Raw genomic sequence first — 57,671 nt, 5'->3', positions numbered from 1 at the left:
GCAGCACGCAGCACCTGAGCAGACGCCGAGCGCCACGCCGGAGCCGCTCACGATCCGCCTGAGCCCGCGGACTGGCGGTGCGGCATGAGCGAGTTACAGATTGACTTCGACCGGCCGACCGCGCGTCGAGGCAGCGTGATTGCACTGACGGCCCGGTACAGCGACCAGCAACTCAACGATCGTTTCGATATTGCCCGGGCCGATCTTCGGGAGCGATTCGTCGAGCGGATTTGCCAACGGTGGAAGGCGCTTCGCGCCCAACGCGCGGCGATCGTCGAACACCTCGAAGCGCTGGCGGCGCGAACGATCAGCGACCTGGCCGAGGTGGCGCAAGCGTTGCCCGCCGCGCCGTTGCTGGTGCCCATGCACACGGTCGAGCCGCGACCCGTCGATTGGCTTTGGCCGGGCCGACTGGCGCTGGGCAAGCTGGCCCTGCTCGTGGGCGACCCGGGCCTCGGCAAGTCGTTCCTCACGTGCGACCTGGCGGCCCGCGTGTCGGCCGGGCGGCCGTGGCCTGATATTCCTTGGGAAGCGAACGCGGTCGGTGGCGTGGTCATCGCCAATGCCGAGGATGATCTTGCCGATACCGTGCGGCCGCGCCTCGATGCGGCCGGTGCCGACGTGTCGCGGATCGTGGCCGTGCGCGGGGTGCAGACCACCGACGACGAAGGCCGGCACGACGAGCGACCGCTCACGCTGCACGACCGCGCTTGCATTGAGGCGGCGATCGTGAGCGTGCCCGACTGCCGGTTGGTCATCATCGACCCGCTGGGCGCATTCTGCGGTGCCACGGACTCGCACAAGAACGCCGACGTGCGGGCCATGCTCGCGCCCTTGGCCGAACTTGCAGCGCGCCACAACGTGGCCGTGCTCGCGGTGGGTCATTTGAACAAGGGCAGCGGCCAAGCGGTCTATCGCACTAGTGGCAGCCTGGCCTTCGTGGCGGCGGTCCGCACCGCCTGGGCAGTAACCCGTGACCGCGAAGACCCCACGGGCCCGCGGCGGTTGCTGCTGGCGGTGAAGTCGAACCTCAGTGTGGACCAAGGCGGCCTGGCCTTTAGCGTCGGGCCCTACGGCCCGCAGGACGAGCCGGCGGTCGCCTGGGAACCTCACCCGGTTCGCGTGTCGGCCGACGAGGCGCTCGCGGCCGAGGCGAGCGGTGCCGAGGATCGGACCGAGCGCGACGAGGCCGTCGAGTTTCTGCGCGACCGTTTGGCCGATGGCCCTGTCCCGGCGGGCGAAGTGACCCGCGACGCGCGGAGCCTGGGCATTAGCGATCGGACGCTCAAGCGAGCCCGGCGGTCCCTGGGAATCGTGGCGCAAAAAGACGGTCTACGTGGCGGATGGCTGCTGTCGCTCCCGGCAGCCGACGAAGGGGTCGTCTGGCCGGAAGCTGGGTAGTTTTGCCCCGAAGTGGGTCACCAAAACGCGAAGGGGGCCAGTCCCCGGAGTGTGGCCCCCTTCAGCCAAGTTGGCCCCCTTCAGGATGTGGCTATATGTCGCGGTAACATTGTCGCACCCGATTACGCTGTGTTCGCTACGGCGAGCTAACACCGTTCCCGATTGACCCTGGCAAAGCAGCTTCTCAGTTGCCACGCAACATTTTCTAGTCATAGGATGATCAAAATGCCTGTGGTATCCCTCACTAAGACCGCGGCACGGCAGATCACTGGTTTGTCAAAGCGCATGAAGCAGCGCGTTTGCAACACAGTCCGCCAACTCGAAAACGGTGCGTACCATAGCGGCGCAAGACGGTTGACCGGAAACCTGCATGGATTACTCAGAAAGCGCATTGGCGAATATCGCCTTGTGTTTCGCATCGTGTCTGACGAAGTGATTGTGGAAGCAATCGAGCATCGAAAGAGCGTTTATCGAGGAAAAGCAGCGTGGTCGGCCACCAGCGGATCGAAGTTGCGGGCAAGCGGTTCGTCCTCATCGAAGAGGCGGAGTATGAGCGGCTGTGCGCTCGCGCCGGTGCCGAGGTGAAGCTCGACGATAGCGACTTGCCCCCGCTGCCCAAGCCCGACAAACACGGCCGCTACCCGGCGGCAGAGTATGCCCGCATCAGCCTGGCCCGCGACATCATCCGCGACCGGCGGACGGCGGGCCTGAGCCAGCGCGAGTTGGCCGAGTTGGCCGGCACGCGGCAAGAAACCCTGAGCCGCATCGAGGGCGGCAAGTATGCCCCCTCGGCGAAGCTCGTGGACAAGATCGACGCAGCACTCAAGAAAGCAATCCGCGACCGTCAGAAACGGCGTGAGCGGGCCTAGCGAGGACGACAACCGATGGCCAGCATCAGCAAGCAACCCGGCGGGCGGCGCGTGATTCAATTCACCGGAGCCGATAGTAAGCGGCGGACGATCCGCCTGGGCAAGCTTTCGCAGCGCACGGCCGAGGGGGTCAAGCTGCACGTCGAGCGGCTGGTCGTGGCCTCGCTCACGCGGCACCCGGTCGAGGACGACACGGCCCGCTGGCTGGGCAAGCTCGACGACACGCTCTACGGTCGGCTGGCGGCGGTGGGCCTCGTGCCGAAGCGGGCCAGTGCCATGCTGGGCGGTTTCCTCGACGACTATCTTAAATCGCGGGCCGACGTGAAATTGAGCACCGCGACCGTGCTGGGCCACACGAAACGCAATCTGCTCGACTACTTCGGAGCCGACAAACCGCTCCGCGACATCACCCCCGGCGACGCCGACGGTTTCCGGTTGCACCTCGTCAAAGAGGGACTCGCCGAGAACACGATCCGGCGACGATGCGGAATCGCCAAGCAATTCCTTCGGGCAGCCGTGCGCAGCGGCCTCGTGTTGGCCAATCCGTTTGCCGACCTTAAGGCGGCCGTGCAGCGCAACGCGAGCCGCTATTACTTCGTGAGCCGCGACGAGGCCCGCCTCGTGCTCGATGCCTGCCCCGATGCCCAATGGCGGTTGCTGTTCGTGCTGAGCCGCTACGGCGGCCTGCGGTGCCCTTCGGAGCACCTGGCCCTGCGGTGGGATGACATCGACTGGGAACGCGAGCGCATGACCGTGCGGAGCCCCAAGACCGAGCACCACGAGGGCGGCGAGTCGCGCGTCGTGCCGATCTTTCCGGAGCTGCGGCCCTACCTCGACGCCGTCTGGGACGAGGCCAGCGAGCGGGCGGAGTACGTCATCACGATCCGGCGCGACGCCACGAAGAACCTACGGACCCGCTTTACCAAGATCATCCGCCGGGCCGGCCTCAAGCCGTGGCCCAAGCTATTCCAGAATCTTCGCAGCACGCGGCAGACCGAATTGGCCGAGCAGTTCCCCGGCCACGTCGTTTGCGACTGGATCGGCAACTCGCAGGCGGTTGCCACGACCCACTATCTGCAAGTGACCGACGAGCACTACAAGCGTGCCGTCGAAGGCGGCAAACAGGCGCTGCAAAATCCGACGCAGTCAGCGCACGGCAAGGCCCGCCACGAGGCGACGAGCGAAAACCGCGACGAGGACAAACCGCATAAAGTCTCGGGATTTCGCACGATGGCGGACGATGACGGAGCGCGAGATTCGTGTCTAGTAGGCCCGCCAGGATTCGAACCTGGGACCAAGGGATTATGAGTCAAGAAGGCGTTGAGAAAAAGCCCGAAGAAATAGCGGATTTCCTAAGCATGATAGCGCCATTGATAGCGCGCGTGTGCGAATCTCAGGAGCTAGCCGGTTTGCTGCTTAGCCTCTTAGCTCATTGGCAAAGCCTCTCTGATTTAGTCCGTGGAGCCGTGATTGATGCAATCGCCTCAACTGCCTCAACGGACTTGGCCAGAATCCGCTAGATCCTGAGGAACCTTCGCGGTAAAAAGTCACTCACAAGCCGGCCCCGCGATTTCCGGCTATCTCTTGGCTGGGGGTTGTGGTGGCCGCCCAAGGAAGGCTCATATACTTGGGTACCAAGGACGGCCCCGGTTTTCTCTAGACTGGGGTCGTCCTTCTTTCTTTTCGCTTGAGCTTGTGGGTCGCTACAATGGCCCGCTCCGGCTTTCGGTAGCTCCGTTCCACTCATGCGCGTGGCGGAGTCATTCCAAACGGGCACAGCACAATCGGCAGCAGGCGCCGAAGTTGAGGGCATTCTCATGCGTATTGCACTTGTCCTGTGTTGCCTTGCACTCCTGACTTGTCCGTTGTTCGCGGGCGACAAGGTGAAGGTGAAGCCTGAAGACCTAGAGCGAATACTTCCCCTCATCCAGGATCAAGAGATTGACCGGGAAGCCGCAGCAGTGGCGTTTGTGACGGCTGTAAAGGCGTATCGCCCTCAAGCGATTGTTGGCATGCGTGAATCAATAACACTTACTGTCGAACAGTTGAAGAAAGCAAATAGCCGAGACAGGAAGACGGAGCTACAGGAGGAACTTGCTCAACAGCGCAAGACCCTAAAGCTGCTCGACCATACGCAAGACGTGCGGCTGCTCTCTATTCCAGAACTACCCAGCAACGGTAAGGTCGGCAGCATCGGGGTAATCTATGACTGCGATCTAATCAAGATTCTTGGTCCCGATGACATGCTATTGGCTTATGGCCTTACGGTTAGCCGTTCTGTGCCTCTCGTGCGCGGTGAGCCTGCTTCGGGGGCGATCACAGTTGGTGGTGGGTTCGCTGGGCATTTATGGGTGACCCGCTTTCCTACTAAGGGCGTTGCACGCAATGCACCACCTACCCTCTACAATTCCGTGTTGTATGTCGTTGAAACACGCACGCATGAATTGGGGCAAGAAGCAATCTCTTATCCTGTAGCTAGACCGCTCTTTACCGTTAAGGAGCTACGAGTAGCGGCCGAGAAAGACAGCACCAACAACAAACGCCGGTAAGTGAAAGATTTTTTCAAGCTGTCTTGACACACACACCGGAGGCAGAGCAATGGTCCCCATTTGGGCAACACTATTGATCGCATGTGCGACGACTGCGTTAGGAGCTTATCTCAAGCACCAGTTTGACATTCGTCGTGAAAAGCTCGGCGTGCCATGCATGGTAGTTGAGCGCTTTCATCGCGGATTCTTGCAGTCACCGCAAGCAATAGCTGACCCGCGAGTGGAATTGGTCGTAAATAATCACGCTGTTCACAATGCCGCCTATCTCGTATCGCGAATGAAGCTGCGAAGAGGAACGCATATCCGTAACATAAAAGTTCAAGTATACCCCGGCGACGGGAACCAAGTTGTGGACTCGCAGTTTTGGACCGTTCGCCAGATAATGTGCCGACGCCTCGCGACTCTTGAATCACCTGACGGACACCTGTCCTATCAGATCGAATACATGAATGCGGGCGATACCTTCGACTTGGTTCTGATGGTGGCCCCGTGCGTCAATCCTGAGCTTGTCGATGTTCAGGTTGACGCAGAGGGACTGCAAGTTGAAGCCCGACAGTTAAAGCTGGATTGCGATCCGCCCCACGAGTCAAGCAATTGTCCTCAATAATCCAGGATTTCCTAGACAACTGCTGATTGAAGCCATCCGGCAAACTTCGGCCAAGGGGGCGCATCATGCCAAAGGTCAGTTTCTACGGTGGCCCATACGATGGCAAAGAGGCCGATCTACCCTTCTTGCCCGACGTGCTAATTGGCGAGACGATGGACGGCGACTTTGGCGATACCGTCATCGACTTGCGCGTCTCGACCTACGTCTACAAGCTCGCACATCCGAACGGGAGCGACGAGCCGTACGAGTATATATACTTACGGGAACGCCCAAAATTGGAAGAGTGGTTCCGCGATCCGCCAAAGCCGTAAACGTCGTGCGTGGCTGTTTTGCGTTCCGACGACGAACCCAATAGGATTTTCGCTAGAGTTCCAAACCGATCTTGGAGGACAAAACAATGGCTGACCGATGGGTAATCGCCTACGATGTTGACACTAAGGCTTGCGACAGGGCTTCAGTTACGATCCCTACCATCTACAACCGCATTCGGGCGTGCCTTTCGCAACATGGCTTCACAGAGTTCACGCAACTAAGCGTCTATGCAATGCCTGACGAAGACGACGCATTGGTTCGTGTCTACCGCGCAATCCAAGCGCTTTCGCAGCTTGCCGAGAAGCAATACATCAAGCGGCTTCACGTCTTCAAGATCGACGGTGCGCTTAACGACGTGCTACCGCTCGTGCTTGGTTTACCATCTGCGCCAGCAGAGAAAGACCTTGTCGGCACAGCAGCCAACTAGCCGAAGCCTATGGCCGACCATTGCTCGTCGCCCCAATCACGTCGAGACTCAACAGAAAAGCAAAAACCGGCGCGCTGTACTGGCACAGTTGGTCGATTCCGTCTCTTAACGGCCGGGTCGCGTACTGCTTTTGTGTGTGGTAGTCGTCGATTGGCACGTCAACAAGCACTTTGATGCCATCGCAAAGCCATGAAACTTGGCAGAGTGTCCACCAACTGGCGAGAAGAACGAGCAAGACAAAAAACGGCGCAAGGTTGTGGAACTTTGCCTTTCGAGGCGTCTTGGCGGCTAGCCGGAAGATCAAAGCGAAATAGATGCCTGTAGGAATTCCGACTTCAACGAAGAACTGAAAAAGCGCCTCGCCTGTACTCGCATCCGTGTTGTTCGGCGACTGGTGGGCGTTGAAGAGTTCACGGAACGCCAGCAGCACAAAGACGCAAAGAATGATCCCGGCGGCGATGCGGGCATAGAAGGTATTTGTAGCGATACGCCAGTATTGCCAGAGCTGAGCCGGTTCCGCCTGCGGTTCTAGGGGCTTGTCCGGAGTTTCGGCATCGGCTGCTGATTTCTTAGTCTTGGCCGCCGCTTTCTTGGTCATCAGGGTCAATCCTGGGGGATGGGTATTTGCAGCACTGTAGCGAGTTGCTGACGAACCGCAATAAACGCCCTCATTGCCTCATCTTTCGTAGCAGCCGATGGTTGGCTGTTTGGGTCGGCAACTTTCGGTTGTATCCAGGCCGTGATTTCTATCGTCCTGCCAACTAGCTTGGCTTCGACGCGGCCAGTCACTTCATCATCCCTTGAAAACTGAACATCTAGTGAGTCCCCCGAATCAATGCATGCCCGGCCCAAGTGAAACCCCGATATGCTTGAGACTGCCTCGCGCGTTGCAGCCAAGAGAACTTCGGGCGACGGTGCTTGGGTCCCTTCCGGCAACTTCAAGGGCGCGCCTTTGTGAGGCACGCCGATAACTGGTGGCCGATCTACCTGTAGCGACTTAACCTGAGTCTCGGGAACTCGAATCAGGCAAGGCTCGGGACCGAATTGGTACTCGATTACCTGTCGTGCCGTGGACTCGTAAAGCCAAGACGAGTCGCACTCGTCGCAATACGACAACTCGGCAGGATGGTAATACGTCTGCTGTGCGGCGTAATAATAATAGTAGACCGGCTGCTGATGTGCCGGAACCACGTAGTAGCTTTGTGCTATTACATTGGAAGCCGGCGCGCACAGGCTCGCACAGACGATTAAAGCAGAGAATCGCACGGCTCAACCTTTGGCGGATTGCAACTAACAAGACTTGTAAATCTAGCACGCCGGGTTTGCCAAAACGCAACCCTGCTTCGCGCCGCTACAATCGGCACAATCCGCAGCTAATCGCGGCGCATTAGAAGGCCCACGTAGGCGGGGCAGGGACGTACACGGGCTTTGAACACCCGAAGGCAACACAATTTGGCCATTGATTCGCGGCGGCCCCTCAAGCAATCCCGATCACTTTCGGCCGTCTGAGAGCCTTCGACCGATCCGTACGGCTCGACGTGCAAAAACCCGATCTTGCTGGCCACGCCAGACGCGGTCAGGTTCCTTCTCGTGTGACAGTGGCAACGCTGCGCCGCCACCCCGTCTCCTCGGCATCCGGGTTGAACCAGAGCCAAACCAAAAACCCTCGCCGCGTGCATTCTCATCATGCGACGATCTTCGAACAAGACTTGTTCTAAGCACGTGCGCGCCATTTATTCCGTTGAGCCGCTGTATTCATATACTTAATCGGTGCACGGAACGTGTAACCGCGCGGTGCTAGCGACTGTAGAGGATTTGCCTCTAAGCGCCTTAGCTTCTTGCCTCTCCTTTCATTACAACCATCGTTCATGGACCTTTTTTCTGATAATATTTTTGCCCCGTGATTTGTTATTACCTATAGGGGACGAACGTAACGTCATAACTTGTCCATGCTTAACACAGCGATGCCAGCTTCGGACAAATCTGGTAACATTTTTGCCCTGCGATTTTTTATTACTAATAGAGGGACCTCGCAAGGCGACACACAAGCACGTACGACACCCCCGGGGGGTGGTTCATTTCTTGGGGTTATCGCAACAGAATCTCTCCCGGGGCCTCCGCATATTTCCGCAAAAATAGGATATGCGACCGCGCTAACATACAGGGGTTGTCTTGGATCAAATGGCGAGCGAAGACTCTGGAGCTTATACGAGCGCTGATGTCCAGCATCCGTCCTACCGCTGTCAGGTTTTGGGCTGTTTGGCTGGACACGAAAAAGGCCGGGTTTTCCGGGGAAAGACAGGGCTAGTGCCCCCCACGTCCAAGATGTCCAGGGTGTGGAAGAAATAGAATGCATCTATTTTGTGTATTACAAACGTAATACCTCAAGCACTACAGCTTGCTGTTGTGTCATAACACATTTACTACTTTTGAATAAATGAGTCTTATTTGTTGTTTGTACCTGGACATCCTGGACATCCACTTGGAACCCATTGCTAAATAACGACTTTCGTTGTCCAGGATGCCGTCAGCAGGATGGACACCGGCTGGACATCCTGGACGTGTTACCAGTGATTTAAGACGAGCCCGCACAGCGAAGGATGTAGGGCGATGCTCTCAGATGTGAAGTGAGGAATGGCTAATGGATCGGGTGTGCAGTGAACCCAAAGACGACGCATTGCAAATGCTCAAGATGCTTGGCAACCCCTTTGTCGAGTTACGGGCAATTGCCCCGGAGAGTTCCGGGTTGCCCAGGATTCAGTCTGGGTATTTTGACGACCTGGAAAAGGCTGCTGAAGCAGCCGTGGCATTTTCGGACGATAACCCGGGCTACCAAGGGGTGTACGTCACGATAAATGAACTTGACGGCACCCTAGGCGCGGGCGCCCGTGGTCGCTTGGCCCCAAGCGCAAAGACCACGCGTGACGCCAGGATTGCCAGGCGTAAGACTCTGTTTGTGGACCTTGATCCAGTCAGGGCCGGGGGCATCAGCGGCCCAGCTACCGATTCGGAGCACGACGCAGCGAGGCAAAAAGCAGAGGAAATCAAGGCTTGGGCCAGTTCAACAGGCTGGCCAGAGCCCTTGATGATGGACTCCGGCAACGGAGCCTATCTCATCTACCGCATTGACTTACCTAACGACGAACCCTCTAAGCTGCTTTGCAAGCACGTGCTTGCCGCGCTCGCTGAAGAGTTCGATTGCGAAGCCTGCACGGTGGATCGGAGCGTCAGCAACGCAGCCCGTATTATGCGCGTCGCCGGGACATGGAATCGCAAGCCAGGTGCCACGGATGACCGCATCCATCGTCGGGCGGGCATCCTCTGTGCCCCAGCGGGAGACTGCTTGACCTGCGTTAGCCGCGAGCAGCTTGAGGCTGTTACTGGCCTTGGTACTTCAGCCTCAGTCGAAGAGAAGCCTCGCCAGTATGCCAAACGGGAGCCACTGTCTCCTCAAGCATTTGCTGACCTGAAGCAATTGGTGAGGAACTACCTGACCTACGTGGGTGAGACGTTCACTGAACGCCCAAAGGATAACTACGTTGTGCTTGATCTCGTCGGCTGCACTCGCAATGGGTTTCACGAGGACGGGAATCCGGGTGTCCTTGTTTATCATGATGGGGGAATTGGATACCAATGCTTTCACAGCAAGTGCAATAAAGAGGGATGGAAAGGCTTTCAGGAGCATTTAGTCCAAGAACGTAAAGTCGTGAAGTTCGTCGATTATGCCAAGCATCATCTTGACGAGGTGCTGACGAATGAGTCCGGCCGCAAAGCGATGGACTCTGACTACCTCGCCAAAGTGCATTTGAGCAAGCTCGAAAAGGTGAATGGCAAGCCGCCGATTGTTCACTTTCATGAGAATACCTACTACTACAAGCCTGACGAGGGGTGGCTCAGGGCAACAGCAACGACACTGGAAACTGACATCCGGGTCTCAGTTGCGGAAGTGTACCGAAGGCTCTATGAGCTTCAGAAGGCAGCTTTTGGGGTTAGCTCAATTAAGCCTGTTAGCAGCCACCAAGTCAGGGAGACATATGCGGCGATTCAGTCTCAGTGCAAATTGACAATTGCTTCAGATGTGACGCCACCGTTTTGGATTGAGGACGACCCCTGGAGCGCAGGCGACTTGCTCGTCTTTCGGAATGGGATTCTCAACGTCCGCCTCTATGTCGAGGGCAAGCCCATTCGCGATTGCTTCAGGGAACGCACGCCCAAGCTTTTTTGTCAGACGCGGTGTGATTTTGATTTCCCGGTTGTCGCGACCGAGCCTTCCGAGTGGCTTGCATTTCTTGCGTCACTTGAACAGTCGCCAGAATGGATTGCGGCATTGCAAGAATCAATGGGGTACATGCTGTGGCAAGCCTATGACCTGCATAAGTTCTTTTATTTCATTGGAGTGCCTCGCTCGGGCAAGGGTGTGATTGACCGGACTATTCAAGCATTGGTTGGGGGACCTGCTGCGTGTCACACGGTACAGCTCAATGAGCTACCGAAGTTTGGCTTGCAAGGGGCACGTGGCAAGAGGCTGCTGCGGGTATCAGAGGCGGTTATTACTGGGAAGGACACCCGCGCGGAAGTGTCCATGCTGAAGGCGATTACTGGTGGGGATGAGATTGCACTGAATCTTAAGCATGAGCCCAATACCTCGATTCGGTTGAATGTGAAGGTTCTAATGACCTCGAATGAGCTAATCGAGGGGCTAGACAATTCAGGAGCGCTCGCAGTGCGAATGATACCGCTTGTGTTTACAAAGTCGTTTGTTGGTCGTGAGGATGCGGACTTGGAGAAGCGGTTGGTGCCCGAATACCCGGCAATCGTCCATTGGGCACTAGAGGGCTTGCGAAGGCTTTATGAGAATGGCGGAAAGTTCACGATGCCCGCTTCGAGCGTGAAACAACTAGAAGCGTTCAACGAAAAGATTGCCCCGGTAAATAAGTTTGTACAAGAGGCTTGTGTGTTTCGTCCCGGGCGCGCGATTCAGCCGACAGCGTTGCGGTCAGCGTTTGAGTCGTGGTGTATAGATGCAGACCTTGCGGAAGCGAAGCTATCAGACAAGGCATTCAAAGAGCAATTTGGAATCGCAGCACCGGGTGTCATGAAGAAGCGGATGCCACAGAGGGATTATGTGAAACAGGACACGCCTTGGGACAACAAGGATGCCGAACGTCCTTGGGTTTATTGCGGTATCGAACTGAAGGCTGAATGGCTGGAAGAGCAGCAAACGTCTTCCCACAGTCAGCGCAAGGCTGTGACTGTGAAGCCGGGTGATTCAGTTGGCGATGCGGGCACTGTATCGCAAGAGGTGAGCTTCGCGTTGGCTCCTTAGAGGGCCCTTTGGCATGATTATTTGCAGAGGCACTACGTCCCGAAGTGACGGTATGGCTTCGGTTACTTTAATTAGAAGGAAGCCGACAACGTGGTAAGTAAAGACCCGACACAGTACCGGAATGATGACGTTCTAGTTACTGTCACGAAAGCAAGCCGAGTCCTGTCCGTCAGCCCCCAAAAGCTGTACAGCCTTATGGACAATGGCGCTATTCCGTATGTGACTCTGCCCGTGACTCGCATTCGGCGGATTCCCAGGCGGGCTGTCGCATCGCTGGCCGCGCTGGGGGCTCAAAGGCTCAAAGGGCGAACCAAATGGGTGAGTATGTTAGGCAGAGTCGAAACAGATCGAAACTTAACGGAACAAGCAGGAGCAACCAAAAATGGCTACGAAGGAACCCACGTCAAATCAGACCCACCCCGCCCCGGCAAGCGGAGCAGCTTTGCATCTTCTCTTGAATGCAAAGCAGGCCGCTCAGGCCCTGGGGATCAGTCCCCGCAAGCTCTGGTCTCTCACGGCTGGGGACCAGATTCCCCATGTCCGCATTGATCGGTCGGTTAGGTACTCTCCCCAAGCCCTACAGAATTGGATTGAGGAGCACTCCTGCGCCGTTTAGGCCGTATAGCAGGTTTCCCGGGGCTCATACGGCAACCATTGATGCAGCGTCAATGGTTGCCTATGATGCTTCCGCAATGGCTCGCTTACCCCCAATCTCTTACCAAGTACGCGACTTGATCCGCACCAGCGGCCGGACTGGGTATCGGATCAGCAAAGATACCGGGATCGACGCGGCGACGCTGAGCCGCTTTATGACTGGCAAAGGCGGGCTGAGCCCCGCGAACCTCGATACGCTCGGCCACTATTTCGGCTGGGTCATTTCCGCAAAAGCAATCAAACCCCGCACCGCCAAGAAAGCCAGGTAGCGCATGGCAAGCGTCTTCAAGCGCAAAGGAAGTGATAAGTGGTACGGGTCGTTCATTGACCACGCGGGCAAACGCAAAATCAGAAGCACGGGCACAACCGACAGGCGCGCGGCCGATAGAATCGCCCACAAGTGGGAAGCGGACGCAGCCCTACGTAGAGAAGGCGTCATTGATCCAACCGTAGAGCGTGTTGCCGGAGAAGCGTCTAAGCCTCTTACGGAACACATCGCCAACTACCGAGCCAAGCTGACGGCTGGGGGCCGGAGTGCCGACCACGTTGAACGTACGATCAAGTTCATCGAGCAGATTTGCGAGCAAGCGGACTTCGCGCGTGCAGCGGATATCAGCGCAGCAGGTACGCACAAATACGCCGTAGCAATGAAGGAACGAAAGAGGGCTGCACGAACGATTCAGGCACACCTTACCGCCATCAAATCTTTTACCCGATGGCTAACTGAGAGTGGCTTGGTCGCGCGCGACCCTTTAGCGGGATTGAAGAAGCCGTCCCCGAAGACCGACCGTAGGCACGAGCGGCGTATGCTCCTACCGGATGAATGGACGTGGCTCCGCACGGCTACGCTCAGAGGCCCAGCAAGGTATGGAGTCGCGGGAGCTGAGCGAGTCCTTGTCTACGCTACAGCGATTCAGACGGGCCTGCGGTCGAACGAGCTTGCCCAATTGAAACCCGGGCACCTCTACCTAAATGGCGAAGCCCCGTACATCACTTGCAAAGCCGGCTCAACAAAGAACCGCAAGGACGCCAAACAGTACGTGCAGCCCGAGCTAGCCAGGGAACTTGCAAGCCACATTGCCAACAAGAGGCCAACGGCGCCAGTGTTCAAGCTCCCTCACCTCACAGACCGGGCTGCGATGCTACGAAGTGACCTGGAGGAAGCCCGGAAAGCTTGGTTGTGCGAGGTTGAAGCCGGCTCTCAGGAGCACGCACAACGACTGGAGAGCGACTTCCTGACCCCAATCAATCATCAAGGGGAAAAGCTCGACTTCCACGCTCTCAGGCACACGTGCGGGGCTTGGCTGGCTTTGGCTGGCGAGTACCCCAAAGAGATTCAACGGGTCATGCGGCATGCCTCGATCACCCTAACGATGGACCATTACGGGCACCTATTGCCCGGTAAGGAAGCCGAAGCGGTGACCAAGTTCCCCAGCATGCTCGGGCACCAACCGAGGCAGCAGGGCACCGCAGAGAGTGAGGTAGGGCGGGGTCGCGCAACGTCAGCGCGTACGCCCAAAAATGATAGCGCCAATGATAGCGCGCAGGGGACGAGGTGGAACGACGCATTGCTACCGGCAGCAACCGACTGCGAATCGCCTGCTGTTCAACTGGCCTCGCGAAAGTCTTTGCAGCACAGCACTTTGTGCGATTCGTTGCTAAGTAATGCGAGTGAAGACGACAGTAGGCCCGCCAGGACTCGAACCTGGGACCAAGGGATTATGAGTCCCCTGCTCTAACCGCTGAGCTACGGGCCCGTGAGGGGAAGAATGCGTCGTCGCTTGGCCGGCGGATTGCGCGCCTGCGGCTGCCTCGGCGGGTGCCGGGCGCGGTGCTCGGTGCCGCTGCCCATCATACGGCCGAAGGCCATGACGGCCCAGGTCGCCGCGCGGCCATGAAACGGCCGGCCCGTTATACTGGCAATCGTCGTGCGGTGCGGTTCCAGGCAAGGACCGCCTGCCGCGACTTCGTGCGTCGAAGCGAATTCAGTGGATCAGGTCGAGCAAGCGCAGCGCGAATCAGGCGGAAGTTCTTTATGCGCGCGACTTTGCCCGCCGGTCGGTCGGCCGCCTCCGCGGAGACACCACTCCCCCCAAGCTCGGCGCACGATACGGCGCACCTCGGCGCCGAGCTGGCCGTTCTGGCGCTGGTTTTGGCGGCGTATTTCGCCGCGCGTTGGCCGTTCAGCGAGTTGCCGCTGATGCGCGACGAAGGCGAATATGCTCAGATGGGCCAGGCCCTGCGGCAGGGGCTGCTGCCTTACCGCGACATTTACAATCAAAAGCCGCCGGTGGTGTTCGCGATATTCGCCGCCCTTCAGGCCATCGCCGGCGAAGGCCTGCTGGCACTGCGGCTTGCCACGACGGTCTGGGCCGCGGCCGCGACGACGCTGACCTGGATCGTGGCCCGGCGCTTGTTCGGACCGGTGGGCGCGCTGGGTACGGCGCTCGTGATGGTCGAGCTCTTGTTCGACCTGGCCGGAGTTTTCCACTCGGCCAGCACCGAGTTGTTCATGCTGCTGTGGGTCGCCGCGGCGCTGGCCTGCTGGTATCCGCGCAATCGGCGTGGCTGGCCGGCGCTCGCTGCGGCGGGGGTCTTTGCCGCACTGGCCTGTCAGACCAAGCAGACCGGCATCGCCTTGGTCGGATTCTTGTGTCTCGAACGCGTCTGGGCCTGGCTCACGCGCCGCGAGCCCGGCGAGCCGCTGCGGCAGGTGGCCGCCGATCTGGGCAACGTGCTGACCGCTTTCGCCATCGCCAACGCGGCGATCGTGGCACCTTTCGTGCTCACCGGCACGTGGCAGGACTACGTCACGTGCGTCTGGACGAATAACTTCGCCTATGTCGGACATCGCCATCAGGCGATCGGTCCCTTCGAGCAGATCCGCACGGTGGCCATCTACCTGGTCAACTACAGCGCCGGCACCTGGATCGCCGGGCTGCTCGGCTGCCTGTCGACGCTGTTGGCGGCGCGCGGCCGGGCCGGCGGGCTATGGCTGCTGGGGGTGTTGACGCTCGTCTTCTGCGGCGTCGCCGGCGAATGGTATGTGCAGTATTACATCCCGTTGATCATTCCCTTGGCATTGGGTTGCGGATGTTTTTTCGCCTGGGCAGGCAGGATCACGCTCGATCCGAAAGCGCCAATCGCCGCGCGGTTGGGGGCCGTGGCACTGTTACTCGCCGCGACAGCCGGGCCCCTCTACAAACAATGGCCGACGCTGGCCGACGTCTCGCGTGCGGTCTACCGCGCCGACCAGAGTCAGCCGTTCGATGAGTCGCTGCAGGTAGGACGTTATCTGGCCGAGCACACGCAGCCCGGCGAACCGATTCTGGTCGTGGGCAGTGATCCGGAAATCTACTTCTATGCCCAGCGTTTGCCGGCGACTCGGATGGTCATCACCTACCCGGCTTGCGGACCCTACCCGCACTCGGCCAACTTGCGTGACGAACTACTTGCGGGCTTCGATCGGCCAGACCTGCGGTACGTCGTGCTCGTGAACTATCCTGGTGCTCTGTCCGAGTTCCCGGAATTGATACCCCAGATTCTGGAGCCGACGCTCAAACGCCTGGCCAGCGAATACCAACGGTCCTTTGCCGTGCACGACAGGCACCAGCCGGCGTTGATGCTCGAAGTCTATCGGCGACGAGCGACGGCCGGCCGAGGCACAGAACCACCAGGCGACCCACCACGATGAGCGTCAGCGGAACGGCATTCTTGGTCGATTGGGACGAGTTCCTCAAGCAGTTCGATCAGGGCGGCGGCAGCGAGCTGGCTCCAATCTTAGAGCCGTATTTCGACGCACCTCCGACCAACTGGATCGAGCGATACGAGCCCCAAGATTGGAACGACAACTGGCATGCCACGAGCGAAGCGTCGGAGCTCTACGATGCCATGCGAGCACATCTTGTGGAGCCGGTGCGGCAGCGCCTCGATGAATTCTGCAGCACGTTCTTTTGGTACGAGACGACCGGCGTGCGAAGTGATGCCGGCGCGCTGCCCGATGGGTTCGCGTTGTCGCCACTGTCCGTTGCCACGGCCCTAGGCGCCTTTCAGCGGCTGACGCGCGACGACTATCGCGCCGCGTTCGAACACGTCGAACGGCCACCCCCGGACCAGTGCTGGTTCGGCACGCTCGACGAGATTGAGAAGTATTTCACTATGTTCGCCCGGTTGCTGATGGCCGCAGCGCGCCGCGAACGGGGTGTCGTGGTGTTTGTAGCTTAGGGGCAAGCAACATGCCTGTCGGCGAACCTGACCCAATCGATCTAGTGCTCGCCGATGACGAGGTGCCGCGCCTGATCCTGGTCATCGATCACTCGAGCTGCGACGTCGCTACCTGGCATGACCAGGTGCAGCGCCGTCTGGCACAAGGTGCGGCCTACATCGCGAGCGCACAATTCGTCGCCGACTTTCCCGCCGTCGATCGCACACATGCGAGCGTGCGCTTACTCCTGCGCGACGCGCCGGCCGCGGTTGTCGATGGCCTCCCTGCAAGCGTCGCCTGCGGCGATCATCAAATCTCCGTCTCCGGCCGCAGTTACAAGCATCGGAGCCCGAGCTACCCCCATCCGCCGGCACCGCGTCAATCAACAGCGCACACGCCGGGGCCAAACGCCGAGTTGGCCCGGGCGCTTTTTTCGGGCGAGTTGGAGCCGGCACGTCGGGCAATCGCGGCCGGCGTCGACTTGAATGCCAGCGTGCTCGGGCTCGGCACGCCGCTGGCATGCGCAATCATTGGCGGCCACCCCGAGCTGGTCGAACTGCTCCTGGCATCGGGCGCCAAGTTCCCTGATGAATCGCGTGGCGGGCTCGCCTATTGGCTCCAGGCGCGCATGCTGGGGCATCGCGAGGTTGCCCGGACGCTGGAACGCCTCGGCGTCAGGCCCGGCTGGGCCGCCCGCATGGCCGTGGGGCCGTTGCGCGCCGCGCGCTGGATCTTCAAGCGCTGAACGACGAACAGCCAGACGGGCCTGCTCGGCGACAAACTGCGTTACGGTCGCCTATTCGACGGTCACGCTCTTCGCCAGGTTGCGCGGCTTGTCGACGTCGCAGCCGCGCAGCACCGCGATGTGATAGGCCAAGAGCTGCAGCGGAATGCTGGCCACGATCGGCTGCAAGAACTCGTCGACCACGGGCACCTCGATGATGTCGTCGGCCAGGGCCGCGACGCGATTGTCACCCTGGTTGACCACGGCAATTACCGGTCCACCGCGGGCCTTGATCTCTTCGAGATTCGCCATGACCTTGTCATAGACCAGGCCGTGCGGGATCAGGAACACGCTGGGCGTGTTTTCATCGACCAGGGCAATGGGCCCGTGCTTCATCTCGGCCGCGGGATAGCCCTCGGCATGGATGTAACTGATTTCCTTGAGCTTCAGCGCGCCTTCCAACGCGGTTGGATAGTTGTATTGGCGACCGAGGTACAGGAAGTTGTTGCACTTGTAATAGCGCTCGGCAATATCGCGCACGACGTCGTCGCATTGCAGCGCTTCGTGCACTTTCTCAGGCAGTTGCTGCAACTGCTGAATGATTCGCGTCCCGGCGCCGAAGCTCAGGTGCCGCAACCGGCCAAAGTACAGCCCCAACATCGCCAAGGCCACGCACTGCGAGGTGAACGCCTTGGTCGAGGCCACGCCGATTTCCGGCCCGGCGTGCAGATAGACGCCACCGTCCGCCTCGCGGGCAATCGTGCTGCCCACCACGTTGCACAAGGCCAGTGCACAGTGGCCCTTGCGCTGCATCTCGCGTTGCGCGGCCAGCGTGTCGGCCGTTTCGCCGCTCTGCGTGATGGCGAACACCAGCGTGTTCTTGTCCATCGGCGGATTGCGATACCGCAGTTCGCTGGCGTATTCGACCTCGACTGGGATCCGGGCGAACTCTTCGATGATGTACTCGCCGACCAGCGCCGCGTGGAAGCTGGTGCCGCAGGCCGTGATCAAGATCCGATCGAACGACCGCAGTTGCTGCGGCGTCAGGTTCAAACCGCCAAAGTGCGCCGTGGCTTCGTCGACGCTGAGCCGCCCGCGCATGGTGTTTTCCAGCGTCTGCGGCTGCTCGAAGATTTCCTTGTGCATGTAATGCTCGTGGCCGCAGAGTTCGACGTCGGCAGCCTCGATCTCGAGCTGATGAACGTCGTGGGCCACGTCGCCCTGATCGCGATGAATCACTCGCAACGTGCTGGCCGTCACCACGGCCAACTCGTTGTCGGCGAGGTAGACGATCTTGTCGGTGTGCCCGACCAGCGGCGATGCGTCGCTGGCGACGAAATGTTCGCCCTGGCCCACGCCCACCACCAACGGGCTGCCACAGCGGGCGACAAGGATCACCTCGGGATAATTGCGGAACAGCACGGCCAGGCCATAGGTGCCGATCAATTGCCGCAACGTCGCCTGCACGGCCCGCACCAGGTGGGCATATTTGCCCAAGGCTTCGTCACCGGCGACGCTGTCCAGCTCGGCCGTCTCATCGGCCTGCAATTTCAGGTTCTCGGCAATCAGGTGCGCGATGACCTCGGTGTCGGTGGCCGAGCGGAATTCGTACCCTTCTTCGATCAGGCGCTCTTTGAGCGCTTGAAAATTCTCGATCACGCCGTTGTGCACCACGGCCACCGAGCCGTCGCCGCCCAGGTGCGGGTGCGCGTTGACGTCGGTCGCCGGCCCGTGCGTGGCCCAGCGGGTGTGGCCGATGCCGATCCGTCCGGGAGTGGGCCGATCGTTGAGGCGCCCAGCGAGCAGGTCGATCCGGCCGGCGCTTTTCGTGACGCTCAACTCGCCGTCGCTGCGCACGGTGCAAATGCCGGCACTATCGTACCCTCGGTACTCCAGCCGGCGCAGACCTTGCAGCAAGAACGGCGAGGCCTCGTGCGTGCCGACGTAACCCACTATTCCACACATGGCAGATCAACTCCTGGCGAACGTCGGAAAACCGGCCGAAAAAGCCCCGGAACCCGTTCCGGGCCCGCTGCATTATACGTTTTGCTGCGGTTCTGGCCCCAAACCGGTCGGCGGCAGGACGACAGGTGTCCGGCCGGTCTTCGCCGCAAGCTGCGCAACTCGCCCAACCCCAGCGAGGCGCTTGGCAATGCCCGCTGCCGCCGCTGCAATCGCTACAAGCGGAGCGCCATCCGCCCCGCGTTACGCGCCAAAACTCAAGGGCAACAACACAGCCAGGAACCAACCCCACGCCGCCCCAAGCGCCAGGCTCAACCCAATGCCGAGCCAGTGAAAGAGATCACGCTGGCGCGGCCAAATCAGTCCCACGGCCCAGGCACCCAAACCAGCCGCGAACACCAGCGGCGAGCCCAGCAGAGCCCCGCAGCCGCCGGCCAGTTTGCCCAGCGACCCGGTGTGCACGCCGTTGTCGAGCCACACCAGGTCCCAACACAGCCCGACGAGGGCCGCAGGCAACAAGAGCCATGCGCCGGCTGACCACTGGGCGGGCCGGATGCTCGCGACCAGCGCGGCCAACAGCCCGAGCGCTACGCCGCCAGGGGCCAGGCAGGCCGCCACGAGCCCGAACAAATCGCGATCGAGCGGCCCGATCCCCGGTGCCGTAGCCCATGCTGCGCGCACTGCCAGCACGGCGATGATCACCCCACACGCCCCGCCCAGCACCGGGATGAAACGACCGAGCGTCGTCGCGTTGTTCGGCTCCACGCCCATTTTGCCGGCTCCTCCATCGAGTGCTCTGGCCGTTTCCGCCCACTTTCGGCTAAGCATACCCGCCGCTCGGCCCGTTCATGGAGGATCTGCGGCAATGTCGCAACCGTCGTTTCGCCCGCGCCTGCGTTCGACCAGCTATATCGTCATCCCGGCGCGGCTCGCGTCGACGCGGCTGCCGCGCAAGCTGCTGCTGCGCGAGACCGGCAAGACCCTCTTGCAGCACACCTTCGAGGCGGCGAGCCGAGCCTCGCTGCCGTTGGGTATCTGTGTCGCCGCCGACCACGAAGAAATCGCCAGCGAAGTGCGCGGGTTTGAGGGCGAGGTGCGGCTGACCGATCCCGAGCTGGCCAGTGGCACCGATCGTGTCGCTGCCGTCGCGCAGCAGCTCGACGTCGACATCGTCGTCAACGTACAGGGCGACGAACCCGAGCTGGCCGGCGAATCGATCGACCTGGTGATCGAACTGCTCGAAGCGCATCCGGGCGCCGTGATGTCCACGCTCGCGACGCCGATTCGCAGCCGCGCGCAATTCGAAGACCCGGCCTGCGTCAAAGTAGTGTTCGACGACCACGGCCGTGCGCTCTACTTCAGCCGCGCGCCGATTCCGCATCCGCGCACGTGGAGCGATGCGTTGTTGACGGCCGATCCGCCGCACTTCTACCAGCACGTCGGTCTGTACGCTTATCGCCGCGACTTCCTCTTGCAATTGTCGCAATTGCCGCCGGCGCCGCTGGAGCAACTCGAAAAGCTCGAACAGCTTCGCGTGTTGGCGGCCGGTCATTCGATCCTGGTCGGCGTCGTCGACGAACCGACCGTCGGCATCGATACCCCGGCAGATTACCGGGCGTTTGTCGAACGCTGGCGCGCTCGCTAAGATAGCGCTGACCGGGCGGCACGATCGTCCGCCGCACGCATCCGGGGCCCTTGCGAGGGCCTCTTTCGCGCCGCGCCACCGGTCCACTCTGACCGGCTCGGCCCCCGACCGTACTGGCTGCGCCGCGACGAGTTGGTTCGCTTTTTGCGCATTGTCCCGCTGCGTTTGTTCCCGGGAAAGCCGACCGGGATAAGCCTACCAGGATGGTAAATCTGCCATGACCAAGCACATCTTCGTGACCGGCGGCGTCGTCAGCTCGCTCGGCAAAGGGCTGACCAGCGCCTCGATCGGCATGCTGCTCGAACATCGCGGACTTTCGGTCCGCATGCAGAAATTCGACCCGTATATCAACGTCGACCCGGGCACGATGAGCCCGTATCAGCACGGCGAGGTCTACGTGCTGGACGACGGCAGCGAGACCGACCTGGACCTGGGCCACTACGAACGTTTCACCAACAGCCCGCTGACGCGCGATTCGAACTACACCACCGGGCAGATTTACCAGTCGGTGATCGACAAGGAACGCCGCGGCGAGTTTCTCGGCAAGACGGTGCAGGTGATCCCGCACATCACCAACGAGATCAAGGAGTGCGTCCACAAGCTCGCCGGGCCGGACGTCGACGTGGTCATCACCGAGATCGGCGGCACCGTGGGCGATATCGAAAGCTTGCCGTTTCTCGAGGCCATTCGCCAATTCTCGCTCGATGTCGGCAAGGAAAACTGTCTGTACATGCACCTGACGCTGGTGCCCTATCTCAAGGCGGCCGGCGAACTGAAAACCAAGCCCACGCAGCACTCGGTCGGTCAGCTCCGCCAGATCGGTATCCAGCCCGACGTGCTCATCTGCCGCACCGAACGGGCCATCAGTCGCGACGACCGCGAAAAAATGGCTCTGTTCTGTAACGTACCGGTCGATGCGGTGATCGAAGAGCGCGACAAGGATTTTTCGATCTACGAGGTCCCGTTGAGCCTCGTCGAAAACCGGCTCGACGAGCTGGTGATCAAGCGGCTCGGCCTGACCAAGGCCAAGACACTCGTGCTCGACGACTGGCGCGGGCTGCTGCACAAGTTGCGCAATCCGGAGCGCGAGATCAGCATCGCCGTGGTCGGCAAATATGCCGAGCACCGCGACGCGTACAAGTCGCTCTACGAGGCCCTCGATCATGCCGGCATCGCCAACCGGGCCCAGGTGCGCATCCAGCCGATTCTCAGCTCGCTGGTCGAACGCGAGGGCCCCGAACGGCTGCTCTCGGGCTACGACGGTGTGATCGTGCCGGGCGGTTTCGGCGAGCGCGGCGTCGAAGGCAAGGTCGACGCGATTCGCTATTGCCGCGAGCGGCAGATTCCGTTTTTGGGCATCTGCCTGGGCCTGCAATGTGCAGTGATCGAGTTTGCCCGCAACGTGGTCGGCCTGGCGGGGGCCAATTCGACCGAGTTCGACAAGAATTCGCCGCACCCGGTCGTGTGCCTGCTGGACGAGCAGCGCAAGATCACCGACCTGGGCGGTACGATGCGCTTGGGTGCACAGCGGATGCGGATTGTAGACCAGGAGAGCAAGGCGTTTGCCTGCTACCGCAACGAACAGATCGTCGAACGGCACCGGCACCGCTACGAGTTCAACAACGTTTACCGACAGCAGTTCGCCGCGCACGGCATGCACGTGGCCGGCACCAGCCCCGACGGCGCGCTCGTGGAGATCGTCGAGATTCCCGAGCACCCGTGGTTTGTGGCCGTGCAATTCCACCCCGAGTTCAAATCGAAGCCCACGGCCGCGCACCCGCTGTTCGCCGGCTTCGTCGCCGCGGCCTGCGACCGGCACGCCCTTCGCGCCGAGCGTGGGAAAGAGATCGAGACGCCCTAAAACGTTGCGACAAGCACGATGAGCAATCCGGCATGATGAGCAATTTGGATCCTACGGACCCCGCCTCGGAACAAATCCACGTCGACGAAGACTGGAAGCAGAAGGTCGCGCGCGAACGAGCCGAAGCCGAGCGCCGCATGGCCGAGGCCGCCGCGGCGGGCGAAGCCGCAGGGATGCCGCCGGCCGATTTCACGACCCTGGTCAGCATGCTGGCCACACAGGCCGTGATTTCGATGGGCCAGGTGCCCAACCCGATCACCGGCCAGATCGAGCCGCGCCCCGACGAGGCCCGGCATTTCATCGATCTGCTGGGCATGCTCGAAGAGAAGACCCGGCGAAATCTCACCGGACACGAGGCGAACCTGATCAACAACGTCCTGCACGAACTGCGGATGGCCTTCGTCCACGCCGGCCAACAGCCGGGTGCGGCCACCGCTCAGCCGCCTGATGAGCCCGGCGCTGAGAGCAAAATCATCCTGCCATAGGCGCTCTCATCCTGCCGTAGGCTATGATGCTCTCATCCCGCCATAGGCAGCGGCCATCGGGCATGTTTACCTTGCGCCACCGGGCGGATTTGCCGGGGAGCGATTCCGCGCCATTGCCGCGACGCGTGCGATCGAAGCCGTCGCCGCCTAAAGATCGAGCCACACAGGCGGCTCGCGGCGAAAAAATCCCATGCCCGGAGGGTCGAGGCGGCGATCCGTGCCAGCCTGACCAATTCCTTGGCTTGTTGTTTCCCGACCGGGTGACGGAGGGTGAGAAGCAAAGGCATCCTCATTCCCTGCCGGGCATGGGCGCTGGACTCATTATTTCGATAGGTTGTCGAACAGCCGCTGAAACTTGACCATTCGCTTGTCGAGATAGGCGTGCCAGGCGCGGGGATGCCAGAGCTCGACACACACCCCCGCCCCGACGACGTTGACTTCGCCGCCGGGCTCAACCTGCAAGAATTCGCGAAAGCCTTCCGGGATCACCAGCCGGCTGCGGCCAGCCAGCTTGACGTTGCGGTGTCGGGTCGAGAGCAGCCGGCCGAACATCTGGACCTGGCTGATGCGACCTTCAAACCGGCCGGACCGCATCTTGGCCTTGATCAGCTCGACGCCCTGGTCGAGCTTGGCCTGCCACTGGGCCGCTTTCCACAGGCCCAAACAGCCAGGGCGATGCTTGGCCAAAATGCACTCCTCATCTTCCGTGACCAGCGTGACCGCCAATTCAGGCGGCAAACTCAGCCGATAACGCTCATCGAGCGTGCGGGGAAACTCACCAAGAATGAATTCCTGCGACTCCGACATCCGCAGCAACCAGGGCTCGTGTGGCGAAGTGGCAGATGGCTTCCCGGTGCCGCACCCTGCCCGATCCAGCACAGTTCGCAATCTTGGGCGTTTTTCCCACGTTTTCTGTTTGCATGTCCGCCAAGTTGGGCGTGTTTCCCACGGCGATGATGATACAGAACCCGCCGTGAGTTGCAACCGTTTTTGCCAAAAAAATTTCCAGCCGCGCACGCTGTCAGCCTGCGCGGCGCGCTGCGTCGAACTGCCGGTTCCCGAGCCTTTTATATACTCATCGAGTACACAATTTGGCTGCGAGGCGGCGGGCGCCGGCGTTTTTCCGTACGATCGGCGCTGCGCCGCGACTGCAACCGGCGCGCAGCGTGCGCACCCGAAAGTCGCCGCTCGGCACGCCCCCGTCGACGAGCGACCGCCAGGCGTCGGCGCGGCGGCTCAAAAAAAGGGGACTTCCATCGCGCCGCGACCCACGGAATTGCTCCCCGCGGCGTTTCTCAACGCCGTCGCCGCATGCACCACCAAAGACGACGCATGTCTCCCATTTTGACATCGCATCGGAATTAGGGTTTTGCTACAAGTTCGCTCCCCGGGGGGTTCGAGCCGCGTTCGCAGCTCGAAGAGAAGCCGCCACCGCCTTGCGGCCGATGCTTAGGATGCGTTGCCGATGCCTTCACGGGGACCGGCGGCCCTATCCAGCCGGCGGTTTCGCGCAGTAACAAGTGCCCGCCGTTCGCGCCCTGAGTGCCAGCACGTGTTCTGAGGTGGATATCCGGTGTTGCGCCGTTCGGATGCCCGCGATCCCATCGTCCTGACCGGTATCGGTCTGGTTGTCTCGACCGGGTTGCACCGCGAAGCGGCCTGGCGCGCCGTGCGCGAGGGGCGCACGGCTGTCCGCAAGCTCGACGACATCCCCTTCCTGCCAGCCGGCATGGTTCTAGGCGCCACGGTCGATCTACCGACGGCCGTCCCCCAACAGCTCAAGTGCATCGACTTGTGCCATCGCGCCGCGGCCGAGGCTCTGGCCGACGCGCAGATCGAGTGGCGGCGCGTCGATCTCGACCGCTTCGGCTGTGCAATTAGCGGCCATATGGGCGACGCCGGGTTCTGCGAAGACCGCCTGGGCATTGCCAGACCCGACGATGCCATCCGGTGGTGGGACCAATTCTTCCCTTCGACTGCCTGCTCGATGGTCGCGGCCCGGTACGGGCTCGCCGGCCCCCGCACGGCGCACAGCGTGGCCTGCGCCAGCGGCCTGATCGACATCCTTTCGGCCGTGCGGATGATCGAAGACGATCAATGCGACATCGCCATTGCGGGCAGCGCCGAAGGCATTCTGCCGCTGTTTGCAGCGGGCTTTCACCAGATGCGCGTGCTGGCTTACGACGACGAGCCGATTCGCGCCTCGCGACCCTTTGACGCCGAGCGCAAAGGATTCGTCATGGGCGAAGGGGGCGCCATGCTCGTCCTGGAACGACTCAGTCACGCCCAGCGACGCGGCGCATCGCACATCTATGCCGAAGTGCTCGGCGGTAAAATGCTGGCCCAGGCGCACCACGTGACGGGACTCGATGCCGAGAGTGAGTCGCTGGCCTACTTGATCGATCGCACGCTGGGCGCCGCCGGCCTGGTGCCCGGCGACGTCGACTACATCAACGTGCACGGCACAGGCACCGAGCAGAACGACGTCGTCGAAACCCGCGCCATCCGCCGTACGTTCCGCCGGGCGGCCGAACGCGCACGGATCAGCGCCCTGAAGTCGATGCTCGGTCACCTGGTGAATGCCTCGGGCAGCGTCGAGTTGGCGCTAACGGCCTTGGCCCTGCGCGACGGCTACGTGCCGCCGACGATCAATCTGACCCGGCCCGATCCACAGTGCGACCTGGACTACACGCCGCTGACGGGGCGCCGCGCGACGCTCGAGCATGCCTTGAAGCTGTCCGTGGCGTTCGGCGGCCACCTGGCGGCCGTGGCCTTGCGCCGCTGGCCCACCGCGCAAAGCCTGCTCGATGTGGCCGCCAATTCGGCCGCGTGATTTGCGAGACTCTTCGCCGCGGCGCGACGCCGGCGCTCTCGCTCACTCGCCGAGCGTCGACTTACGCCGCAGGATGTGATGATAGTGCTGGGCAAAGCGATGCGCCTCGTCCCGCACATACTGCAAGAGCCGCAGCCCATAAGCGTGCCGGCTCAACCGTAGCGGCTCTTCCTGGCCAGGGACATAGACTTCCTCTTCGCGCTTGGCGAGTGAAATTACCGTCGGCGGAGTGATCGCCAGCGCGGCGAAGGCAGCCAAGGCCGCATTCAATTGTCCGCGGCCGCCGTCGACCAGCAGGATGTCGGGAAACGGGCGTTCCTCGTCCTGTAGCCGGTGGAATCGCCGCGCCACCACTTCGCGGATGCTCGCGAAATCATCGACGCCGTCGACCGAACGAATCAAGAATCGCTTGTAGCCCGGCTTGAAGGGCAGGCCGTCGATAAACTGCACGAGGCTCGCGACCGTTTGCCCGCCGCCGAGATGAGCAATGTCGACCCCTTCGATGGTGCGCGGCACCTTGTCGAGCTTGAGGATCTTGCGCAGGCCATTGAGGCCGCGCTGGGGGTCGATGTGAAACACCTCGGGCTGCACGTGCGTGGCCAGTTCGCCGCGGCGATCGAGCGTTTCGAGCATCTGAATCTCGTCGCGCAGCCGCGCGGCCTTTTCGAACTGTAGCGCCGCCGCCGCGGCGGCCATTTCCCGCTTCATCTCGGCCAGCAGCCGCGTCTTCTGGCCGTCGAGAAACATCCGCAACCGCTGGATGTCCTGGCGATACTCGTCTTTCGAAATCCGCAAGTTGCACGGGGCCGTGCACTGGTTGATGCTCGCCAGCAGGCATGGGCGATACCAGCGCCAGCGTTCGTCCCCCGCCTCGATATCCAGCGAGCAGGTGCGGAATTTGAAGATCTTCTGCAGCACCTGGATCGCGCCCCGCAGCGCGCTGGCGCTTGCGAACGGTCCGTACAGCTTCGTGCCACGATCGCTTGGCTCGCGGGTAAACTCGACCCGGGGAAAATCCTCGCGGACGAAGATTTCCAGGTAGGGAAAGCTCTTATCGTCCTTCAGATCGACGTTGTATTTCGGCCGGACGTCTTTGATCAGCCGGGCCTCGGCCAGCAACGCGTCGACCTCGCTTTCGGCCTCGAGAAAGTCGATATCGGCAATATCTCGCACCAGGTCGGCGGTGCGGCGGTCCTCGGCGGCCGCCTTGAGAAAGTAGCTGCCGGCCCGCGCGCGCAGGTTCTTGGCCTTGCCGACGTAGATCACGCGGCCGGCGCCGTCTTTCATCAAATAGATGCCTGGCTTCTGCGGAAACTCGCGCACTTTGGCGGCGGCCTGGCGAAACGCCTTCGAGCGGCGCGCGAGATAGCCCCGGGCCGCATCGAGCGCGCGCTCGTCGGCCTCGACTTCCGGCAAGTCGGGCTCATCACCGCCCTCGCCGCGCGGCAAGTCATCTTCGGAATCGGCAGGCAAATGATCGTCAGCCACGGAGCGTTCGCCCAGATTTCCGGTCAGGCAGAAATCCATTCTATGCCCCGACGGTGAGTCTGCGGCGTGGCTGCCGGCACGCTCAGGCTCGATCGGCGATTTCGGCCAGGGCCTGGTAGACCGCGTCCAGCCGGGCTGCGAGTTCGGCCCGGGTGTCGTCGAGCTGGGCGATTTGCTCCGCCGGCTCGTAGGCGAACAGATAGAACTTCACCTTGGGCTCGGTGCCCGACGGACGCACGGCTACGTAGTTCCCCTCGGCGGCCAGGTCGAAAATCACCAGGTCGCCGCGCGGCCCTTCGAGCGGTTCACGCCCCCCCTCGGGACGAATCACGACCAGGTTCTCGTAGTCGCGCACCTGGCGCACTTTCAGGCCCGCCAGCTCGCGCGGCGGCTTGCTGCGCAGCAACTCCATCAGCGCCTTCATCCGCTGCATCCCTTCGGCGCCCGGCATCGTCTTCGTGACGAGCTTTTCCACGTGGCAGCCATACTGCCAGAACAACGATTCGAGCTTCTGGTGCAGCGTCTGGCCCGCGGCCTTGACCTGCGCCGCCAGACAGGCCAAGAGCACCGCCGCGACGGCGGCATCCTTGTCGCGGGCGTAATGTCCGCACAAGTAACCGTGCGACTCCTCGATGCCCAGCAGGAATTTCTCCGGGCCGCATTGGTCCATGATGCCACCGATATACTTGAAGCCGACCTGCAGATCACCCTCGGTCCGGACGCCGTAGTGATCGCCAATGCGGCGCACCAATTCGGTCGTCACCAGGGTCTTGACCAGGTACTGATCGGGCGACAACCGGCCGGCCATTTTGCGCGCCGCCAGCAAGTACTCGGTCAGCAGTGCGCCAATCTGGTTGCCGGTAAAGGTGCGCCATTCGCCCCCCGGCACCAGCGGCGCCGCGCAACCCAAACGGTCGGCGTCCGGGTCGGTCGAAAGAATCACGTCGGCGCCAATCGCTTTGGCCCGTTCGATGGGGGCGTCGAAGGTGGCCGGGTTTTCGGGATTGGCGACGTGACCCGGCACGTTGGGAAAATCGCCGTCCGGCGCGGCGTGCGGCCCGAAGACTTCGACGTCTTTGAAGCCGATCGCCTGCAAGGCGGGCACCACGGACGAGGCGCCCACGCCGTGCATCGGCGAGTACAACACCTTCAGCTCCCGCGGCCCCGGCAGGGCCTGCGCCGCGAGTTGCGCGAGATAGGCTCGGTCGACCTGTTCCTGGCAGTAAACGATTTGCCCCGCACTGCGGGCCATTTCGAACGGCGTGCGTTTGATCGTCTCGACGCTCATCACGCGATCGATCACCCCGCGATCGTGCGGCGGCAGCAATTGCCCGCCCGTGTTCCAATACACCTTCACGGCGTTGTCGCTCGGAGGGTTGTGGCTGGCGGTGATCATGATGCCGCAAGAACATCCTTGATGCCGCACCGCGAAGGACAACTCGGGCGTGCTGCGGTAACCATCGAGGAACCAGACCTTGAAGCCCGAGGCCGCCATCACCTCGGCACACAATTCGGCGAAATGCCGCGAGCGGTGGCGAGTGTCGTAAGCAATCGCACAGCTCGGCTCGCCAGGACCCGGCCGCACCTGCAACACATAGTCGGCCAGGCCTTGCGCGCTTTCGCCCATCGTGCGATCGTTGATGGAATTGCTGCCCACGGGAAACATTTTCCCGCGCCGGCCCCCGGTCCCGAAGGGAATCACCGTCCAGAAGGCATCGTCCAGCTCGCGCCAGCGTGCGGCGGCGACCAGCTCAGCCACCCGCGCGGCGTACTCGGCATAACGCGGCTCGGTGAGCCAGGCCTTGAGATTGCCGACGGCCGAGGCCGTGAGCTTGCCCGCCTGTGCGGCGGCTTCGACTTGAGAAACAACGTCAGCGTATTTGGACGAATCGGCACTGGCGGTCATCACGACGCTCGAACCTCCGTGAGGAAACTACGACGGGCTGCTCGGGGAGCGACTCAGCGGGCGGCGCGCATATTTTGCCGGAAGTGCCGCGCGCACGAAAGGCGTTCCGCAGCGCCGTTCGCCCAGCCAGGTGCTGGTGTATACTCTCCGCCGCCGAGCGTTCCACGTCTCATGCACTTCAGGGCATCATGGCCACCGAACCGATCATCAGCGTATCCGGCCTCCGCGGCGTTATTGGTCAAAGTCTGACGCCACCCTTGGCGATGCGCTATGTCGCAGCCTTCGCCTCGACCGCGCCCGCGGGGCCCTTGGTGGTCACGCGCGACGGCCGCGCGACGGGCCCCATGCTGGCCGACGCGGTCCGCAGTGTGCTTTGCGCCGTCGGCCGCGACGTGATCGACGCCGACGTGGCCGCCACGCCTACGACCGGCGTGCTGGTGCGCCACCTGCGCGCCGCCGGCGGCGTGCAGATCTCGGCCTCGCACAATCCGCCACAGTACAACGGCCTCAAGCTGTTCTCGCCCGAGGGGCGCGTCATTTCGGCCGCCGCCGGTCAACAAGTGATCGATCGTTACCGCGCGACAGAACCCGGCTGGGTCGAACACGATCACTTGGGCCGCGTCGAGCATTGCGCCGATCCACATGCCGAACACCTGCGCCTGGTGCTGGCCACGGTCGATGTCGAGCGCATCCGGGCCCGCCGATTTCCGGTCCTCGTCGACTCGAACCACGGGGCCGGCAGCCTCTTGGCGCGGCGTCTCTTGCAAGAGTTGGGCTGCACAGTCACCTGTCTGGGCGATACACCCGACGGCAAATTCGCGCATCCTCCCGAGCCGACGGCCGACAATCTGGCCGGCGTCTTGCAGAGCGTGCGTCAGGCGAAGGCTGCCGTTGGGTTTTGCCAGGATCCGGACGCCGACCGCCTGGCCGTGATCGACGCCGACGGCCGCTATCTGGGCGAGGAATACACCTTGGCGCTGTGCGTCGATCATGTGCTCCGCAGCACGCCCGGCCCGATCGCGACGAACTGTTCAACAAGCCGGATGTCGGAAGACCTGGCGGCGAAATACGGCGTGGCGTGCACACGCTCGGCCGTCGGCGAGGCGAACGTTACTGCCGCCATGCTCGCCAAGCACGCGGTCTTCGGGGGCGAAGGCAACGGCGGGCCGATCGATCCGCGGGTCGGCTATGTGCGCGACAGCTTCGTCGGCATGGCCCTGATCCTCGACGCGATGGCCGCTCGCAACCTGCCCATCGCCGCGCTGGCCGCCGAATTGCCGCGCTACGAGATCTGCAAGACGAAGCTCGAACTGCCGCGGGAAAAGATCGACGGGGCGCTGGCGGCGCTCGAGCGCGAATGCAGCGATGCCCAGGTCGACAATCTCGACGGGCTACGGCTCGATTGGCCGGGGAAGTGGCTCCTGGTTCGCGCCAGCAACACCGAGCCCATCGTCCGCGCCGTGGCCGAAGCTCCGACGGCCGCCGAGGCCGAACGGCTCTGCGAATTGGCGTTGGGCATCATGCGCCGCGCGTAAGCGCGCTCGAGCGGCGCGTAGGGCGCCGGGCCGTGCACCGCGTCAGGCGGCCGCCTGGGGGCGATGATGCTCGGGCCAGCCAAAGGCCTCGAGCAGTTCGGTCAGCGTGACCGTGCGTCCGTCGATCTCAAGCGGCGCCTCGGCCGTCGGATCGCACACCAGGTCGATCGTCCCGTCGGCCAACACGAATTGATCGAGGTCGCGCACCAACCCGTCACGCACGGCCTGGCGCACGAGGTGGCCACGAGTGGCGAGTTCGTCGCGGGCGTCCGAGCCGAAGCTCTGGCTGGCGCGATGCGCCAGCACCGGCAAATATTCAGTCGGGATCTCGACAATCTTCGGGACGTAGATCTTGACCTGCATCCCCGAAACCTCAAACGAAGTGGCCGAGCACGGGTTGGCTCGCTAGCACGCGCAGGGCACAGGGCCTTGTACTCGCGCACGAGACGACTATCCGCTGTTATCGGCCGCCGAACCGCTCAGGTTTCGTCAGCCGTCGCAGTCCGTTGCCAGCAGCAGGCGCTGGCGGGCGAATTGCCGCATGCCTGTCGGGCCGGGGCACCGGCAAGAACTCGAAGCTGCGCTTGGATTATGCTATCAAAGCCGGCAATGGGGGGAGACCCAGAGTCGAAACAATCGTCCCAAGGCAAGCGTACCGGGGAGTCTCTGCGATGCGATATCGTTTCTTGCTGATCGTCGGCAGTCTGTTGGCGCTGTCCGGCTGGGCCGCGGCCGACGACTACGTGCTGCATACCTTCGAGCGCAAACAGCTCACGCCGATCTTCTATTGCGAAGGCGCGAGCTTCGGCGATTTCAACCGCGACGGGAAAATGGACGTCGTCTCGGGACCTTTCTGGTACGCGGGCCCCGAGTTTACCGAAAAGCACGAGTACTACCCGGCCAAGCCTTATGACAAGAACGGCTATTCGGACAACTTCTTCGCCTTTACCGACGACCTCAACCACGACGGCTGGACCGATATCCTGATCGTCGGCTTCCCCGGCAAAGAGGCGTTCTGGTACGCCAATCCCCAGGGCCAATCGGGCCACTGGCAGCGCCACGAGGCGTTCGACATCGTCGACAACGAGTCGCCCCAGTACACCGATTTGACCGGTGACGGACGGCCCGAGCTCGTGTTTCACACGCGCGGGCAGTTCGGCTATGCCGGCCCCGATCCGGAAGACGCCACGAAGCCCTGGAAGTTTCACGCCGTCGGCCCGGCCGGGCCCTATCAGCGGTTCACTCATGGGCTAGGCATCGGCGATGTGAACGGCGACGGGCGCATGGACATCCTCGAAGCCAAGGGCTGGCTCGAGCAGCCACCCGCCGGCACGGAAGGGTTCTGGCAACGACACGACGCCAATTTCGGCAACGGCGGCGCACAGATGTACGTCTACGACGTCGACGGCGACGGCGACAACGACGTCATCACCAGCCTCGCTGCGCATCAATATGGGCTCGCCTGGTTCGAACAAACGCGCGAGGGCGATGCGATCAACTTCACCCAGCATCTGATCATGGGCGACAAGCCCGAGCAGAACGAGTACGGGCTCGTGTTCTCGCAGATGCATGCCGTCGAACTGGTCGACATGGACGGCGACGGGCTCAAGGACATCGTCACGGGCAAGCGGCACTGGGCTCACAATGGCAACGATCCCGACGAACGCAGTGCGGCCGTGTCGTATTGGTTCAAGCTGGTGCGCGGCGAGCGGGGCGTGCACTTCGTGCCGATGAAGATCGACGACAACTCCGGCGTCGGCACACAGCTCGTGGTCGGCGATCTCAACGGCGACAAGCTGTACGACCTGGTCGTCGGCAACAAGCTGGGCACGTTCGTCGTCTTGCACCACGCCAAGCCGGTCAGCCGCGAGGAATGGGAAGCGGCGCAGCCCAAGCCCGTGCAACCCCAGGCCGCGAACGATCCCGCGGCCGGTCAATTGCCGACCGACGAAGCAGGCCACACGGTCGACCTCGACTTTGAAAGCGGCACCCTCGACGGCTGGGCCGTCGAGGGCAAAGCCTTCGACCGCCAGCCGGTGCGCGGCGATACGGTCGCCGCTCGCCGCAACGACATGCGGAGCGAGCATCACGGCGACTACTGGATCGGTACCTTCGAAGTTGCCGGCGACGCACCCCGGGGCACGCTGACCTCACCCTACTTTGTGGTGTCGCAGCCCTGGGCCAGCTTCCTCGTCGCCGGCGGCGCCGCTCCGGCCACGCGCGTCGAACTGGTGCGCGAGGGACGCCCGGACCCGATCTATAGCGCCACGGGCGAAAACACCGAGAACTTGCAGCCCGTCGTCGTCGATTTGCGCCCCTACCAGGGGCAGAAGATCGCCGTGCGCATCGCCGACACCAGCGCCGGCGGCTGGGGGCACATCAACTTCGACAACTTCCGGCTGCACGCCGAACGGCCCAAGTTCGCCAACGAGCGGACCGTGATGCCGGTGGACCAGTATCCCTATGCGGGGCTCTCGCCCGACGCGGCCGCGAAGGCCATGACCGTGCCCGACGGCTTTACGGTCACGGCCTTCGCGGGCGAGCCGGACGTGCATCAACCGATCGGCTTCTGCTTCGACGACCGCGGCCGGCTGTGGGTGGCCGAGGCCTATTCCTACCCGGCCAAGCTGCCCGCCGATCGGGCCAAGGACCGCGTACTGATCTTTGCCGATACGGACGGCGACGGTCATTTCGATGAACGCAAGGTGTTCGCCGAAAAGCTCAATCTCGTCAGCGGCATCGAGTATGGACATGGCGGCCTATGGATCGGCGCGGCGCCTGAGTTGTTGTTCATCCCGGACCGCAATCACGACGACCAACCCGATGGCCCCGCTGAAGTCTTGCTCGACGGTTGGGGTTACCAAGACTCGCACGAAACGCTGAACACGTTCATCTGGGGGCCCGACGGCTGGCTCTATGGCTGCCACGGCGTGTTTACCCATTCGCTCGTCGGCAAGCCGGGCACTCCCAAGGACGCGCGGGTGCCGATCAACGCCGGCATCTGGCGTTACCATCCGACGCGGCACGAATTCGAAGTCTTTGGGCACGGTACGAGCAATCCCTGGGGAGTCGACTTCGACGACTACGGCCAGACCTTCTGCACGGCCTGCGTGATCCCGCACTTGTATCACATCATCGAAGGCGCGCGCTACCAGCGGCAGGCGGGCCAACACTTCAATCGCGCGACCTATGCCGACATTCAAACCATCGCCCGGCACCGTCACTGGATCGGTGCCAACCCGCACGGCGGCAACAATCGCTCCGACGCCGCCGGCGGCGGTCACGCCCACAGTGGCGCGATGATCTACCTGGGCGGAGCCTGGCCCGCGGTGTATCGCAACCAGATTTTCATGAACAACATCCACGGCAATCGAATCAACGTCGATCGCCTGGGTCCGGAAGGCTCGGGCTATTTCGGCGATCGGGCGCCCGACTTCCTGCTGACCGGCGACACCTGGTCACAGATTCTGAACCTGCGTTACGGTCCCGACGGGCAGGTCTACATGATCGACTGGTACGACGCGAACGCCTGTCACCGCCTCGAGGCCGACATGCACGATCGCACCAACGGGCGCATCTACAAGATCAGCTACGGCAAACCGGAGCCGAGCGCGGTCGACCTGACGCAGGCGTCGGACCTGGAATTAGTGGCCTATCAGCTCCATGCCAACGACTGGTTCGTGCGCCATGCCCGGCGGCTGTTGGCAGAGCGCGGTGGTCAGGAAGAGGTCTGGCGCGCGCTGGACAAGATCGCCTTCGAGCACGCCGATCCGACCCGCCGCGTGCGCGGCATTTGGGCCTTGCAAGCGTCCGGAGGTCTGACGCTCGACCGCATCGAGCGCGCGCTCGGCGATGAATCGCCGTACGTGCGCGGGTGGGCCATTCAATTGGCCCACGATGGTCACGAAATGGGCCCCGAGTTCATGCCGCGATTGCTGGGCCTGGCCGAGAAAGACCCTTCGCCGGTCGTACGGCTGTATCTCGCCTCCGCGGCGCAAAAGGTCCCGCTGGAAGAGCGCGTCGCGCTGTTGCGCGCCTTGCTCGCCCACGGTGAAGACGCCGGCGATCACAACTTGCCGTTGATGTATTGGTATGCCCTCGAACCGCTGGCCGCGGCCAATCCCGCGGCGGCGCTGGAGCTCGCCTCGGCCACGACGATCCCGCCCTTGCTCGAATTCACCGTCCGCCGCATCGGCGAGACGGGCACGCCCGAGGCGATTGCGTTGTTGGTCGACGGCTTGAACCAGGCCGGCAATGCCGTGCAGCAATTGACGCTGCTCGGCGGCATTCAAAAATCGCTGGAAGGTCGGCGCCGCGTCGACATGCCCGCCAATTGGCCCACAACCTTTGCACGGCTCTACCCGGCGGCGCCCCCCGAACTGCAATCGCGGCTGATGGCCCTGGCCGTGACGTTTGGCGACAAGAGCGCGTTCGACGCGTTGAAGAAGGTGCTCGTCGACCGGTCGGCCGACGCCGAGCTGCGGATGAACGCGCTCACGGCGCTCGTGGCCGCGAAGACCGAAGGTCTCGCCGGGGTGCTGCAATTGTTGCTCGACGATGCGGCCCTGCGCGGAGCGGCGCTGCGCGGGCTGGCGGGCTATGACGACCCGGCCACGCCCGAACGGATTCTCGGCATCTTCGCCGAGCTGACCCCGGCCGAACGGCGCGACGCCCTGGCGACGATGGCGGCCCGCGCGGCCTCGGCCAAGGTGCTGCTCGCCGCAGTCGGGTCGGGGCGGGTGCGCGCCGCCGATCTATCGGCGGACGTTGTTCGTCAGCTCAAGAATCTGCGCGACGCCGAGGTCGACCGGCTGATCGGCGAAGTCTGGGGCACCGCCAGCGAAACCACCGCCGACAAAGCCCAGTTGATCGCCCAGTACAAAGACGTGCTCGGCATGCCGCACGGCGAGCCCGACCTGGCCCTCGGTCGGGCCGTGTTTGCGCGCACCTGCCAGCAGTGTCACACGCTGTTCGGCGTCGGCGGCAAAGTGGGGCCCGAGTTGACCGGGTCGAACCGCGCGAACCTCGACTACATCCTCTCGAACATCCTCGATCCGAGCGCGCTGATCGGCAAGGAATACGTCGCGCAAGTCCTGGCGCTCGAAGATGGCCGCGTGGTGACGGGCATCGTCCGCAACGAAACGCCGCAGGCGCTGACGGTGCTGACGGCCAACGAAACGCTCGTCATTCCGCGCGATGAAATCTCGGAGATGGCCGCCAGCGACAAATCGATGATGCCCGACGACATCCTCAAGCCGCTCAACGAAACGGAGCTGCGCGGTTTGATTGGCTACCTTGCCAGCCCTGGCCAGACGCCGATGCTGGCCATGGCCGACAACGCTAAGACGCTCTTCAACGGCCGCGACCTGACCGGCTGGAACGGCAACCAGGAAGTCTGGCACGTCGAGAACGGCGAACTCGTCGGCAAGTCGGCCGGGCTCAAACGCAACGAGTTTCTTTACACCGATCTCGAGGTGTCGGATTTCCGGCTCAAGCTCGAGGTGCAATTGGTCAACAACGCCGGCAACAGTGGCGTGCAGTTTCGTAGCGAGCCGATCGAAGGCGGCGAGATGCGCGGCTATCAGGCCGACATCGGCGTCGGCTGGTGGGGCAAGCTCTACGAGGAAAGCGGCCGAGGCTTGCTGACCAAGAAATCGGGCGAGTCGTTGATCAAGCCGGGGGAATGGACCACCTATGAAATCGAGGCCGTCGGCGGCCACGTGCGGCTCTGGCTCAACGGCCAGTCGATCGTCGATCTGGACGACCCCGACGGCCGACGCCGCGGCGTGTTGGCCGTCCAGGTGCACTCCGGCGGGGCCACCGAGGTGCGATTCCGCAACTTCGAGCTCACGATCCTGAATCCCGACGGCAAGCCCGCTGAAATCGAGGCGGTCAGTTCCGCGCAAGGCAACTGATTCTCGCGCCCCCGCGCGGACCGTTCAGCAGGCCACTCTCGGTCGCGCCGGCCGAGGCGCGGCAGACGCTGGAATCTCTGGTCGTTTGCTGCGCGTTATACGCCCGCCGGCAACCTCGCCCGTTGCGGTAGCACGGGTAGCCGGGCCGCGCAGTTCGGTCTGCGATCGTCTCGCCCCCTCGTTCCCTAGCGCAAGGCAAGGCCATGGCCCCCAATTCCGAGCTGCAAAGCCTGCGGACCGATTTGAACCGCCTCGGAACCGAGCTGCACCGTGCTCAGACCCTGTTGGCGGCATTGAGGACGCAGCATCGCGAGCTCGCTGACCGTATCGAGCATATGGCCAGCCAGGGCCCCATCGTGACACCCGTGCCCGGGCCGACTGAGTGCATCATCGAAGTGGCGATCGTGCCGGAACTGGATGAGCAGACCACTGCGCCCGTGCATCTTCGCTCAAGTCCGGCCATTCCCGTGGCGGCTACCGAGATTTTTCCTCAGGAGTCGCGGCCGCGGCAGATCACTGATCTCGGGCAGCTCGAAACGATCCTCGGGCGGCAATGGCTCACCTGGCTAGGAGGGCTGGTGTTGTTGCTGGCCGTGGGCTTCACCGTCCATTGGGTCTGGATCACCTTCGCGATCCCCGCAGCGTTCAAGGTATTTGGGCTGCACGTCCTGGGGCTCGGACTCCTCACCGGGGCGTGGTACGTCGCGCGCCGTGGCTTGCCGGCCATCGGCGAGGCCCTGGCGGGCGTCGGCCTGTTCACCCTGTATGCCACGGCGCTGGCGGCCCATCGCCTCTACGAGCTGTATCCGACCGGCGTGGCGCTGGTCGAGTGTTGCGGAATCAGCTTTCTCGCGATCGGCCTGGCGGTCGCCTCATCGAGCCGGGCGATGATCGTGCTGGGCGCCCTGGGCGGGTTCCTGGCGCCACACCTGGCCTCGCCACCCGGCGGCGACTCGACGGGGTTGTTTCTCTATTACGCCGTCCTCAACGCCGCACTGACCACGACCAGCATCGTGCGCGGCTGGAAGTTTCTCAACCCGCTCGCACTGACGGCCACGGTGGTGATGTTCGGCCTCTGGCTCGGCACCGAACTGTCGGACGTCGCCAGCCTCGCGGCGGGCGTTCGCTTCAGCGCGCTGGCGCTGGCCACGCTGCACGCCACGATCTTCCTGCTCGCGACAACCGTACCCGCCTGGCTGCGCCGCAGCCACAGTTCCTTTTCCGACTGGATCACGGCCGCGGCGAACAGTCTGCTGTACATGCTGTTCGTGTGGGCCGTGTTCGCTCCCCACGACGATCTTCGACTCGACTGGCTGTGTGGAGCGCTCGCTGCTTTGCACGGCGGGCTGTTCCTGCTGGGCGATCGATGGGCCGGGCGCGACGATCGGCTTGCCCGCGTGCACCTGGCCATCGGCTGCGCGCTGCTGACGGCGACCATTCCGCTGGCGATGGCCGACTTCGCCTATCTCGGCCTGGCGTGGTGCCTCGAGACGTTGTTGATTTCGGCCGTGGCCGTTCGCTTTGCCGATCTGCAGCTGCGCTTCACCGCGCTGTTGGTCGCCTTGCTGGCCATCTTGCGACTGGCGTTTCACGATCATCAACTGGGCCACGAGGCGTTCCTCGTGGCGGGCGTTCAGGTCAACGTGCTGACGATGGCCGCCGGCGCCGTCGCGCTGATGTTGGCCGGCCTGGTCGAATGGATCGTGCCTCGCCGCACCGAGCCGGACGAGATCGTCGCGCAATCCAGCACCGCCTTGGCCGGAATCCTGCTGGCGGCAGGCAATGTCATGCTCCTCTTGGCGCCGACCTGCCAATGGGAGAACCGGCTGGTGTTGGCCTTCTGGACGGTTGACGTCGCGATCGTCTGGGCGCTCGGATTTCGCCTGAACCATGTCTGGACGCGCATTTACGCGGCCACGCTGGCCCTGGGCATGGTAGGCACGTTGGCGCTGCAGCTGGGCGATCGTATCGAGGGCATCGCCTGGCCCGTCGTCAACGCCCGCTTTGCGTCGCTGGCCCTGGTGACCGCGCTGTACGGTTGCGCGGGCTGGGCCTATCGCCGCGCTGCCCGGCGCGATGCCGTGCGTGGCCTGGCCGGTTTCGAGGTGTGGTTCGATCCCGCGCTGGCCGTGCTGGCCGTCTTGTCGTTGGCCACGGCGCTGGGCACGGAGATCCATGCGTGGTACCGCGATCATGCCCCTGCGTATCAGGCAGGGGGCTCCTCGTACTGGATGGCCCGGCAGGCGACCTTCTCGATCGTCGGAGCGATTTATGCCGCGGCGCTTGTGACCGGGGGCATCGTTGGCCGCCACCGCACCTACCGGCTGCTGGGCATGCTGGGGCTGCTGTCGGTGGTTGCCAAAGTGCTGCTGGTCGACCTGGCCGAGCTGCAATGGCTGCCGCGCATCCTGGCCTTGGCCGTGCTGGGAGTGATGCTCTTGGCGGTTTCGGCGTTCTATCAGCGCCTGAGCCGCAACGGGCTCGGCTCGAATCCCGATGCGTAGCTTTGAACCGTTCTGGGACGCGCAACCTCGCGCATGACCCTGCCGAGCATCGGAACGCCGTGTCGGTCGGCCGCCGCAACTTGAAAGCCGGCGCTCAGCCCACGACGTCGTGGACCACTTCGCCGAACACATCGGTCAGGCGATAGTCGCGGCCGCCGTGGCGATAGGTGAGTTGGGTGTGATCGATTCCCAACAGGTGCAGAATGGTTGCGTGCAGGTCGTGCACGGTGACCTTCTTCTCGGGCTCGGCAAACACACCGTACTCGTCGGTACCGCCGTAGGTGAAGCCCGGCTTGACGCCGCCGCCGGCCATCCAGACGGTGAACCCGAAACGGTTATGCGTGCGCCCGGTGGCCGAGACGACGCCGGCCGGGTTGACATGCACCATCGGCGTGCGGCCGAATTCGCCGCCCCACAGCACGAGCGTCTCGTCGAGCAGTCCCCGCGCTTGCAGGTCGGCCAACAGGCCGGCGATGGGCTTGTCGATCGCCGTGGCGTTGGCGCGATGGCCTTGCTCGAGATAGAAGTGCTGGTCCCATTGGTCGTACTGGTCCAGCTTGGGCGGAAACAATTGCACGAAGCGCACGCCGCGCTCGATCAGCCGGCGCGCGAGCAAGCACTGCCGGCCGAATCTGTCCGTGTCGTATTCGTCGATCCCGTAAAGTTGGCGCGTCGCTTGCGATTCGCCGCTCAGATCGACCAGTTCGGGCACTGCCGTTTGCATGGCGAACGCCAGCTCGGCCGATTGAATCACCGCTTCGAGCTGCGAGTGTCCGGCCCAGGCCCGGGCAAAGTCGCGATTCTGCCGCTGCGCGAGCGCGACCTTGGCCGCTTGCAGCTCGGCCGTCGGCTCCTGGCGCGCCAGGTCGGCGACGGGATACTTCCCCTCGTGAAACACGGTAGCCTGGTGGACCGCCGGCAAGAAGCCGTTGGAATAACAAGCGGCGCCGCCGATCGGGATCCGGCCGCTGTCGAGCACGATGTAGCCCGGCAATTCCTTCGAGTCGCTGCCGAGACCGTAGGTGAGCCATGCGCCCATGCTCGGTCGCCCGGCGCGTCCGCTGCCGGTGTTCATGAACACGTTGCCGGTGCCGTGCTCGCCGTGATCGGCCACCATCGACTTGATAAAGCACATTTGATCGGCGTGCCGCGCGAGGTTTGGAAAGATCTCGCTCATCCAGGCCCCGGACGCGCCGTGCTGGGCAAATCGAAACGGCGATTGCATCACGTGCCCGCCGGCGTTGAACTGCACATCGGGCACCTGGATCTTGATCGGCTGGCCGTGTTCTTGTTTCAGGAGCGGCTTGTAATCGAACGTGTCGAGATGCGACGGCGCACCGCTCATGTAGAGGTAGATGACCTGCCTGGCCTTGGGGCGTTTTCCGGCGGTGGAACTGCGCGGCGCTGGCTGTGACGACTGTTCGCAGCCAAGCAGCCCGGCGAGGGCCATCGCGCCGAACCCGCAGGCCGACCGTTGCAGGAAATCGCGGCGCGAAGCCCGGAGGCTGCGGTGCAGGGAGCCGAAATTGTTCATCGAATGCGCCTGCGCTGTTCTCGATCAAGGCACATAGACAAACTCGGCCAGGTTGAACATCACCTGGCACAAATCGGTCCAGGCCAGTCGCCCGGCGGCGTCTGCCGCCTGGCCTTGCTGTTCATAGCGTACACGCTGCGCCGCCAGGAATTGGTCGGCCGACGAAGTTTCGACCGCGGTGGGCGGGCGGCCCAGCGCCTCGACATACATCCGTTCGATCCGCTGTTCCGGAGGTTTGATGGACGCTAGCCGTTCGGCCCAGGCCAGCGCCTGTTGTGCGACCAAGGCATTGTTCATCAGGGCCAGCGACTGATTGGCCACGACCGACGACTCCCGGGCCCCGATCGTCTCGCTCGGCCCGGGCAGGTCGAAGGCCCGCAACAGCTCGGAAAGGTGGTTGGTGCGCACTTCCTGGTAGATCGACCGGCGGCGGTCGCCGTCGAGCGGCCCCGACACCAACGGCAAGTCTTCGCCCACATCGAACTTGTCGAGATGCAGCGGTACCGGCGGTCCACCTCGCGCTTCGTTCAAATTGCCGGCAACTGCCAGCAGGGCGTCGCGCACGCACTCGGCCTCGAGTCGCCGCAACGGCATGCGATGTAGCCACGCGTTGTCGGCGTCGAACTGTTCCATGGCCTGGTCCGCCTGGCTGCTCTGCCGATAGGTGTTGCTGGTCACGAGCAGTCGGTGCAGCGCCTTGAACGACCAGCCCTGGTCGATGAACCAACGGGCCAGCCAATCCAGCAGTTCGGGATGCGACGGCGGCTCGCCCAACATGCCAAAGTTGTCCGGCGTGGCCACCAGGCCGCGCCCGAAGTGATGGTGCCAGATGCGATTCACGGCAACTCGGGCCGTCAGGGGGTTGTCGGACGAGGCCAGCCAGTCGGCCAATTCCAGCCGGCCGCTTCCGGTTTGCGGTGGCGGCTCGTGGCCCTGACACAAGGCCGCGACATACCCGCGCGGCACTTCGTCGCCCGGATTGTGCGGGTCGCCCGAACGGTGCAACCGCATGTTGTGCGGGCTGCGGTCCCGGCTCACGATGCCGATAACCGAGGAGGGATAAGTGGCTTCCAGTTCGTTGCGCTGCGCCGTCAACTGCGCCAGCTCCTCGCGTTCGGCCGGCGGCAAGAACTCCTCGATCGACGGGGCGACCAACGGCGAATCCGGGCCGGTCATGGCGACGAAGATCTCGTGCAAGTCGGCATCCGCCAATCGAAAGTTCGGCGCGGGCCCCGTGCTGCCGGCGCGCGACGCGTACTGTGCGGCGGCCGCTTGCAGGGCACCGACAATCGCGTCTTCGATGCGCTGGGCCGCCTGTTGGGGCGTGGTCACCTGCGGATCGGTGAAAATCTCCAGGATCAAGCGATTGGGCGACGGCCATTCGGCAGGAAAAGGCGACTCGTCGGTGAATTGCAACTCGTCGACAAAGACCCTGCCGCCCGGTTCGGAGCGCTCGTCGACAATTTCCAGCGTGACGTCATGGCCGCGATAGGGCTGCACGTTGAACCAGCGCCGCGACAGGCGCATCGTGCCCTCGCCGGTGGCGCAGACGTCGCGCGGCTCGGGCAACACCTGGCTGTTGAAGATCAGGTTCAGGCCGGCCTCGCGCTCGGCGTTGTCGCCGGCAATCAAGAACGTCAGGTAGCGATGCTCAATATGCACGTCGCGCCGCACCAGGCGTCCGACGGCCGCATCGGCGCGCGTGGCGCTTGCGCACACGCCCTGCCCCACCGCGCCGACCAGCTCAGTCGGCAAGTCGGTCGTGGCGACCGCCGGAAATGCGGCGCCGGTCGATTCCCAACCGTCGGCCTGCGGTTCCTCGAAATCTTCGAGCTTGACCCAGGTTTGCTGGTGTTCGCGTCGCAGGCGATCGAACTCCAGCAGGCGGTCGCCGATCGTGCGAATCCGCCGGTCGAAGCGATCGTCGTTGACTCGCAGCAGCTTGATCCAGGGCACAAACACCGGGTGCGACTGGTGCCGACTGCCCGTGAGTAGCTGGTACCAGCGCCGCGCCTCGTCATAGTCGAGGCCCCGCGCGGCGAGTTGTTTGCGGTCGCGCGCCTCGTCCGGAAAGTCGTCGTGCCAGATCCGCCGCGCCTCGAGCAGGTACTCGGCCGTGCGCTGCGCCGCCTCCAGGCGCGGGGCGAGCCACTGTTGGCGCAGATCGGGGCGTTCGAGCAGGTCGCGAGCCGCTTGCGCGTTGACCAGTAGCTGCGATTCCTGCTCGGCAATGGCCCGGTTTCGCTCGGCCGTGTTGACACACGCCTGGACGTTGGTCGTGCTCTCCAGAATGCCCGCCAAGGCGTAATAGTCGGTCGCCGGAATGTCGTCGAACTTATGATCGTGGCATCGAGCACAGGCCAGCGTGAGCCCGAGAAACGCCTTGCCCAGGGTATCGATGCGGTTTTCCATCTCATTTGCCAGCGCGACCGGCTGATCGACCGGTACGTTCAGCATGGCGCCCAACCACAGCGCGCCGGTGCCCAGCGGGGCCCAATCGTGGCCGCCGTCGTCGCTGGGACGCGGATCGGCCAACAAGTCGCCGGCAATCTGCTCACGCACGAATTGGTCGTACGGCAGATCGGCTTGCATCGCCTGAATCACGTAGTCGCGATAACGATAGGCATTGGGTTTCGAGTGATCGTTGTCGAGCCCGTTGGTGTCGCTGTAGTGCACCAGGTCGAGCCAATGTCGGGCCCAGCGCTCGCCGTAGCGCGGGCTGGCCAGCAGCCGATCGACCAGCGTCTCGTAGGCCCGGGGCGATGCGTCCGCAAGAAACTGGTCGATCTCCTCGGGCGTCGGCGGCAAGCCGGTCAAGTCGTAGGTCACCCGGCGAATCAAGGCGCGGCGATCGGCCTCCGGCGCGGGCCGCAGGCCGTGGGCCGCGTGTTGCGCGGCGATGAAGCGGTCGACGTCGTTGACGATCCATGTATCGTCGGCAACCGCGGGCGGCATCGTTTCGGCCGGGGGCTCGAACGACCAATGCTTCGGACCTGCCGCCTTGGCGTGCGCCTCGGGCCACACGGCCCCGGCGTCGATCCAGGCGCGGACTGCCGCGATTTGCTCGGCCGGCAACTTTCCGGACGGCGGCATCTTCAGGTCGCCCTCGGCCGTGTGTTCGAGTGCCTGTACGAGCAGGCTGGCCGAGGAATCGCCGGGCACGATCGCCGGACCGCGTTCGCCACCCGTCAACAGCCCCTCGCGCGAGGCGACCGAGAACTCCGATTCGTTTTCGCTCGCGCGTGCGTGACACTTGTGGCAGCGCTGGACGAACAACGGGCGTATTTGCCGCTCGAAGAGTTCAACGGCCGATTGATCCTGCTGAGCACCGCGAGCTGCGCCGCACACCAAACCCAGCCCCAGGCAAAACGCGGCCCCCAGGCCGCACGCCGGCCGGCGCGCAGCGGAGCTAATGCTGACTAAGCCCAAGAAACACATCAACGCAGCGCGCAATTGCCTGTCGCTCCACATTCGGCGTCAACTTCAAGACTACCCGGAACCCCCTCCGCTGCAAACTCGCGGCGGACCTCGCCTGCAGCCCAGCCGGTTTGCCCGCGCATTGCTTGCTGGTCGAGCGGGCGACAGAATACCGGACTTCATTGACCCACCTGCGGTAAGCCGCCCCGCTGATGACCGAAACACAGCCAGTTCGTGACCCGTCGCCGACCGCGGTGCTGTCTTCCTGGGTAGGTTTCTGCCTGGTGCCGGCGATCGTCGTCGGCGACAGCATTGTCGCTGTGGCGCGCGGCTGGTCGCCCCAAACGCCGGGCTCGTTCGGGGCGATCGTTTACCTGGCGGCCGCAACCCTCGCGCTCGGTTTGCCGCTGGCCGTGGTCTCGCGCGGACTCCGCCGCGCGCTGGCCCGCAAGCGCACGGAGTGCTGGGCGTTCGGCGCGGCGGGCCTCTGCGCCTGGCTGGTGGCCGAAGCGGCACTGGGGCAACTCTGGCCCTGGCCCGAGTTCCATTGCCGCTGGCCGAACACGCGCTACGCGTTCGAGCCGAACTTGTTTCAGATGCCGGGCGTTTCGAGCAAGTCGCAAGTAGCATTCAACGGCCAGGGACTCCGCGGTCCCGAGTGGCCCGAGCGCCAAGCGGCCTACCGGATTCTTTGTCTCGGCGACAGCGCCACCGAATGTCTGTACATCGACGACCAGGCCACGTGGACGTCGCGACTCGCGCGCGAGCTTCCCGAGCTGGCGGGCCAATCCACATGGGTCGGCGCCGCGGCCGTCAGCGAATATGCCACGGCGCAGCACCTGAAGTTCCTGCGCGAGTCGCCGCTGGTCGACCAGGTCGACTGCATCGTCGCCATGGTGGGCGTGAACGATTTCCTGCGGTCGCTCATGCGGCTCGACGTGCGCGGCACGCCTGCGCCCCTGTGGCGTCGATCGCGGCTCATCGATCTGGCCCGCTACGATTGGAACGGACGCTGGCAGCATGGCTATTACTACGACTACGACGGCCGCGTGCTGCGCTACCGGCGACTCGGCCGGCCGATCGAGCCCTTTCCCTTTGACCTGAGAAAAGTCGCCACGGAATACAGTGCGCGTCTCCGGGCCATGGCCGACGCGGCGCACGCGCGCGGCGTGCGGCTCGTGTTCGTCACGCAGCCGGTTCTGTGGGACGATTTCGTCGGCGAAGCCGGGCGCAAGCGCATGTGGTTCGCCCGTAGCGACCCGGTGCCGCGCGAATGGACCTCGCTCGACGTGGGCAACTGCCGCGAGACGATCGACGAGTACAACGATCTGATGCTCGATACGGGCGAGCAGACGGAGACCGAGGTTGCCGACGTCGCCCCCGACCTGACCGGTTGGGAGGATAATTTCTACGACGACTATCACCTGTCGGAGCGCGGTTGCGCACTGTTGGCCCAGGCCTTGGCGCGTTACCTCCGCGACCACCCGCCGCAGCGCTAAGGCCTGTTGCCTGCTGGCCTTTTGTTGCCGCTGGACTGCAGCGGCGGTAACATCAACGTCGGTTGATCTGAGGGTCCGCTGGCGGGTCGCACTATGTTGCCAGGAAATCGCCTGCCGCTGCCGTTGGTGTTTGCCTTTGCCGGCCTGCTGGGCGCCGGGGCATCGGCGGCCGAACCGGCGGACCAGCTTTATTTGCGCGAGGTCAAACCGGTTCTCGAGCGGCGCTGTTACGCCTGCCACGGCGCGCTCTCGCAACGCAACAATTTGCGGCTCGACACGGCCGCGAGCATCCTCGCCGGCGGCGACAGCGGCCCGGCCGTCGAGCCGGGGCAGCCCGAGCAGAGCCTGCTCTATCGGGCCATCACCGGGGCGGACGACGCGGTGACGATGCCTCTGGAAGGCAAGCCGTTAGCGGCCGAGGAAGTTGCCGCCGTAGGCAACTGGATCGCGGCCGGCGCACCACAGCCAGCCGGTGAGCTGCCGCAACCGCGTCCCGAAGATCATTGGTCATTCCGCCCGCCGCGCCGGGCCGCCTTGCCCGCCGCTTCCCGCGACGCTTCCGCGACGAGCAATCCGATCGACCTGTTCCTCGGTGCCGCGCAGCACGCCGCGGGAGTGCAACCGGTTGCGCCCGCCCCGCCCGAGCTGCTGTTGCGCCGGGTGTACATCGACCTGGTGGGCGTGCCTCCTACGCGCGCCGAGCTGTCACGGTTTCTGGCCGACCCCTCGGACGAGGCCTACCGCCGCGTGGTCGACGAGCTGCTCGCCAGCCCGCTCTATGGCCAGCGCTGGGGGCGCCACTGGATGGACGTCTGGCGTTATGCCGATTGGGCCGGCTACGGGGCCGAGGTGCGTGACAGCCAGTTGCACATCTGGCATTGGCGCGATTGGATCATCGAGTCGCTCAACGCCGATCGCGGTTACGATCAGATGATCCGCGAAATGCTCGCCGGCGACGAAATTGCCCCGCTCGACCAGCAAACCTTGCGCGCCACGGGCTTTCTGGCCCGCAATTGGTACCGCTTCAATCGCAACGTCTGGCTGGACAACGCCGTCGAGCACACGTCGAAGGCGTTTCTAGGACTGACGTTCAATTGTGCGCGGTGTCACGATCACAAATACGACCCGATCGCACAGACCGACTACTACCGACTGCGGGCCTGTTTCGAGCCGCACCAGATTCGCGCCGAACGGCTACCGGGGCAGTCCGACGTGACGATCGCCGCCATTCCGCGGGCCTACGACGCGGATCCCGGCACGCCGACCTACTTATTCGTGCGCGGCAACGAGGCCGACCCGGATAAACAGCAATCGCTCAGCCCCGGTCTGCCGTCGGCGCTGGCCCCTGAGTCGCTGGCGATCGTGCCTGTTCCGCTCCCCGTGGCGGCATACTATCCCGGTTACCAGCCATACGTGCAGCTCGAAACGCTGGCCGCGGCGCAGGCGGCTGTGGCTGCCGCCACGGATGACGCACAACGCGGGGCTTCGGCGTTGGCGTTGGCCGCTCTCGAAGCCCGCGTGGCCGCAGACCGCGCTCGGTATGGCGCGCCCGTTTTGCCCGACGCTCACGAAGTCGCCAAAAGTGCTCAGCAGCGCGAGCGCGAAGCCGCGGTCGCTGCCGCCGAAGTAGCGGCCAACCAGGCCACGGCCGCAGTGGACGCGGCCCAAGACCAGGTCAAGGCGAAGCCCGACGACCCATCGGCAAAGCAGAGCCTGGCCAAGGCCGAGGAAGCCGCGAAGGCGGCCAGCGAACGTCTGGCCGCAGCCCGGAACGCATTGGCGCAGCCGCTCGACGGCAATTACACGCCTTTGACGGCCGTTTATCCGGCGACGAGCACGGGCCGGCGTTTGGCGCTGGCCCGGTGGATTGCCGATGGCCGCAACCCGCTCACGGCGCGGGTGGCTGTGAACCACATCTGGCTCCGCCATTTCGGCTCGGCCCTGGTCGAATCGGTCTTCGATTTCGGTCATCACGGCTCGCTGCCCGCGCACCCCGAACTGCTCGACTGGCTGGCGGTTGAATTGGTCGAGCATGGCTGGAGCATGAAGCACTTGCATCGACTGATCGTGACGGCCGAAGCGTATCGCCGCATGTCGACTGCGCGCGATGCACAGCCGCAGTCCCTTGCGGCCGATCCGGACAATCGCCTGCTGTGGCGGATGAATCCGCGGCGCATGGAAGCCGAAGTGGTGCGCGATAGCCTGCTGGCGATCTCCGGGTCGCTCGACGCGTCGCCCGGCGGTCCCGATCTGCCGCATGATCAGGGTCTGAGCAGCCTGCGGCGCAGCGTGTATTTTCAACACGCGCACGAGAAGCAGATGACGTTTCTCAAGCTGTTCGATGCCGCCAGCATGACCGAATGCTACCGCCGCACCGAATCGATCGTCCCCCAACAAGGCCTGGCGCTGGCCAACAGCGACTTTGTGCGGAACCAAGCGCGGCAAATCGCCGCGACGCTCGCCGCGCAACCACCCGAGCAGTTCATCGACGCGGCGTTCGAGACGGCCCTGTCTCGCGCGCCCAGCCGCGACGAACGGCAGGCTTGCCTCAAGTTTCTCGAGCGGCAACAGGCGCTACTCGCGGCGCCCGAGCGATTGACCGCTTTCGCAGATGCGACCGACACCCCGGCACGCGCGCCCGAGCGACGTGCCCGCGAGGACCTCGTGCACGTCCTGCTGAACCATAACGACTTCGTGACGATTCGCTGAGGTACGGACATGCCCCTCCGGCCATCTCGAGACGCATTCGCTTGCGGCTGCCACCCGGCGCGCGGGACCATGCATCGCCGCACCTTCCTGGCTGACACCGGCATGGGCCTTACGGGGTTGGTGCTGGGCTCGCTGCTGTTCCGCGATGGTGTTGCCCGTGCCGCCGCGCCCGAACACGTGGCCGACGCCTTGGGCTGGTCGCCGCCCGATGGGCAGCCGCACTTCCAGCCCCGAGCCAAGAGCGTGATCTGGCTGTTCATGATCGGTGGCACCAGCCACATGGAGAGTTTCGACCCGAAGCCGGCGCTGACGCAATACGCCGGCAAGACCGTCGCCGAGACCCCGTTCGTCGATCCGTTGCAGTCGCCATTCCTCAAGCAGAACCTGCGCGAGATCGTGCCGGGGCTGCATCATCCGCATCCGCAGTTGTTCCCGTTGCAGATCGGCTACCAGAAGCACGGGCAAAGCGGGATCGAAATCAGCGATTGGTGGCCGCACCTGGCCCAGCGCGCCGACGACCTGGCGATCGTCCGTTCGATGTGGACGACCGACAACAATCACGGTGCACAGCTCCAGTTCCACACCGGCCGGCACTCGCTCGAGGGCCAGTTCCCCACGATCGGCTCCTGGGTTCACTACGGACTCGGTTCGTTGTGCGACGACCTGCCGCAATTTGTCGTCATGGGCACGCCAATTGCCGACTGTTGCGGCGGCGTCGGCGGGCATGGTGCCGCATACCTTGGGCCAGCGCACAACGGCGTGCATCTCGAAGTCGATCCAGCCCGGCCCTTGCCGTTTGCAGCGCCCGGGGCGGGCATCTATCGCGAGGAGCAGCAAGCCGAATTTGAGCTGCTTGGCGAGCTCAACGGACTGAGCAGCGTCGAATACCCCGACGATCCGGCGATTGCCGCGCGAATTCGCGCCTATGAGCTGGCGTTCCGCATGCAGATGTCGGTGCCCGAGGTACTGTCGTTCGACCGCGAGACAGTCGCGACCCAAGCGCTTTATGGTCTCGACCGCAAAGAGTCCCGCGTCTTTGGTCAACAGTGCCTTGCCGCCCGGCGGCTGGTCGAACGCGGCGTGCGCTTCGTACAGATCTTTCACGGCTCGAACGGCGGCGCCGGGGCCTGGGACGCTCACAGCAATTTGAAAAACGGCCACGCGGCCCTGTGCGATCAGGTCGATCAACCGATCGCCGCCTTGCTGGAAGACCTCAAACAGCGCGGCCTGCTCGACGAGACCCTCGTGGTTTGGGCCACCGAGTTCGGCCGCACGCCTGGCGCCCAGAACTCCGATGGACGCGATCATCACCCCTACGGTTTCAGCGTCTGGCTGGCCGGTGGCGGCACCCAGGGCGGCACCGTGCACGGCGCGACCGACGAGTTGGGCTTCCACGCCGTTGAGAACCGCCACTACGTGACCGACATCCATGCCACGGTGATGCACCAATTGGGCCTCGACCCGCGCCGCCTCGAAGTTCCCGGGCGTAAGCGTCTGGAGATCGACTTCGGTAGCCCCATCCGGGAAATCTTGGCGTAGGTCTGCCTAACGACTGCAGCCGGGCCTTGGCAACCGAATTCGGACGTTACCCGCTCGTCTGCTTCGCCGTCGTACCGCGGTCTGCTAAGCGCCTCCAACGATGGCTGCCAATCAAATAGCGGAATGGTGCGCATTGTGCGTACGGAGTCAGACGAGGCGCTCGCCGGTGAAAATTAGATGGACGGGCCGCCCCGAGCGAACGATAATCTCGCGCTGGATTCGGACATTTCACAAATCGGAGTCTTACTCGAACCAATCTTCAAAGCGTTTCTGAGCCAACGGTGCGTGGGGCACAACACGTCCTTCTCTTCTGGGGGTCACGCACATGCACGCTGCTCTGCTTCGTTCGACCTTGGCGGTCGCAACCTGTTTGGCCGTTTTCATCGCTCCCGCTACGGCGACGATCATCGAGCCGATCAACTATGCGGACGATCTCGCCGGCGGCCTGGTGACGGTCCACTTCTCGTCGATCTTCAGCGGCACGCCCCTGGAGATCGGCAGCGTGACCATGACCTTGATCGGCACGCCGCTGACGCACACCGCGAGCACGCCCTATCACCCCAACTTTGGCTTCATCGTCTCGGGCGAGACGTCCTCGGCCATTTGGGAGATCGACAACTTTTCGCCGGTGGTCGACGATCCGCTGGCGGTCTACATCTCGAAGGTCGAGATCGATCTGCGCCCCTCGCGCGGCGGCGTTCAACCTTCCCTGTTTGACGACGGCAGCACGCCTTCGACGCCCTTGAGCGGAACGGGCGTCGCGGGCGTTATCCCGATCATCATCTCGACGGGCGCCGCACCATCGTCGGCGGTCGAGTCGTTGCCTTGGACCGATCCGAGCAATCTGGGCGACATGTACGGCAAGCTCACGCTCACCTGGAGCGGAACCGACATGCTAGCGCCGGAGAAGAATTTCAAATGGTTCGACGATACGGACCTAGTCCCGGAACCATCGTCGTTCGCACTGCTCGGAGCCGGCCTGGCTGGATTCGCCTTTGCCGCACGACGATGTCGTCAGCGAGCCGCGCACAGCGCCGCGATCGATCGCCGGGAACGGCGCTGACCGATGGCCGTTTGAAATTGACGCTCGGCCCTAGTACAACGCGGCCGAAAGCCGGCGGCGATATTCGCTGACCAGCTCGTGGTCCGGGCCCAGCAGGTGGAAGATGTTGACCATCGTCTCCCGGGCCGGGTCGCCGTGCGTCTTGCGGTCGGTCTGCACTAGCCTCAAGCACAATTCCAGCGCCTCGGCGTGCTGGCCCGCGGCCGCCAGCGCCTGGGCCAGATCGAGCCGGGCCTGGCCGTTGTCGGGTTCGGCGACAACGACCGCTCGCAGCGCGTCGACCGCACCACTGTCGCCGGCATGTGCGCGCAGCGCCAACTCGGCCTCGACGGCTTCCGCCTCGGGCTCGAGAAAGCCGCGTTCCCTTAGATCGGCGATCCAGCGGCCGGCCTCGTCGAGTTGGCCCGTGTGCACGAGGAGACGCGCGAGGCCAATCTTGGCCGGGGCCAGGTTCGCATCGAGCCGCAGCGCCTCTCGGTACTTCGCTTCGGCATCGCGCGGCGCGGTCGATTCGAGCTGCGCCGCATCCTTCGCCAGCACTTCGGCCGGTTGCGGCAAAATGCGCTCGATCCAGGCCCGCAATTGCGGTTCGGGCAACAGACCGACAAATTGATCGACAATTTGACCGTCGCGGAGCGCGAAAACGGCCGGGATCGCTTCGACGCGCAGTCCCGCGGCGGCGCCCTGATTGACGTCCATTTCGGCCTTCACGAGCAGGAATCGCCCGCCGAATTCGCCGGCCAGTTGCGCTAGCGTCGGGCCGAGCATCCGGCACGGCCCGCACCACTCGGCCCAAAAGTCGACCACCACCGGTACGTCGTGCGAACGCTCGATGCAATCGGCGGCGAAACGCTCGTCGGTCGTTTCGAGTACCCAGGGCGTACCGTCGTGGGACATCATCAACTCTTGCCGCTGCTGGTGGTCGCGTCGATCCGCTCAGCCCGCCGTGCTGAGCCGCGCCTCATAGGCGGCGATCTTGTCCTCGTGCTGCAACGTCAGCCCGATGTCATCCAGGCCGTTCAGCAGGCAATGCTGGCGGAAGGGATCGATCTCGAATTTGATCTCCAGCCCTTGTTCGTCGCGGATTGTGGCCTTGGCCAGATCGATCGTCAGCTTGTAACCCGGCGTCGCGGCCGCGCGGCGGAACAAGTCGTCGATCTGCACTTCGCTCAACCGAATCGGCAGCAGCCCGTTCTTGAAACAGTTGTTGTAGAAGATGTCGGCGAACGACGGCGCGAGAATCGCGCGAAAGCCAAAATCCTCGAGGGCCCAGGGCGCGTGTTCGCGGCTCGAACCGCAGCCGAAATTGCGTCGCGCCACCAGAATCGTGGCCCCCTGTGCGGCAGGACGATTGAGCTCGAATTCGGGATTCGGCTGCCCGTCGTTCAAAAACCGCCAGTCAAAGAACAAGAACTGCCCGAAGCCGGTCCGCTCGATCCGCTTGAGGAACTGTTTGGGGATGATCTGGTCAGTGTCGACATTCACCCGGTCCATGCTCACGACTAGGCCGGTATGCGTGGTAAACGGTTGCATCAATCTCGGTGCCTTGAGAAAACGGCCAACAACTTACTTGAACTGCCAGTCGCGGATATCGACAAACGCGCCCCGCACCGCCGCCGCCGCAGCCATCGCCGGCGACACGAGGTGCGTGCGGCCGTCCTTGCCTTGGCGACCTTCGAAATTGCGGTTACTCGTCGACGCGCACCGCTCGCCCGGCGATAGCACGTCCGGGTTCATCGCCAGGCACATGCTGCAGCCGGCCTCGCGCCATTCGAACCCCGCCTCGGTAAACACACGATCGAGGCCCTCACTTTCGGCCTGCCGTTTGACCGGTCCGCTGCCTGGGACGACCATCGCGTGCACGCGATCGGCCACATGGTAGCCGCGCACGACCTTGGCCGCGGCACGCAAGTCTTCGATCCGGCTGTTCGTGCAGGAACCGATGAACACGCGATCGATGGGAATGTCGGTAATGGGCGTGCCGGGCTTGAGGCCCATGTAATTCAACGCCTGTGCGGCCGCCTTGCGGGCATTGTCGTCGTCGAGCGCTGCCGGCTCGGGCACACGGCCGGTCACCGGCGCGACCTGGCCGGGATTGGTGCCCCAGGTGACTTGCGGGCTGACATTGCTGGCCTGGAACACGAGCGACTTGTCGTACTTCGCGCCGGGGTCGCTGGGCAGTTGCTCCCAACGCGTCACGGCCCGGTCAAACGCGGCGCCTGGCGGGGCAAACGGGCGACCGCGCAAATAGTCGAAGGTCGTCGAGTCGGGGGCGATCATCCCGGCCCGGGCGCCGGCCTCGATCGACATATTGCAGACCGTCATCCGCTCTTCCATGCTCAGCGCGCGGACGGCGCTGCCGGTGTACTCGATGCAATAGCCCGTGCCGCCGTCGGTCGTCAATTCACCGATCAAGTACAGAATCAAATCCTTCGCGGTAACGCCCGTGGCGAGCCGCCCGTCGATCCGCAACTCCAACGTCTTGGGCCGGAACTGCAACAACGTCTGCGTGGCCAGGACGTGTTCGACTTCGCTGGTGCCGATGCCAAAAGCCAGCGCGCCGAAGGCCCCGTGCGTGGCCGTATGGCTGTCGCCGCAGACGATCGTCATACCTGGCTGTGTGCGGCCCAGCTCGGGCCCGATCACGTGCACGATGCCCTGGTGAGGATCGTTGATGTCGTACAGCCGGATACCGAATTCTTCGCAATTGCGCCGCAAGGTGTCGATCTGCTGCTTGGAGATCGGGTCGGCGATCGGCAACCGGCGATCGGTGGTCGGCACATTGTGATCGGGCGTGGCGATCGTCCGCTCGGGACAGCGCACCTTGCGGCCCGCGATGCGCAGGCCCTCGAATGCCTGGGCGCTGGTCACTTCATGGACCAGGTGCAGGTCGATGTACAGAATCGTCTGTTCCCCCGGCGGCGCGTGGACTACGTGGGCGTCCCAAATCTTTTCGAACATCGTGCGGGGGGAATTGCTCATCGAACGGGCTCGGGCTGGTTGCTCGGGTCAGGAGGGGGGGATTAAGGCTGGCGGCGGCAGATCGCCGGCATACGGCTCACGACATCCGATCGGAACGCAGCCTGTCGGGCGGTCGCAAACCCAAATCATACCCGCCGTCGTGCGGCGTGACGAGTTGCTCGCGGCGGTCCGGCACGTCGCCTGGGCGCGGTCTCACGAGCAGGACAACGTGCCGATTGCAACGGTTCGGAGCAAGGTAGCGACGAAACCATGAGGCTGTGCGCAAAGGGCGGTCACGTCCACGTCCGCCGTGCGGCGAAATCGTTGTCGGTCCCCCCGGGTCCAGTATTATGGACTATATCCGCGTCGGATGATCGCCGCCGGCTGCTTTTGGCCTGCACGTCTCGTTCCCTTTGCCGCCCCATGGGGGGCGATAGTTCATGCAGCGACGCATTCCGTTCAATAAGCCGTTCATCGCCGGCAAAGAGCTGTACTACGTCGCCCAGGCCGTAACGCTGGGCAACATTGCCGGCGACGGCCATTTCACGCGCAGTTGCAGCCGAATTCTCGAGGAGCGATTCGGTATCCACAAGGTGCTGCTGACCCCCTCTTGTACGGCGGCCTTGGAAATGGCCGCGATGCTGTGCGATATCGGGCCGGGCGACGAGGTCATCCTGCCCTCGTTCACGTTCGTCTCCACCGCCAACGCGATCGTCCGGCTGGGCGCCAAACCCATCTTCGTCGACATCCGGCCCGACACGCTGAATCTCGACGAGCGGTTGATCGAGGCGGCCATCACGCCGAAGACCAAGGCGATTCTCCCGGTGCACTATGCCGGCGTGGCCTGCGAGATGGACGAGATCCTCGCGATCGCCCAGCGGCACGGCGTCCACTGTTTCGAAGACGCGGCGCAAGGCGTGCATGCCTTTTATCGCGGTCGAGCCCTGGGTTCGTTGGCCCCCTTGGGCGCCTACAGTTTTCACGAGACCAAAAACTACACCTGTGGCGAGGGGGGGGCGTTGTGCATCAATGATCCGGCCTTGCTGCACAAGGCCGAAATCATTCGCGACAAGGGCACGAACCGCTCGCAATTTCTGCGGGGTGAAGTCGACAAATACACCTGGGTCGACGTCGGCAGCTCGTACGTCCCCAGCGAAGTCGCATCGGCGTTTCTCTATGCCCAGTTGGAAATGCTCGACGCCATCGCCGAACGCCGCCGCCAAATCGATTTGCTCTACCGACAAGAGCTGGCCCCGCTGACCGCCGAGGGCCTCGTGCAGTTGCCCTATTGCCCGCCGCACAGCGAGAGCAACTATCACATGTTCTACGTGATGCTGGCCGACGCCGAGACGCGCAACGCGCTGATGGCGCACCTCAAGGCGCAGAACATTGGTGCTACGTTCCACTACATCCCGCTGCACGATTCGCCCATGGGCCGCAAACTGGGCTGCAACCCCGGTCCACTACCGGTGACCGAGTCGATCTCCGCGCGCCTGTTGAGGCTGCCCTTCTACTACGAGATCACGCCGGCCGACCAAGCCGAGGTCGTGCACCAGATCGGCGAGTTTTTTCGCCTGCGGCGCCCGGCTGTGACGTTGGCCTCCGGCCAGGCGGTCGCTCGGTCATGACCGCGGCGCCGCACTCGAGCGAAAGCCACGTCAGCGCCGCGGCCGAGCCGGCCCCGTCGCCCGATGGCCGCGCGCGTCCGCGCTATTCCATCGTGATCCCCGTCTATCGCTCGGCGCCCCTGTTGCCCAAGCTCGTCGAACGGCTCGATGCGTTCTTCGCCCAGCACCCGTATTCGCACGAATACATCTTCGTCAACGACGGCAGCCCCGATGAGAGCTGGCAAGTGCTCGAACGCCTCAAGCAGGGCCGCGATGAACTGGTCATCATCGACCTGCTGCGCAACTACGGGCAGCACAGTGCCGTGTTCTGCGGGCTGCAGCAGTCGCGCGGCGACTGGGTGATCACCATGGACGACGATCTCCAGAACCCGCCGGAGGAGTTGATCCACCTGATCCGCAAGGCCGACGAGGGCGCCGACGCCGTGTTCGGCCAGTTTCATCAGAAGATGCACGGCACCTTCCGCCTGCTCGGCTCGAAGCTCGTCGGCTGGTTGAACTACAAGCTGTTCAACAAGCCCAAGACCCTGGTGCTGACCAACTTTCGCTGCCTGCGCCGCGAAGTGGTCGACGCGATGTGCCAGGTAAACACAACCTTTCCGTACATCCCCGGCCTGGTGTTGCTCTCGGCCAAGACCTTTGCCAACGTACCCGTCGCGCATCACGCCCGGCCGGTCGGCACCTCGAACTACAACCTGAGCACGATTGCCCGGCTGGTTTGGCGGATCGTGTTCAACTACTCGTCCTTCCCGCTGCGGCTCTTGTGTGGCATCGGTCTGGCCACGTCGCTGTTCAGCTTCCTGTTGGGCGCCTTCTTCTTGATTCGCAGCTTCTTCGTCAAGACGCAAACTCCTGGCTGGCCGTCGCTGGTCGTGCTGATGTCGTTCTACCAGGGCATTGTGCTCATCATCTTCGCCGCTGTCGGCGAGTACCTGGTGCGTATCGTCAACGACGTCTCGGGGCAGAAGTCGTATCGCATCCGCAAGAGGCTCTAACGGCGCCGCGATGGAACCCAACTTCGTTATTGCCGGTGGGCAGCGGTCGGGTACCACCTCGCTCGTGCGAATCCTCGCCAGCCATCCGCAGGTTTATATGGCGCGGCCCGCGTGGCCGGAGCCCAAATATTTCGTCGAAGACCCGCGGCCGGGACGCGATCGCGCGTGGTATCTCGCCCAGTGGTTCGCCGACACAGGCACCGCTCGGGCCGTCGGGGAAAAATCGACGTCATATCTCGAATCACCCGGTGCCGCCCGGCGCATGAAAGAGCAGTTCCCGGCCATGAAGGTCGTGATGATCTTGCGGCACCCGGCCGAACGCGCGATTTCGAACTATCGCTTCTCGCGCCAGAACGGCCTGGAGACCCTGTCGCTGGCCGACGCGCTGGCCGAGGAATCGCAACGGGCCGCCGTGGCGGGGGTGTCGGTCAGCCCGTTTGCCTATGTCCGCCGGGGCAAGTACGTGCTCGACCTGCCGCCCTACTTCGAGTACGTCCCGCCGTCCGACCGGCTGATGCTGTTGCACGACGATCTGCGGGCCGACCCGGCGGCGTTCTGCCGTTCGCTGTTCGAATTCTTGGGCGTCGATCCACAACACGAGCCGCCCGAGGCCCGCGAGCGCCACAACGCGCATCAGCCCGACGAGCTGCGCATCGATCGCGGTACCCTCGACCGCCTGCTGGCCGAGTTCGACACGAGCAACCGCGAGCTCGGCAAACTGCTGGGGCGCGATCTTTCGGCCTGGTCGCGCTCGACCGCAGAACTCGAAGCCTTGGTGCGATAAATCCGCCGCCAGGGGCGCCGCCGAGGGCGGGCTACGCGGTAAAAACACCGCGGCCCTTCGCACCATACCGAGGCGCGAAGGGCCGGGAGTGTTTCAGCTTAAGCTGACGAGCCCGACGAGCGGGCCGCCAGGCTTAGTTGCAGCACGAAGCCGGAGCGCAGCAGCTGGGCTCGCAAGCCGGGGCGCAGCAGGTCGGCTCGCAGCAGCTCATCTTGCAGCACTTCGGACGGCAGCAGCGATGACGACGGCAGCGCTTGACCTTGCAGCACTTGTGGCAGCAATCGTCGCAGCACGAAGGAGCGGCGCAGCAGGTCGGCTCGCAGGCCGGGGCGCAGCAG

The 57,671-nt window shown here is 63.6% G+C and carries 41 protein-coding genes, 1 tRNA gene and 1 pseudogene (1 of these 43 running past the window's edge); 29 read left to right on the top strand and 14 right to left on the bottom strand.

From position 1 onward, the window contains the following. The 8 genes from K1X74_19845 to K1X74_19810 form a co-directional block, all read left to right on the top strand. On the top strand, nucleotides 1-88 hold the 3' portion of the coding sequence (locus tag K1X74_19845; protein ID MBX7168599.1) for a hypothetical protein. Its footprint begins 248 nt before the window's first position; the window shows 88 of its 336 coding nt (coding positions 249-336); the start codon falls outside the window, past its left edge; its stop codon occupies nucleotides 86-88. Continuing rightward, complete coding sequence (locus tag K1X74_19840; GenBank protein ID MBX7168598.1) at nucleotides 85-1,401, top strand: AAA family ATPase; 1,317 nt, start codon at nucleotides 85-87, stop codon at nucleotides 1,399-1,401. Before K1X74_19845 ends, K1X74_19840 begins: the two co-directional genes overlap by 4 nt. A gap of 225 nt (nucleotides 1,402-1,626) precedes the next feature. Beyond that, nucleotides 1,627-1,986: a type II toxin-antitoxin system RelE/ParE family toxin gene (locus tag K1X74_19835; GenBank protein MBX7168597.1), complete on the top strand. Its 360-nt coding sequence runs from the start codon at nucleotides 1,627-1,629 to the stop codon at nucleotides 1,984-1,986. Further along, nucleotides 1,983-2,270: a helix-turn-helix domain-containing protein gene (locus tag K1X74_19830; GenBank protein ID MBX7168596.1), complete on the top strand. Its 288-nt coding sequence runs from the start codon at nucleotides 1,983-1,985 to the stop codon at nucleotides 2,268-2,270. The genes K1X74_19835 and K1X74_19830 overlap by 4 nt, the downstream gene beginning before the upstream one ends. A 15-nt stretch (nucleotides 2,271-2,285) precedes the next feature. Then, on the top strand, nucleotides 2,286-3,578 hold the full coding sequence (locus K1X74_19825; GenBank protein MBX7168595.1) for a site-specific integrase: 1,293 nt from the start codon (nucleotides 2,286-2,288) through the stop codon (nucleotides 3,576-3,578). 437 nt (nucleotides 3,579-4,015) lie between these two features. Next, nucleotides 4,016-4,819 (top strand): hypothetical protein, encoded by an 804-nt coding sequence (locus K1X74_19820; GenBank protein MBX7168594.1) that lies wholly within the window; start codon nucleotides 4,016-4,018, stop codon nucleotides 4,817-4,819. 672 nt (nucleotides 4,820-5,491) lie between these two features. Next, nucleotides 5,492-5,737, top strand: a complete 246-nt coding sequence (locus K1X74_19815) for a hypothetical protein (protein MBX7168593.1) — start codon at nucleotides 5,492-5,494, stop codon at nucleotides 5,735-5,737. Between the two features lie 86 nt (nucleotides 5,738-5,823). Beyond that, a complete protein-coding gene (locus K1X74_19810; protein MBX7168592.1) occupies nucleotides 5,824-6,165 on the top strand; it encodes a hypothetical protein in 342 nt (113 codons plus the stop codon). Between the two features lie 7 nt (nucleotides 6,166-6,172). On the opposite strand, the gene K1X74_19805 is transcribed toward K1X74_19810, so the two are convergent. Next, nucleotides 6,173-6,763, bottom strand: a complete 591-nt coding sequence (locus tag K1X74_19805; GenBank protein ID MBX7168591.1) for a hypothetical protein — start codon at nucleotides 6,761-6,763, stop codon at nucleotides 6,173-6,175. Nucleotides 6,764-8,806: 2,043 nt separating this feature from the next. On the opposite strand from K1X74_19805, the gene K1X74_19800 reads away from it, so the two are divergent. From K1X74_19800 to K1X74_19785, 4 genes and pseudogenes are all read left to right on the top strand, one after another. Beyond that, complete coding sequence (locus K1X74_19800; protein ID MBX7168590.1) at nucleotides 8,807-11,491, top strand: hypothetical protein; 2,685 nt, start codon at nucleotides 8,807-8,809, stop codon at nucleotides 11,489-11,491. Nucleotides 11,492-11,873: 382 nt separating this feature from the next. Continuing rightward, nucleotides 11,874-12,107 carry a helix-turn-helix domain-containing protein gene (locus K1X74_19795; GenBank protein ID MBX7168589.1) on the top strand — a complete coding sequence of 78 codons (234 nt, stop codon included), beginning with the start codon at nucleotides 11,874-11,876 and terminating at the stop codon, nucleotides 12,105-12,107. A 115-nt stretch (nucleotides 12,108-12,222) separates the two neighbouring features. Further along, the gene (locus K1X74_19790) at nucleotides 12,223-12,414 is read left to right on the top strand and encodes a hypothetical protein (GenBank protein MBX7168588.1); all 192 of its coding nucleotides are present in this window, start codon (nucleotides 12,223-12,225) and stop codon (nucleotides 12,412-12,414) included. A gap of 3 nt (nucleotides 12,415-12,417) precedes the next feature. Continuing rightward, a pseudogene (locus K1X74_19785) lies at nucleotides 12,418-13,539 on the top strand (site-specific integrase). 290 nt (nucleotides 13,540-13,829) lie between these two features. Here the strand turns inward: K1X74_19785 and K1X74_19780 are convergent. Beyond that, nucleotides 13,830-13,902, bottom strand: a tRNA-Ile gene (locus K1X74_19780). A gap of 278 nt (nucleotides 13,903-14,180) precedes the next feature. On the opposite strand from K1X74_19780, the gene K1X74_19775 reads away from it, so the two are divergent. The 3 genes from K1X74_19775 to K1X74_19765 are packed head-to-tail and all read left to right on the top strand — an operon-like array spanning nucleotide 14,181 to nucleotide 17,094. Further along, a complete protein-coding gene (locus tag K1X74_19775; GenBank protein ID MBX7168587.1) occupies nucleotides 14,181-15,839 on the top strand; it encodes a glycosyltransferase family 39 protein in 1,659 nt (552 codons plus the stop codon). Next, complete coding sequence (locus K1X74_19770) at nucleotides 15,836-16,369, top strand: hypothetical protein (GenBank protein MBX7168586.1); 534 nt, start codon at nucleotides 15,836-15,838, stop codon at nucleotides 16,367-16,369. The genes K1X74_19775 and K1X74_19770 overlap by 4 nt, the downstream gene beginning before the upstream one ends. An 11-nt stretch (nucleotides 16,370-16,380) precedes the next feature. Continuing rightward, on the top strand, nucleotides 16,381-17,094 hold the full coding sequence (locus K1X74_19765; GenBank protein ID MBX7168585.1) for an ankyrin repeat domain-containing protein: 714 nt from the start codon (nucleotides 16,381-16,383) through the stop codon (nucleotides 17,092-17,094). Between the two features lie 51 nt (nucleotides 17,095-17,145). Here K1X74_19765 and glmS read toward each other — a convergent pair whose 3' ends face one another. Then, the gene (gene glmS / locus K1X74_19760; protein MBX7168584.1) at nucleotides 17,146-19,038 is read right to left on the bottom strand and encodes a glutamine--fructose-6-phosphate transaminase (isomerizing); all 1,893 of its coding nucleotides are present in this window, start codon (nucleotides 19,036-19,038) and stop codon (nucleotides 17,146-17,148) included. Between the two features lie 240 nt (nucleotides 19,039-19,278). Next, nucleotides 19,279-19,806: a hypothetical protein gene (locus K1X74_19755; GenBank protein MBX7168583.1), complete on the bottom strand. Its 528-nt coding sequence runs from the start codon at nucleotides 19,804-19,806 to the stop codon at nucleotides 19,279-19,281. Nucleotides 19,807-19,900: 94 nt separating this feature from the next. Between K1X74_19755 and kdsB the strand changes: the two genes are divergently transcribed. From kdsB to K1X74_19740, 3 genes are all read left to right on the top strand, one after another. Beyond that, nucleotides 19,901-20,680 carry a 3-deoxy-manno-octulosonate cytidylyltransferase gene (gene kdsB / locus K1X74_19750; protein MBX7168582.1) on the top strand — a complete coding sequence of 260 codons (780 nt, stop codon included), beginning with the start codon at nucleotides 19,901-19,903 and terminating at the stop codon, nucleotides 20,678-20,680. Between the two features lie 217 nt (nucleotides 20,681-20,897). Continuing rightward, on the top strand, nucleotides 20,898-22,541 hold the full coding sequence (locus K1X74_19745) for a CTP synthase (GenBank protein ID MBX7168581.1): 1,644 nt from the start codon (nucleotides 20,898-20,900) through the stop codon (nucleotides 22,539-22,541). A gap of 32 nt (nucleotides 22,542-22,573) precedes the next feature. Next, nucleotides 22,574-23,026 (top strand): DUF1844 domain-containing protein, encoded by a 453-nt coding sequence (locus K1X74_19740; GenBank protein MBX7168580.1) that lies wholly within the window; start codon nucleotides 22,574-22,576, stop codon nucleotides 23,024-23,026. Nucleotides 23,027-23,347: 321 nt separating this feature from the next. Here the strand turns inward: K1X74_19740 and K1X74_19735 are convergent, their stop codons facing one another. Further along, entirely contained in the window at nucleotides 23,348-23,833 is a 486-nt protein-coding gene (locus K1X74_19735; protein ID MBX7168579.1) for a division/cell wall cluster transcriptional repressor MraZ, read from the bottom strand. A gap of 766 nt (nucleotides 23,834-24,599) precedes the next feature. Between K1X74_19735 and K1X74_19730 the strand changes: the two genes are divergently transcribed. After that, nucleotides 24,600-25,859, top strand: a complete 1,260-nt coding sequence (locus K1X74_19730) for a beta-ketoacyl-[acyl-carrier-protein] synthase family protein (protein MBX7168578.1) — start codon at nucleotides 24,600-24,602, stop codon at nucleotides 25,857-25,859. Nucleotides 25,860-25,901: 42 nt separating this feature from the next. Here the strand turns inward: K1X74_19730 and K1X74_19725 are convergent, their stop codons facing one another. Further along, nucleotides 25,902-27,386, bottom strand: coding sequence for an excinuclease ABC subunit UvrC (locus K1X74_19725; protein ID MBX7168577.1), 1,485 nt, complete (start codon nucleotides 27,384-27,386; stop codon nucleotides 25,902-25,904). Between the two features lie 43 nt (nucleotides 27,387-27,429). Beyond that, complete coding sequence (locus tag K1X74_19720; protein ID MBX7168576.1) at nucleotides 27,430-29,253, bottom strand: phospho-sugar mutase; 1,824 nt, start codon at nucleotides 29,251-29,253, stop codon at nucleotides 27,430-27,432. A gap of 188 nt (nucleotides 29,254-29,441) precedes the next feature. On the opposite strand from K1X74_19720, the gene glmM reads away from it, so the two are divergent. Continuing rightward, nucleotides 29,442-30,788: a phosphoglucosamine mutase gene (gene glmM, locus K1X74_19715; protein ID MBX7168575.1), complete on the top strand. Its 1,347-nt coding sequence runs from the start codon at nucleotides 29,442-29,444 to the stop codon at nucleotides 30,786-30,788. A 42-nt stretch (nucleotides 30,789-30,830) separates the two neighbouring features. Here glmM and K1X74_19710 read toward each other — a convergent pair whose 3' ends face one another. Next, nucleotides 30,831-31,151 carry a hypothetical protein gene (locus K1X74_19710; protein ID MBX7168574.1) on the bottom strand — a complete coding sequence of 107 codons (321 nt, stop codon included), beginning with the start codon at nucleotides 31,149-31,151 and terminating at the stop codon, nucleotides 30,831-30,833. Between the two features lie 308 nt (nucleotides 31,152-31,459). Between K1X74_19710 and K1X74_19705 the strand changes: the two genes are divergently transcribed. Both K1X74_19705 and K1X74_19700 read left to right on the top strand, forming a co-directional pair. Further along, nucleotides 31,460-36,703: a DUF1080 domain-containing protein gene (locus K1X74_19705; GenBank protein MBX7168573.1), complete on the top strand. Its 5,244-nt coding sequence runs from the start codon at nucleotides 31,460-31,462 to the stop codon at nucleotides 36,701-36,703. A 203-nt stretch (nucleotides 36,704-36,906) separates the two neighbouring features. After that, complete coding sequence (locus K1X74_19700; GenBank protein ID MBX7168572.1) at nucleotides 36,907-39,207, top strand: DUF2339 domain-containing protein; 2,301 nt, start codon at nucleotides 36,907-36,909, stop codon at nucleotides 39,205-39,207. A 94-nt stretch (nucleotides 39,208-39,301) separates the two neighbouring features. Here K1X74_19700 and K1X74_19695 read toward each other — a convergent pair whose 3' ends face one another. Both K1X74_19695 and K1X74_19690 read right to left on the bottom strand, forming a co-directional pair. Next, entirely contained in the window at nucleotides 39,302-40,741 is a 1,440-nt protein-coding gene (locus tag K1X74_19695; GenBank protein MBX7168571.1) for a DUF1501 domain-containing protein, read from the bottom strand. A gap of 24 nt (nucleotides 40,742-40,765) precedes the next feature. Continuing rightward, a complete protein-coding gene (locus K1X74_19690) occupies nucleotides 40,766-44,017 on the bottom strand; it encodes a PSD1 and planctomycete cytochrome C domain-containing protein (protein MBX7168570.1) in 3,252 nt (1,083 codons plus the stop codon). Nucleotides 44,018-44,370: 353 nt separating this feature from the next. Between K1X74_19690 and K1X74_19685 the strand changes: the two genes are divergently transcribed. From K1X74_19685 to K1X74_19670, 4 genes are all read left to right on the top strand, one after another. After that, complete coding sequence (locus K1X74_19685) at nucleotides 44,371-45,657, top strand: hypothetical protein (protein ID MBX7168569.1); 1,287 nt, start codon at nucleotides 44,371-44,373, stop codon at nucleotides 45,655-45,657. Nucleotides 45,658-45,750: 93 nt separating this feature from the next. Then, nucleotides 45,751-48,366 carry a PSD1 and planctomycete cytochrome C domain-containing protein gene (locus tag K1X74_19680; GenBank protein MBX7168568.1) on the top strand — a complete coding sequence of 872 codons (2,616 nt, stop codon included), beginning with the start codon at nucleotides 45,751-45,753 and terminating at the stop codon, nucleotides 48,364-48,366. Nucleotides 48,367-48,435: 69 nt separating this feature from the next. Then, nucleotides 48,436-49,905: a DUF1501 domain-containing protein gene (locus K1X74_19675; protein ID MBX7168567.1), complete on the top strand. Its 1,470-nt coding sequence runs from the start codon at nucleotides 48,436-48,438 to the stop codon at nucleotides 49,903-49,905. 325 nt (nucleotides 49,906-50,230) lie between these two features. Then, entirely contained in the window at nucleotides 50,231-50,968 is a 738-nt protein-coding gene (locus tag K1X74_19670) for a PEP-CTERM sorting domain-containing protein (GenBank protein MBX7168566.1), read from the top strand. 30 nt (nucleotides 50,969-50,998) lie between these two features. Here the strand turns inward: K1X74_19670 and K1X74_19665 are convergent, their stop codons facing one another. From K1X74_19665 to leuC, 3 genes are read right to left on the bottom strand one after another with little or no spacing between them, the layout of a single operon-like run. Next, nucleotides 50,999-51,868, bottom strand: coding sequence for a tetratricopeptide repeat protein (locus tag K1X74_19665; protein MBX7168565.1), 870 nt, complete (start codon nucleotides 51,866-51,868; stop codon nucleotides 50,999-51,001). A gap of 36 nt (nucleotides 51,869-51,904) precedes the next feature. Continuing rightward, complete coding sequence (gene leuD / locus K1X74_19660; protein ID MBX7168564.1) at nucleotides 51,905-52,501, bottom strand: 3-isopropylmalate dehydratase small subunit; 597 nt, start codon at nucleotides 52,499-52,501, stop codon at nucleotides 51,905-51,907. A 33-nt stretch (nucleotides 52,502-52,534) separates the two neighbouring features. After that, entirely contained in the window at nucleotides 52,535-53,929 is a 1,395-nt protein-coding gene (gene leuC / locus K1X74_19655) for a 3-isopropylmalate dehydratase large subunit (protein MBX7168563.1), read from the bottom strand. Nucleotides 53,930-54,369: 440 nt separating this feature from the next. On the opposite strand from leuC, the gene rffA reads away from it, so the two are divergent. From rffA to K1X74_19640, 3 genes are read left to right on the top strand one after another with little or no spacing between them, the layout of a single operon-like run. Continuing rightward, nucleotides 54,370-55,557 (top strand): dTDP-4-amino-4,6-dideoxygalactose transaminase, encoded by a 1,188-nt coding sequence (rffA, locus tag K1X74_19650; protein MBX7168562.1) that lies wholly within the window; start codon nucleotides 54,370-54,372, stop codon nucleotides 55,555-55,557. Further along, complete coding sequence (locus K1X74_19645) at nucleotides 55,554-56,549, top strand: glycosyltransferase family 2 protein (GenBank protein MBX7168561.1); 996 nt, start codon at nucleotides 55,554-55,556, stop codon at nucleotides 56,547-56,549. Before rffA ends, K1X74_19645 begins: the two co-directional genes overlap by 4 nt. Nucleotides 56,550-56,559: 10 nt before the next feature. Beyond that, nucleotides 56,560-57,333, top strand: coding sequence for a sulfotransferase (locus K1X74_19640; GenBank protein MBX7168560.1), 774 nt, complete (start codon nucleotides 56,560-56,562; stop codon nucleotides 57,331-57,333). 98 nt (nucleotides 57,334-57,431) lie between these two features. Here the strand turns inward: K1X74_19640 and K1X74_19635 are convergent. Beyond that, nucleotides 57,432-57,671 (bottom strand): hypothetical protein (locus K1X74_19635; protein MBX7168559.1); only part of this gene is annotated, 240 nt, incomplete at its 5' end.

It is taken from the genome of Pirellulales bacterium (genome assembly GCA_019694435.1).
Taxonomy (GTDB): Bacteria; Planctomycetota; Planctomycetia; order Pirellulales; family JAEUIK01; genus JAIBBZ01.
Note: the sequence above shows the minus strand (reverse complement) of the source record. Positions and strands in the feature narration are given on the sequence as shown.

Bases quoted from the DNA above. Each gene is read 5' to 3' on its own strand.
- leuC (MBX7168563.1), bottom strand. From the start codon at position 53,929: ATGTTCGAAAAGATTTGGGACGCCCACGTAGTCCACGCGCCGCCGGGG.
- K1X74_19740 (MBX7168580.1), top strand. From the start codon at position 22,574: ATGATGAGCAATTTGGATCCTACGGACCCCGCCTCGGAACAAATCCAC.
- kdsB (MBX7168582.1), top strand. From the start codon at position 19,901: ATGTCGCAACCGTCGTTTCGCCCGCGCCTGCGTTCGACCAGCTATATC.
- K1X74_19640 (MBX7168560.1), top strand. From the start codon at position 56,560: ATGGAACCCAACTTCGTTATTGCCGGTGGGCAGCGGTCGGGTACCACC.
- K1X74_19765 (MBX7168585.1), top strand. From the start codon at position 16,381: ATGCCTGTCGGCGAACCTGACCCAATCGATCTAGTGCTCGCCGATGAC.
- K1X74_19645 (MBX7168561.1), top strand. From the start codon at position 55,554: ATGACCGCGGCGCCGCACTCGAGCGAAAGCCACGTCAGCGCCGCGGCC.
- K1X74_19700 (MBX7168572.1), top strand. From the start codon at position 36,907: ATGGCCCCCAATTCCGAGCTGCAAAGCCTGCGGACCGATTTGAACCGC.
- K1X74_19680 (MBX7168568.1), top strand. From the start codon at position 45,751: ATGTTGCCAGGAAATCGCCTGCCGCTGCCGTTGGTGTTTGCCTTTGCC.
- K1X74_19810 (MBX7168592.1), top strand. From the start codon at position 5,824: ATGGCTGACCGATGGGTAATCGCCTACGATGTTGACACTAAGGCTTGC.
- K1X74_19755 (MBX7168583.1), bottom strand. From the start codon at position 19,806: ATGGGCGTGGAGCCGAACAACGCGACGACGCTCGGTCGTTTCATCCCG.
- K1X74_19665 (MBX7168565.1), bottom strand. From the start codon at position 51,868: ATGATGTCCCACGACGGTACGCCCTGGGTACTCGAAACGACCGACGAG.
- K1X74_19705 (MBX7168573.1), top strand. From the start codon at position 31,460: ATGCGATATCGTTTCTTGCTGATCGTCGGCAGTCTGTTGGCGCTGTCC.
- K1X74_19840 (MBX7168598.1), top strand. From the start codon at position 85: ATGAGCGAGTTACAGATTGACTTCGACCGGCCGACCGCGCGTCGAGGC.
- glmS (MBX7168584.1), bottom strand. From the start codon at position 19,038: ATGTGTGGAATAGTGGGTTACGTCGGCACGCACGAGGCCTCGCCGTTC.
- leuD (MBX7168564.1), bottom strand. From the start codon at position 52,501: ATGCAACCGTTTACCACGCATACCGGCCTAGTCGTGAGCATGGACCGG.
- K1X74_19795 (MBX7168589.1), top strand. From the start codon at position 11,874: ATGGCTACGAAGGAACCCACGTCAAATCAGACCCACCCCGCCCCGGCA.
- K1X74_19815 (MBX7168593.1), top strand. From the start codon at position 5,492: ATGCCAAAGGTCAGTTTCTACGGTGGCCCATACGATGGCAAAGAGGCC.
- K1X74_19770 (MBX7168586.1), top strand. From the start codon at position 15,836: ATGAGCGTCAGCGGAACGGCATTCTTGGTCGATTGGGACGAGTTCCTC.
- K1X74_19745 (MBX7168581.1), top strand. From the start codon at position 20,898: ATGACCAAGCACATCTTCGTGACCGGCGGCGTCGTCAGCTCGCTCGGC.
- K1X74_19775 (MBX7168587.1), top strand. From the start codon at position 14,181: ATGCGCGCGACTTTGCCCGCCGGTCGGTCGGCCGCCTCCGCGGAGACA.
- glmM (MBX7168575.1), top strand. From the start codon at position 29,442: ATGGCCACCGAACCGATCATCAGCGTATCCGGCCTCCGCGGCGTTATT.
- K1X74_19820 (MBX7168594.1), top strand. From the start codon at position 4,016: ATGCGCGTGGCGGAGTCATTCCAAACGGGCACAGCACAATCGGCAGCA.
- K1X74_19695 (MBX7168571.1), bottom strand. From the start codon at position 40,741: ATGAACAATTTCGGCTCCCTGCACCGCAGCCTCCGGGCTTCGCGCCGC.
- K1X74_19720 (MBX7168576.1), bottom strand. From the start codon at position 29,253: ATGACCGCCAGTGCCGATTCGTCCAAATACGCTGACGTTGTTTCTCAA.
- K1X74_19825 (MBX7168595.1), top strand. From the start codon at position 2,286: ATGGCCAGCATCAGCAAGCAACCCGGCGGGCGGCGCGTGATTCAATTC.
- K1X74_19675 (MBX7168567.1), top strand. From the start codon at position 48,436: ATGCATCGCCGCACCTTCCTGGCTGACACCGGCATGGGCCTTACGGGG.
- K1X74_19670 (MBX7168566.1), top strand. From the start codon at position 50,231: ATGCACGCTGCTCTGCTTCGTTCGACCTTGGCGGTCGCAACCTGTTTG.
- K1X74_19800 (MBX7168590.1), top strand. From the start codon at position 8,807: ATGGATCGGGTGTGCAGTGAACCCAAAGACGACGCATTGCAAATGCTC.
- K1X74_19710 (MBX7168574.1), bottom strand. From the start codon at position 31,151: ATGCAGGTCAAGATCTACGTCCCGAAGATTGTCGAGATCCCGACTGAA.
- K1X74_19835 (MBX7168597.1), top strand. From the start codon at position 1,627: ATGCCTGTGGTATCCCTCACTAAGACCGCGGCACGGCAGATCACTGGT.
- K1X74_19685 (MBX7168569.1), top strand. From the start codon at position 44,371: ATGACCGAAACACAGCCAGTTCGTGACCCGTCGCCGACCGCGGTGCTG.
- K1X74_19725 (MBX7168577.1), bottom strand. From the start codon at position 27,386: ATGGATTTCTGCCTGACCGGAAATCTGGGCGAACGCTCCGTGGCTGAC.
- K1X74_19735 (MBX7168579.1), bottom strand. From the start codon at position 23,833: ATGTCGGAGTCGCAGGAATTCATTCTTGGTGAGTTTCCCCGCACGCTC.
- rffA (MBX7168562.1), top strand. From the start codon at position 54,370: ATGCAGCGACGCATTCCGTTCAATAAGCCGTTCATCGCCGGCAAAGAG.
- K1X74_19805 (MBX7168591.1), bottom strand. From the start codon at position 6,763: ATGACCAAGAAAGCGGCGGCCAAGACTAAGAAATCAGCAGCCGATGCC.